Raw genomic sequence first — 54787 nt, 5'->3', positions numbered from 1 at the left:
CGTCCGTCGATACGCCTTTTTTCGCTCGGTCGCACTGTCAGGATATGAATGTCACTCGGTGGTCCGTCCCGGTCGCAACGCGCGCGCCGACCGGCGAGACCAACGCCTACCTGATCCGGGAGACGACGGAGTCGTCTCGGACCGACGAGCGGCGACATCGCGAGTCCGAAACCGAGCCGGCGATTCTCGTCGACCCGGCGGCGCGAACCGACGACCTCGATCGGCTGGTCCGCGAGCACAGCATCGAGCACGTCCTCGTTACCCACACCCATCCCGATCACGTCGGTGCGGTCGACGCCTACGCGACTGAGACCGGGGCAACCGTCTGGGCGCGCTACGGCCGCGCCGGCCGGTTTCGCGACGCGACGGGGCGCGAGCCGGATCGGACGTTCGCGCCGGGAACCGCGATTCCGCTCGGCGACGAGCGCGCACGCGTTCTCGACGCGCCGGGCCATGCGCCGGATCACGTGGCACTCGAGGCCGGCCGCGACGGACCGATCCTGTGTGGCGACTGTGCCGTCCGCGAGGGCAGCGTCGTCGTCGGCGCGCCCGAGGGCGACATGCGCGCGTACGTGACGACGCTGCGTCGCCTCTGGGCGATGGATCCGCCCGCACTGCATCCGGGCCACGGCCCCGCGATCGATGCGCCCCGCGAAACCCTCGAGCGACTGCTCTCCCACCGAGCCGAGCGCGAGCGGCGAGTGCTCGAGGCCGTCACCGGCGGTGCCGAAACGCTCGACGAGATCCTCGAATCGGCCTACAAGAAGGACCTTACGGGCGTGCGCGATCTCGCGCGGGCGACGGTCCGTGCCCACCTCCAGAAACTCGCCGTCGAGGGGCGGGCGGCGTGGGACGGCGAGCGCGCGACGCCGGCCGAGGGCGACTGACTTTTCCGCATCGACCCCCTCCCCTCGAGCGTGCAATCGCTCGAAGCCGAACTCGAGGAGGCCCGACAACTCGCGATCGACGACCTCGCGGACGCGATCGAGTCGATCGGCTTCGAGTGTACCCGCTGTGGCGCCTGTTGCAAGGGCGAGGCCGAGGACGACCACACGGCGACCGTCTTTCCCGACGAGGTGCGCGATCTCGAGGAGAGCGAGAGTCACGACGGCGACTACGACTGGCGCGACGTTGCCCGACCCATGCCCTACGGGCTCTCGGAGACGGAGGAGGGTGGCCTCGAGGGCGAGACCTTCGAGTGGGCGCTCCAGACCGACGATTGTGGCGACTGTACCTTCTACGAGGAAGACGAGTCGGGTACGGGAGCCTGTAGCGCTCACGACGACCGCCCGCTGATCTGTCGGACCTACCCGTTCAGCGTCGCCCTCGCGGGGACCAGCCAGCCGATGGGCGAGGCCGTCGACGAGGCGGGCGTGGTCCGCGCCCACGAGTGCGAGGGACTCGGCCGGGACATCTCGCGCGACGACGCCGAGGAGTTGGCTCGAGCGCTGAAGGAACGAGCGGTGCGAGAACTCGAGGAGGCCATCGCGGTCCGGGACGAGTACGCACCCGCCGATCCCGGCCCCGGCGAGGTCGTCGTCCACGACTCCGAAGGCGCAAAGCGGATCGACGGGACGCCGCTCGAGGAGTAAGACAGGGGTAAATCGCCGCGGCTCGAGTAGCGAATCGGATCAAAACGGGCAGTAACAGCCACTGTACGGCGCGCAGAGCGCACCGTTTCACCGAGCGCGAGCAGCGCTCGCGCTCGGCCATTTCGCTCGGAATTTTGCGCGAGATCGGCTTCGCCGACCCGAACGCAAAAACGGTCTCCTCAGAACGTGTCTTCGATGATCTCGCCGACGGCGAAGTTCGACTTGACCTCGGTGACCTCGATCTTGACGCGTTCGCCGACGTCGGCTCCGGGCACGATGATGACGTAGCCGCGTTCGACGCGGGCGATGCCGTCGCCCTGTTTGCCGATGTCTTCGATCTCGACGTAGCGGGTTTCCCCGACGTCGACCGGCGGCTGCGGTTCGGACGGCGCGCTCTGGGGTTGGGTAGTCGCCGAGACGTCCTCGCCGTCCCCCTCGTCCTCCCGCGAAATGAGCGCGACGCGATAGACCTCGCCGGGGTCGATGTCGCCGGTCTCGACCTCCTGACGGGGTACCTCGATAACGTATCGATCCTCCTCTTCCGAAACGTCCGTACTGAACAGACACAGCAGTTTGTCAGATATTTCCACAGGCAGACCCTCAGTTTCACCTCAGATTCGCCTCCATAATAGAACTACCGACACCGAGCCGTCAAGTAACGGGGAAATCGTCTCGAATGGATTCTCGACGGACTCAGTCCGCGGGCTCGAGCGGCCGCGTCGTCATGAACTGCGTCAGGTCGAACTCCGTCCCGAGGTCGGCGTCGGCGATCGACCCGTAGGGGCGGTTGACGACGATGTCGCCGGCGGTGCTGTCGCCGATACCGGGGATGGCAGTGAGTTCGTTCATCGAGGCCGCGTTGAGATCGAGCGGGTAGGGGACGCCGGTCACCGAGCGGTAGCCGTGATCGACGACCGCGATATCGATCGTCTGACCGAGTTCGCGCTCGCCCGGAATCCCGACGAGCAGGGGGTAGGTACCCAGTTGTCGGCCGAAGGTCTTGCCGTCCTGGTGGTACTCGAGGTGGACGTCCGGGAGGACGGTTCCCGGCGGCGCGACTCGCTCGAGCATCGGGTTGTCGATCTCCTCGCGGACCTGCTTCTTGTACCGTTTGAACAGCTGTTTGTGTTCGTTCGCGATCTCGGCCCCGGTATCGCTCATGTCGGTGCCGTCGAAGGCCATCACCTGCCGGATGTTGATCCGGCGGAGCATGTAGCCCTCGTCGTAGACCCGCTGGAGGAACTCGCGGTTGCGCTCGTAGGTCTCCTCGCGCTCGCCCTTGAGCCCGTGCAGGAGATTGATCCCGGGGAGGAGCTTGGGGAGCCGTCGCGGCGCGTCGTCGCCGAAGGTGGGCGCATCCGCGGGGTCTTCGCCGGGCCGCCAGCCGGCCTCCTCGTTGACGATCCGAACCGCTTCGAAACACTCCTCGGCGGTGACGTTCAGGTTGTTCTCCTCCTGGACGACGGGGTCCGCCGACTCGAGGCCGAACGCGGCGGTGTCGCCGGGCGTGTTGTGTTCGGCGATGATCCGGATCCCTTCGCGGCTCTTTTCGGGCCACTCCACGATCGTGATGGGGTTCATGTTGTCGAGGTGGAGTGTTTCGAGGTCGGGCGCGACCTCGCGAATCCCGCTGTAGAGCTGGCGCAGGGCGGCCGGGTTCGGCGCTTCGCCGTCGCCGCCGTAGGCGAGAATGTCGGCCTGCCGACCGATCCGGAAGTGTTTGACGCCGTAGTCCGAGAGGGCGTCGACCTCGCCGACGACCGTCGGCGGCGGCCGAAACTCGGGGTTGCCATAGAGCGGCTCCGTACAGAACGAACAGCGATACGCACAGCCCCGCGAGGTCTCGAGTTCGCAGATGAGATGCTTCGGATGGTTCGGGTGCTGCTCGACGATGAACGCGCCTTCTTGGGCCCACCGCGACACCTCGTCGATGTCACGCATTCGGTTGTTAAAGCCCTCGAGACCGCTCTTGACGAGGTCGTGGACGGCGGCCTCGACGTCGCCCTTGGCGACGAAATCGAAGTCTAAGTCCTGGCGTTCGGTCTCGGTCGCGCCGGCGTTCTCGTCGCCGACGCCGAACTTGACGGGGCCGCCCATCAGGCTCGTCCCGTTGGCGGTCCAGGCCAGTTTGCGGACCTCGTCGGGTTCGGCCGGCGTGCCGCCGACGTACTTCCCGGGAACGGTCATCCCGCCCAGATAGAGCAACAGGTCCGCCTCGTCGACGTCCCGCCAGTAATCGGGCTCGTCGCGAAGCCGATCGATCGTGTGATAGGTGATCTGCTCGCGCGGGACGCCCGCGTCGACGAGCGCGCCCGCCGCGTACCGGGGGTACGTCGAGATGTACGGCGGCACCCCGAAGTGTGCGGGCTCGTCGACGTAGCCGTCGACGATCGTCACCGACAGCGTCTCGGGGTCAGTCATGGCTCCCGATAGCGCCTCGAGCGATAAAACGGTGACTACACGCCGTCGACCGCGCCTCGAGCGTTCGGTCGGGAGCCGCGACGAGTCACCGCTCCCGCTCGCGGGTCAGCGTCACTCATCTTGCGACGCGGCCGGAGGACAGATCTCGCGTGCGATGACCGTCTCCTAACCGCATTCGTCCCGTTGCATTAATTTAATACGCCTTAGTCAAGTTGTATGATACAGTCACAACGGGCGAGAGAGCGGTCGCCAGAGAGGGGAGGGCTGCGTCCATCTGGGTCCGTTCGGGTCCACAGACCGAACGTCACGAGTCACGTCACTGAATCACCGGTTCGGGTCCCGCACTCATCGGGACCCCTTCCAGACGCCGGTCGTAACGGACCTGCGGTTCGTCGCGATGACGCCTCGAGTGTCATGAACGGGAGAACACCTATTCGATCGGTGCTGTGCGTCGGTCTCGTCGCGGTGCTCGTCGCGACTGTAATTACTACGGGAGCGACGGCGACCATCGGTTCCGGGACCGACAGTGCAACGGTAACTGGAGCGGACGACGTACGGCCGTCGCTCACGGTCCAAGACGACTCTGACGATCCGGACGATCCTGATGACCCAGATGATCCGGACGATCCCGATGATCCCGATGATCCTAACGACCCCGACGGTTCCAACAATACGACCAATACCAACGAGACATCCGATACCAACGAGACGTCCACTACCGACGACACGGCTGATTCTGATGACTCCGACGAATCTGGTGACTCCGACACGACCGCAGATACCAGTAACACCACTGATTCGGACGATACCGAAAACACCTCTGATACCAGCGATTCGAATGACCTAGACGATTCGGACGATCCAGACGACCCAGATGATCCGAATGACTCGGATGATCCGGACGACTCAGATGACCCGGATGACCCGAATGATCCTGACGGTCCAGACGATTCGGATGATCCTGACGATTCGGACGACCCTGACGACTCCGGCGACTCTACCGACACCGATTCTGACAACCTCGACGACACCACCGCCCCTGACGACCCCGATACCACCACCGGCCCCGACGACACGACCGGCTCGAGTAACGGAACCGAACCCGCGTCCGACGGCGATGAAAACGAATCCGCGTCCGACGACGATAGAAACGAATCCGCGTCCGACAGCAGTGGAGACAAACCCGCGTCTGACGGCGGTGAAACGGGGACGAGCGACGAGGCGAACGACGGCGGAGCGACGGTAACGGAAGCCGACGAGACGAGTAGTGATGGCGGTGACGAAGCGCCGCCGGAGACGCCGCCGAACGGTGGCGAAGCGGCCGGGATCGCGCTCGCGACGCTGCTCACGGCGGCCGCGGTCAACGCCTCGGCGGCCGGGGGCGCGTCGCTCGCCGTCGGACAGTCGTCGTCACTCGGGGGGACGGTTCGGCTGGCGACGATGACCCTCGAGCAGACCCGCGCGGGCGACTACTGGCGATATCTCGGGTCGCTGTTCCGGTACAGCCGGTTCGACGACTCCGATCCGCTCGCACACGAGTCCCGAGCGGCGATCTATCGAGAGGTCGGGGACGATCCGGGCGTCTCCCTCTCCGAACTCGCGGCGGCGACCGACGCGTCGCTGTCGACGGTCCGTCACCACTGCCGGATTCTCGAGGAGGAAAACCTGATTCGGTCCGAGAAGGTCCACGGAAAGCGCTGCTATTACCGGTCCGATGCGGCCGACGAGATCGATATCGCGCTCCGGACGGCGCTCGAGAAGCCGGCGACCCGTCGACTCCTCGAGACGCTTGCGGATCACGGGCCGGCACAGACGACGACGCTCGCGGACGAGCTCGACCGAGATCCGAGCACGATAACCCACCACCTCTCGACGCTGGAGGGGGAGGGGCTCGTCGTCAGGGATCGCGACGGACCGGCGGTGATCAACCGGCTCGCGTCGGACGTCGAACTGCCGGCCGAGCGAGGGCAGTCGGCGACGGAGTGAGTTCGGAGAGCGGTCAGCGAAGCGGTGAGACGGGTGCGATCGGGGCGATGCCTGCAGTCGCCGTGGGTGAAGCCAATGTTGATTAGTTCGGCCCTCCAAGGGCCGATATGCCTCCGACGGAAGAGATCCTCTGTACCGCCGAGGACTGTTTTCTCGACATCTTCGAGAACCACTACACCTACGACGTGCCCGACGATTTCGACGTCTCGGAACTGTCGTGTCCGGTCTGTGGCGGCACCGACTGCCTCGAGCGGGTGGAACTCTGAGCGGTGTCCGTCCGGCACCCCATCCCAGCGGGATCGGCCCGAGAACGGGCGACCCTGTCAGACCTTTCTTTTGAACCCGACGAAAGAGATATCAATGGGGCTGTCATAGTCCTCAGTACGGTCATGTCTGCCATGAACTCTCAGACCTTTCTCTCGGTCCCCGCGACCGCCGCCGGCGACGTCCGCACCGTCCGAGGTGACCCCCCGTGAGCCTCAAAGATCTCGGTAAATCGGTCGGACACGCGCTCTACCGACAGGTCGGTCGCGCGAACGGACGCGTCCAGAACCACCGATCGCTCCCCGTCGACATCCTCGAGAACGACGCCTCGTATCGCGTCGTCTTCGATGCACCCGGCGCCGAACCGGACGACGTTCAGGTCCGCTACCTCGACGGAAACGTCAAGATTCGGATCGACCGGTTCCGGCAGTTCCACGAGGGGTACGAGATGCGGTTCCCCGGCCGCGGAATGTCGCTGAACGGCGAAGCCGAGTTGCCGACCGACGCCGTCGTCGAGCCGGACGCCGGGACGGCGCGGCTCAGCGAAACGGGAACGCTGAGCGTCGAGATCCCGAAGGGGTCGTCGGTCGGAGACGCCGACGCGACCGACGACGCCGAAGCCGAGATCGAATCGGACCGCGAACGGGATTCGGATACCGGAACGGAACCGGTCGCGATCGACGACTGACTCAGGCCCCGTCGAGTGCCATTCCCTCGACGACGTCGAACGCCTCGTCCCCGTCGAACCGGGTCGGATCGAAGGCGTCGATCCCCGACCCGCCGAGTATTTCTTTCGCGATCCGCTCTCCGATCGCCGGCGCGCGCATGAAGCCGTGGCCCTGGAATCCGGTCGCGACGTAGAGTCCGTCCGCGACCGCGCCGACCAGCGGGTCTCGGTCCGGCGTCGCCGTACAGAGGCCGGCCCACGCCCGCTCGAGATCACCGTCTGCAACGCCGGGGACCCGGTGTGCGACCCGCTCTCTGAGGTCGGGAGCAAAGGTCGGATCGGCGTCGCGATCGTACGCGTCGGGATCGGCCTCGCGTTCTTCGGTTCCGTCGCCCGCGAGGAAGCCGTCGGCGTGGGGTCGCAGGTAGAAGTCACCGGTCGCGTCGTAACACATCGGTTCCGCGAGGTCACCGGTCGCGACGAGCGCCTGCACGCGATAGGGTTTCACGGCGAGGGAAACGCCCACGTCCGCGAGCAATCGCTTCGTTCGTGCGCCCGCGGCGACGAGCACCGCATCGACCTCGTGGACGTCGCCGTCCGGCCGAACGACTCGCGGCGGCTCGGCTCGCACGTCGACCGGCGTGTCGGTCTCGAGGGTCGCGCCGGCGCCGGTGGCCGCGGCCGCGAGACAGGCAGTGTACCGAGTCGGATCGGTGTACCCCGCCGCGCCAGCGATTCCCGCGACTGCGACGTCGTCCGTCCGCAAGGCCGGGAATCGGTCCGCGAGTTCGTCGCTGCCCATTTCGAAGGCGACGACGTCGTTTTCCTGCATGCGACGTACCTGCTCGCGGATCGCATCGGCACCGTCCGCGTCGCCCTCGCGGGCGAGCCAGACGTAGGGACACTCAACGAACGGGAAGGTGTCGTCTCCCGAGAAGGCGCGGAACCGTTCGATCGCGTCGGCCGCGATGTCGGCGTCGAGCCCGTCCGCGAAGGCGTCGTAGCAGATCCCCGCCGCTCGCCCGGTCGCGTCGCTCGCGACGGAGTCACGATCGTAGAGGGTCACGTCCGCGCCCTCGCTCGCGAGGTCGTAGGCCGCGGTCGCACCGACGGCACCCGCACCGACGACCGCCACCTCGAGACCCGCTCCCCGCTCGGTGAACGCGTCCGCACCGACGGCCAGGTCGGGCTCGTCCGCACCGCTCATGGCCACTCACTGGCCGGTATCGTTCGGTGGGGGCGACTCGAAACGCGACCGCTGGGCGTCCGCGCGTCGTCGGAATCGGCTTGCATAGCCCCTACTCGAGTCGGGACTCACTTACCTCTGGGTGGTTACGGGCGATTTCGCGATCGGGACGGCTCGCGTCGAGCGAGCCGGTTCATCGATCGAACCCCGTCTCGGTGTCGAGACGGGAGGAAAGGGGGTACGACGGCAGGTCGGGCCCATGGTTCAGTGCCGTCTCTCCTGCCGTATCCCACCGTATTCTACCGTCACACATACTATTGTTCCCAAACTAATTTGGTATCTCCAGTTTCCGAACCGGACGAGCCGGTGACAGCTCGAGGCGAAAGGGGGTCGAGACGATATCTGCGGGCCCGACCCGTTCGGAACCGAACGCGGCACGGTTCAGGTGACGTACAGGGAGTATGCGATGACGAGAAAGCCGGCGAGAACGAGGAGGCTCTCGAGCAGGATACCCGTCATCAGCGCCACATTGAGGAGTTCGTACAGCATCCCGGCGAGGACCAGACCGAGGGTGACGAGGCCGAATCCGAGCGAGAGGTAGCCGAGTGCCGGCTGGCGGGTCCGCCGGTAGGCCTTGTACGCGAAGAACGTGATCACGCCGCCGACGATGAGGACGAGCGTCTTGACGACCGCGAGCGCGATCGCAGTCGGCATTGCCGCGGCGGAAGACGACATACTGTTCTCGTTTCGATATCCAAGACCTGTACCAAGAACCTTGCCGTTCCCGTGAGATATGGGCCGTGGCAGCGATCCCCGTAACCAGTCGCCGCCGCGGACGGTCGAGCCGGACGACCGCCAGCGAGTTACAGAGATACCGGGAGAACACCGACGGCTTTCGCTGCGGGGAGAGTCCGCCACATCACAATTCCCTTCCCGACCGCTGACGAGCACTCACCCATGTCAGCAGACGAAACGCCGACCGACGCCGAGGCCGCCTGCTTCGAGGCCGGTATCAAGTTCGGCTCGCTCTACCACCAGTTCGCCGGAACGCCGCTCTCGCCCGCCAGCGCGCCCAGCCTCGAGACGGCGATGGCGGAAGCGATCGAGAACCAGCCCCACTGTCGCGAGGTGACCGTCGACGTCCGGATCGACGAACTCGAGGCCGCGCTCGCCGAGTCGACGGCCGACTACACCGAACTGACCGGCCACTTCCTCGAGGTCGAGATCGTCGTCGACTACGAGGGCTGCGAGGTCGTCACCCGCATGGAGATGGAAGAGGGCTATCCGCTGATGCGACTCGAGTCGGTTCGAGAATAGGCGAGGACGGCGTTCGGGTACGGTATTGTAGAAAACAGACGGGTCGGACCTTGTGAGTGCTCGCCATCGACTTTTGACGCGGACTCACATAGGTCGCTCGATGGGACCTGAACTCTCGATCGACACCGACTGGAACAGTCTGTACATCGACGGCGAGTGGACGGCCTCCGACGGCGACGAGGAGATCCCCGTCGAGGACCCCTCGACGCGCGAAGAGGTCGCACGCGTGCCGGCCGCCGTCGAGTCGGACGTCGACGCCGCCTACGAAGCCGCCGCTGACGCACAGAGTGAGTGGGAAAAAGCGCCGCCGGCCGAACGCGAGCGGATCGCACAGGGGTTCGCGCGGACGCTCCAGGAGTACGAAGACGAGATCGTCGAACTGCTCGCCCACGAGGCGGGCGGTTCGCGGATCATGGGCGAGACCTCGGTGAAGATCACGACCGATCAGGCCAACGAGGCCGCGACGCTCCCCCGTCGGATGAAAGGCGAGCAGGTCGACTCCAACGTCCCCGGCAAGGAGAACTTCGTCCGGCGAGAGCCCCAAGGCGTGGTCACCGTCATCTCCCCGTGGAACTTCCCGCTCAACCTCTCGGGACGGGCGATCGCGCCCGCTCTCGCGACCGGGAACGCGGTCGTCGTCAAGCCCGCCTCGAACACGCCGATCACGGGCGGCCTCCTGATGGCGAAACTGTACGAGGAGGCGGGGCTTCCCGAGGGCCTGCTCAACGTCGTCCCCGGTCACGGTTCTGATATCGGCGACCCGGTCGTCGAACACCCCGAGAGCGACGTCGTCGCCTTTACCGGCTCGACGCCTGTGGGACGGGGCGTCGCCGCGAAGGCCGGCGAGAACCTCTCCGTGGCGGCGATGGAACTCGGCGGCAACAACGCCCACATCGTCACCGCGGACGCGGACGTCGAGGCGGCGGTCGACTCCGCCGCGTTCGGCTCGTTCGTCCACCAGGGACAGGTCTGTATCTCCATCAACCGCCACCTCGTCCACGAGGACGTCTACGACGAGTACGTCGACTTACTCACGGATCGCGCGGCGTCGCTTCCGGCCGGGAGCGCCCACGATCCGGACACGGTCGTCGGTCCCATCATCGACGAGAGCCAGCGCGACGAGATGCTCGGCTACGTCGAGGAGACCGTCGACGCCGGCGCGACCCTCGAGACGGGCGGCGAAACGGCCGAGTTAGACGGCGTCGACGACTCGCTGGTCGTCAGACCGACGGTGCTCTCGGACGCGACCAACGATATGGCCGCCGCGTGTAACGAACACTTCGGCCCGATCGCACCGGTCGTTCCGTTCTCGGACGTCGAGGAAGCGATCGAACTCCACGACGATACCGAGTACGGCCTCTCCGGGTCAGTTCACGCGGGCGACGTCGGTACCGGGATGCAGATCGCGGAGCGACTAGACACCGGGATGGTCCACGTCAACGACCAACCGGTCAACGACGAGGCCCACGTCCCCTTCAGCGGCACGAAGGCCTCGGGCGTCGGCGGCTACAACAGCACGGACATCATGGACCAGGTCACCGAAAAGAAGTGGATCTCGGTCCAGCACGACCGGCGGGAGTACCCCTTCTGATCACCCGGCGGGCACGCAGCCGCCCGGTTGCGTCTCTTCGTCGCCCGGTCGCATATCCCAACGAGTGATCCGACCGGACGGCGGACGTCCGCCGATGACCTTCCTTTCGAAATCCCCCCGTCGTTCGACCGATATCGATCCGCTTCCGACCGATTTCACTTTCACTTTCGGGCTATCTTTTAACCCCGGTGCCCGCAAAGACGGTGACATGAGCCAAGCTACGCTCGGCGACGACGAGGAACTGTTCGGGGAAGCGGCCAACGAGATGCGCGAGGACGTCGAATCCTCGCTCGAAGACGCTTGGGCGGCGCTTCCGGACGCCGACGACATCTGGGAGACCGACGCCGACAACGTGCTGGGCGCGCTCAACGGACTCAACTCGGCGCTCGAGGCCGGCGACGCCGAGGAGGACCTCCGCGACGCGAAGAAGTGGTTCACGATGGGGCAGCGCGCCGATGCCTTCGACGACGCCGCCGACCTCGAGGAAGAGATCGAAGCCCTCGAGGAGGCAATTACGGACATTTCGGCGGCCGGCGAACAGGTCGGCGAACTCACTTCGACGATTCCGGCGCTTCGCGGAACGCTTCAGGACGCTGGTCCCGCGGATGACGCGGACGACGACGCCGAAGCCGATACCGACGCCGCGGACGAGGATGAGAACGAAGACGAAGCCGAGGAGTAGCCGATCTCGTTCCCGTCTCGCTCGACGAATCGATCGCCACCGAGCCACCGATCGAGCCGGTTCCGACCCTATCGGCGCTCGGGCCGCGAGACGTCTCGCTCGGCGACCGCCTCGAGCAACCGAGCCAGCGCGTCGGCGGCCAGCTCGCACAGTTCTTCGCCACGCTGAGCGTCGCCCTCGTCGGGATCGCCGACGACACCGTTTTCCGTGAATTCCGCCGCGTCGTAGGCTAAGTTGACGTAACTCGTCCAGTCGCCCCAGCCGTCGGCAGCGCCGGATCGAGCCTCGTCGATTCGGTCCTCGCGGATCAGTTCCGGCTCGAGGTGGCGCAGGAGCGCCGTCTCGAGGGGGCCGCCGTGACCCATATCGGCGGTGTGTTCGCCGACGCCCTCGAACCAGGTGAAGGGGACGGCGTAGGCGTCGCCGTCCCGCGTGAGGCGGCCGCCGACCTCGCGGAGGGCGTCGACGTTGCCGCCGTGGCCGTTGACGAGGACGACGCGATCGATCCCGTGGTGAGCGAGGCTCTCGACGGCCTCGCCGACGTAGTCGCGGAAGGTGTCCTCGGAGACCCACATCGTTCCGGGGAACTGGCGGTGCTCCTTGGCGATTCCGACCGGAATCGCCGGCGCGCGCACGACCTCGCGGTCGACCCGCTCGATCCCGGCGTCGGCGATCCCCTCGGCGGTCAGCACGTCCGTCCCGAGGGGCGCGTGGGGGCCGTGCTGTTCCGTGCTCCCGACGGGGACGACCGCGAGGTCCGTCTCGAGGTCCCGAACGTCCGTCCACGTCGCCGTTGTGAGGTCCATGGCGGAGTATGCCGCCCGTGTCGACATGAAACCCGCGGTGGCCGATACGACTCGGACTCGACCGTCGGGCGGACGGAGCCTGCATGTTCCCGCCCGAGCGTTATCCACGCCACCGTGGAAGGCAGGCCGTATGAACCGCGGCGCCGGCGTTCTCGAGGCCGTTCGCGAACTCGTCCCGGAGTGGGGTGCGGCCCTCGCCGCGGCCGTGACCCAGCTCGGCGACGGCTGGCTGCTGCTCGTACTCGGGATCGGCGCGTCGTGGGCGGTCGCGTGGCGACGGACGGTCCACCGCGGCCGGCAGTTCGGGACCGATCGTCCCGCTCGGCGGCCGGACGGGGCCTGGATCCTCGCCGTCATCGTCGGCGGGCTGGCGGTGATGACGGCGTTGAAACATCTCTTCGCGTTACCGCGCCCCGAGCTCGCGACGCTCGAGCCGGCCGTCCTCCCGTCGTCGGCTCGGCCGCAGTACCGCTCGATCGCGAGCGCTGGCGGCTACGGGTTTCCGAGCGGCCACGCGGTCGGTGCGACCGTCACTTACGGCCTGTTCGCGCTGGTGCTCGAGGCGGGAACGCGGCGGCTCCGCCTCGCGGTCGCCGCGGTGATCGTCGCCGCCGTCTGTCTCACCCGGCTCGTCCTCGGCGTACACTACCCGCTCGACGTCGTCGCGGGGGTCATCGTCGGCGGCTGGTACCTCGCCGTCGCGTGGCGGCTCCTCGAGCGGTCGCCGTTCGACCGGACGCTCACCGCGTTCGCGCTCGCACTGGGACTCGCCGGCGCGGCGATGGTCGCAAGCGGGCGCGCGGACAGCGCCGTGGCGTACGCGGCGCTCGCGGCCGGCGCGCTCGCGGGCTGGACGCTCGAGAACGCAACGTCGCCGTTCGAGCCGACGGCCGCCGAACGACGTCGAGTAGACCGGCCGGCGCTGCTGGCCGCGTTCGTCCCCCTCGCTATCGTCGGCGTCGGCGTCTCGAACGGGCCGCCGAAACTGGTCGCCTCGGCCGCCCTTCTCGGTCTCCTGTCGATACTGCCGGCGCTCGTATTGCCGCGCGTGACGACGGACGATCCGACGGCGCGCTGACCGCCAGCAGTGGCCACGGCGAACGCAGGCCCAACCCGTTTGCGTCGCCGAACGCTTCCCGTACGTATGCCCGAAGACAGCCGCGAACTCGGCGTCGAACTCGGCGACCTGCAGGAGACGCTCGAGAACGAGGAGTATCCGATCGGTCACGACGAGTTACTCGAGAAACACGGCGACGAAACGGTCGAGATGAGCGGCAACACGACGACGCTCGAGGACCTCATCGGGCCGCTGGGCGAGGACGAGTACCGGGATTACGGGGCGGTCGAGCAAGCGATCACGAACATGGTCAGCGACGAGGCCATCGGTCGGAAGAACTACAGCGATCGCACGCCGCCCGCGGCGGGCGAAGACCGGCAGGACGAGGGGGCCCCGGATCAGGACGACCAGGAAGGGCAGGAATCGTTCTAGGCCGACGGTCGGAAGTCGCGTCTCTCTGACTCGGACCGGTTCGTTCGTCAGTCGTCGTCGCCGACTTCGGTCCGCGCCTGTCTGCGCTGGGCGCGTTCGATGAACTCCTCGGGAAGCTCGTCGATTTCGCCAGCCTGGACGCCCCAGAGGTGGGAGTAGAGGCCGCCGTTCGCGAGCAACTCGTCGTGAGTGCCGCGTTCGACGATCTCGCCGCCCTCGAGGACGAGGACCTGATCGGCGTCCTTGATCGTCGAGAGTCGGTGGGCGATGGCGAACGTGGTTCGATCCTCGGCGAGTTCGTCGATCGAGCGCTGGATGAGCATCTCGGTCTCCGTGTCGACGTCGCTGGTCGCCTCGTCCAGGACGAGGATATCGGGATCCTTGAGGATCGCGCGGGCGATGGAGATCCGCTGGCGCTGACCGCCCGAGAGCTTGACGCCCCGTTCGCCGACCTCGGTATCGTAGCCCTCGGGGAGATTTCGGATGAACTCGTGGGCTTCGGCCATCTTCGCGGCCTCGATGACGTCCTCGCGGTCGGCGTCGAAGGTACCGTACGTGATGTTCTCCTCGACGCTGCCGTAGAAGAGGAAGGTGTCCTGACTGACGTAGCCCAGCGATTCGCGCAGGCTCCGGAGGGTCACGTCCCGGATCCGCTGGCCGTCGACGCGGATCTCGCCCTCGTCGACGTCGTACATCCGCAAGAGGAGCTTGAGGACCGTCGACTTGCCGGCCCCGGTGGGGCCGACCAGCGCGAGCGTCTCGCCGCCCTCGACGGTGAAGTCGATGTCCTCGAGGATCGTCTCCTCGTCGTAGCCGAACGTCACGTCGTCGTATTCGACGCGGCCCTCGGTCACCTCGAGGTCGGGAGCGTCGGGCTCCTCGCCGACCCGGTTAGGTTCGTCCATCAGCCCGAAGATGCGGGCGCTGGAGGCGCGAGCCCGCTGATACATATTGATGATCTGTCCGAACTGGGCCATGGGCCAGATGAATCGCTGCGTGTAGAGGATGAAGACGACGAACATCCCGGTGCTGAGTTGGCCCGAGAACGGGCCCGGCGGTCCCGCGATGACCCAGAGTCCGCCGACGAGGAAGGTGATAACGAAGCCGATCCCCGCGAGGACGCGCAGGCCGGGGAAGAACTTGATTCGCGTCCGAATCGCCCCCCAGTTCGCGTCGAAGTACTCTCGAGAGACGTCCTCGACGCGATCGGACTCGTAGGACTCGGTCGTACTGGACTTGATGACCTGAATGCCCCCGAGGTTGTTCTCGAGGCGGGAGTTGACCTTCCCGACCGTCGAGCGCACCTCGGCGTACTTGGGCTGGATGGTCCGGATGAACAGGTAGGTGAAGACCGCGATCAACGGCACCGGGAGCAGCGCGACCAACGCGAGCTGCCAGTTGATCGCGACCAGGAGGCCGCCGATGCCGAGCACCATCACGAGCAGCCGGAAGAGGGAGTTCATCCCGTCGTTCAAGAACTTCTCGAGGCGGTTGACGTCGTTCGAGAGGATCGACATCATCTCGCCGGTCTGCTTGTCGGCGAAAAAGCCCATGTCCAGGCGCTGCATCTCGTCGTAGGTGTCGGTCCGGATGTCGTGCTGGACGTTCTGGGCGAAGGTGTTGAACCCCCAGTTTCGGGTCCAGTGGAAGACCGCCGAGAGGAGAAACGCGCCGGCGATGATCCCGATCGTCAGCCAGAACTGCTCTATTCGACCGTCGGGGACGTACGGGGCGACGAGACCGCCGCCGACTGGGAACGCTTCGGCGTAGGGGATGTCCTGGCGGATCACGGCGTCGATCGCGACTCCCAGCATGAGCGCGGGGAGCAGGTCCAGGATTCGGGCGAAGAAGCTCGCGATGACGCCGATGACCGCGGCACCCGTGTAGTTCGAGCCGTACTCGAGGAACAGTCGCTTCATCGGATTCTCGACCTCTTCGCGCTGCTCCTCGAACGGATCGTCTTCGTCCGGCTCGGCGGTACTCATTGCCCGGTGCTCAGGGTCCGTCGGCAATAAGGATTATCGACGAACCGACGTACGTTCGGCGGCGACCGCTGCCGGGGCAATCGTCTCGCGCTCCGCGATCGCGGCGGCCCGCTCGAGCGTCACGGAGTCGCTCCGGGTGGCGATCATCCGGTTCGACTCGAGGTCGATCTCGACCTCGTCGCCGACCTCGATGCCGGTCTCGTTCGCGTAGCCGCGTGGCACCTCGAGGACCCACTTTCCGCGCCCGGAGTATCGGAGTTCCTCCCCGTCCTCGCCGGGTTCGGGCGCGCGGGCGTGATGGATCTGCGTGATCTCGCGATCCGCACCGATGAAGATGATGTCGATATCGAAGTCCATCTCGCGCATCACGTAGGTCAACTCCTGTTCCTCGCCGTGGACGAACAACATTCCGTCACCCGACTCGAGCGAGTCGTGGTCGCTCAGTCCGGTATAGCGTTCGGCGGGGTCGTCTGCAACTGCCACGTCGACGGCGGTCTTCGGGTCGCGGTCGCCGTCGGCTCCGTCATTGAAGACGCGGACCGCCCCCTCGTCGGGACCCCACGGAACCGAGACGAGACCCGCCTGAACGAGGACGACCCCGGCGACAGAGAGAACGGCGATCACGAGTAGCCCCTTCCAGACGTACTCGAGTGCCATGCAGGATCCCTGCAGCGCGAGAGAGTAAAGGTTATTCGGACGGACCCACTCGTCTCGGATGCGGGCTCGTGGTCTAGCTGGTTATGACGCGGCCTTTACAAGGCCGAGGTCGGTGGTTCGAACCCGCCCGAGCCCATTTCTCTGGCGAACAACAGTGAGCCAGAGACATGTATGCGAGGGCGGGTTCTAATCAGGGAGCAGCTTTGCTGCGACCGCGGTTCGAACCCGCCCGAGCCCATTTCTGGGGTGAACGACAGTGAGCCACAGAAATGTATACGAGGGCGGTTCGAACTACGGAACGAGCGAGCAAAGCGAGCGAAGTTCAGGTGGTTCGAACCCGCTCGAGCCCGTTTCCGTGGCGGACGACAGTGAGATAGAGACATGTGTGAAGGCGGATTCTAATCAGGGAGCAGCGAAGCTGTGCCCGTAGTTCGAACCCGCCCGAGCCCATTACTCCTGCTGCGAGCAAATCCGCGAGCAGCAGGTGTGTGACGAGAGGGCGGTTCGAACTAGACGAGACGCGAGCAACGAAGTGAGCACGTCTCGGCGTAGTTCGAACCCGCTCGAGCCCTCTCACGTTCGAACCTCCTGCAGCGCGTCTCTCGAGAATCGTTCGAGCGGGGCAGAATAGTCGTCGTCTCGTTCGACGACGAGCGAGCGCAGTCGCACCCTCGAGTCGAACTAATCAGTCACTACCGTCCGCGTACCGAGAGCGGTCACTGTTTGAGTCGCGCGACGTTCTCTCGGATCTGGCCGAGGAGTCCGTCTCCGGATTCCGTCTGGAGAGCGGCGTGCAGCGTCGAATTCTCCGGTTCGTCCTCGACGACGATCTGGAGGTACGGCTCGAGCTGCTCGAAGTTGTCCGCGAGGACGACGGTGTGGTTGTCCTCGTTGTGGTCGACGACGCCGGCGTCGTCCAGTTTCGGGACGTGGCACTGGACCGACGAGACGTAGACGCTCTTGTATTCGTTTTTCGCGACTTCGTCCGGCGGAACGTCGTGTTCCCAGCCCGCAACCGTCTCCGCCAGCGTCGAGAGTTCGATGGGGTCTTCCTGACCGCGCAACGCGTAGAGGAGGTACCGCCGGCGGCGGTTCGCCAGCAACTCGAGGATGGTGTCGGCGTCGAGTTCTCGCGCCTCCTGACTCGAGGTAAGGGCTGCCATAACAAGCTATTACCCCCCAGTGCGGAAAAGGGTGTCTTGAATATCCGAAATTCCAACAGACAGCGGGTAATCACGTATGGATGTCCCCGTATTGTCCGCGTTACTCGTTTTTCCAACACTTACTCGAGTCGGCGGACCATCGCGGAGTATCGTGTAAGCGGTATGGAAAACCGATATCGATTCGAAATCCTTTTTTATACCCTGGACGGAGGATGGAGTAGGCCGCCTTAGCTCAGACTGGGAGAGCACTCGACTGAAGATCGAGCTGTCCCCGGTTCAAATCCGGGAGGCGGCATCCCCTTCTCGGTTCGCATGCCGTACTCACGAACCTCGTACTGGGTAGTCGCTACGCTGGTATTCGCAAGGGGAGTGAGCGCGGATACAGCCGACCGAGACCGCGCCTCTCGAGTTCGCGGCGCAGTCCCCTTTGCCGAGCGCGGTCTCGACCCGTTCTTCGCGTGTGACCGCCGGATCGAGGACGAGGACGGGAGTCAGTACGCTGAGATGAAATTCGAGCGGTTAGTGAAGCGGCCGCTCAGGACGTCCGTGTGACGTCTGCGCGTCGACTCGCGCCCTGATTTGTTGGATCGCAGAACGAGTTCGAAATGGATCTGCACGGCACTCGAGCGCCTCGGCGAAATGTCGGTCGAATCTGTTACGTCTATGTAGATTTATTTATTCTGAGTACTTCGGTCGTGATCATGGGTGATGATCGATCAGCGGTGACGCGTCGCCGGCTCCTGACGACCGGGACCGTCGCCTCGCTGGGGGGAGTGGCGGGTTGTTCGGGGCTGCTCGACTCCGACGGGGAGTCAGAGACGCCCGGTGAGACCGAGACGGCCGCGGCGTCCGAATACAGCGGGCCGTTGCAGGTGAACGGGATCGAACGGATCGACGACGGCGGTGGACGGACAGTTAGAGTCGCCGTAACGATCGAAAACACCGACGAAGAGGCTCACCGGGCCGACCTCGTCGTCGCATTGTCTCACACGGAGGCCGAGGGGGCGATCGACCGCGATCGGCCCGTGTTGTTGGCGGCCGGACTCGAGCGGGAGGTCGTCCTCTCGTTCCGGCCGCAGTTCTTCGGGGAGAACGGTCTCGACCGCCCGGAGAGCGGCGAGTTTCGATTCGACGGGACCTTCGAGAACGACGAGGTCCTCGAGGCGTATCCGGGACTCGTGACGCCGTCGGAGCGGTCCGCTATCGATGGCGGGAACGCGTGGCCCAGTGTCGCGTACGATCCGGGCACGACGGCCCACAATCCGGGGACGGAGGGGCCTCGCTCCGAGCCGACGGCGGCCTGGACCGAGTCGGCGGTCGAGTACGCCTACGACGCCTCGGGGCCGGTCGTCGCGGACGGTACCGTCGTCGCCGGCCGGTCCGTTCGGGCGCTGTCCGTCGACGACGGCGGCGAGCAGTGGGTCCACGAGGGTCCTCCCCGAACCAGTCCCCTCGCGGTCGGCGACGGTGCCGTCGCGTTCGGGACGCCGGAGGACGTTCGCGCCCTCGAGGCGGGAAGCGGTGAGGTTCGGTGGACCGTCTCGTCCGACGGCGATATCTGGCACGGGGGGCCGACCGTCGCGGACGGTCAAGTGTACGCGACGAACGGGCAGCTACACGCGATCGACGCGGCCGCGGGCGAGGTTCGCTGGACGGCTGACGTCGGGGGACCGCTGGCGGGGCCGCCCCCAGTCTCCGACGGCGTCGTCGTGGCCGGCGGCGACCCGCTCCGCGCGATCGACGCCGAGACGGGGACCGTCCGGTGGAGCGTCTCCGGCGGCGAACCAGTCGCTGCCGCGGCGATCGCTCACGATACCGTCTTCGCACTCACCCCCTCTCAACTGGTCGCGCTCGACCTGGCCGAAGGACGCACGCGCTGGTTCGCGCCGGGCCCCTTCCACGGGGAGCGGATCGCCGTCGGGAACGGATCGGTGTACGCACAGCGCGCCAACGATTATCGAACGGTCTCTATCGACGCCGCGAACGGCAACGCCGAGTGGGTGTCCGGAGCGACCGACGGCGTACTCGGGCCACTGTCGGTCTCGGACGGAGTGTTGGTCGTCACCAGCGAACAGGGAACTCTCTACGGGTTCGACACGGAGACGGGCGAGACACTATGGGCGATGAGCGTTCCGTCGGGCGTTCCGGGATCGCTCTCGGTGGCGGACGGCGTCGCCTATTTCAATGAACCCAACGGACCGTTGCGCGCACTGAGCGGCGGAGACTGATCGCTGCGACGGTCTCTCGCCGAATCACCGGTCCGATATAATCGTCAGAGAGTTGCGATACGATAACTTATTATTACCGTAGAATAATCGACAGCCGTGAACGTGCTCGAGATAGTCACGGAGATGGTCGAGGGGTACATCTCCGGCGGAGCCGAGGAGGCGGTGGCAGAGGGCGTCGAAGAGACAGCGGAAGAAGCGACCGGTCGGGACCTCTGACAACGAGGGCCGCGCCGTCCGCGAGCCGCGGTTCCATCGTCGCGGGTTGTCAACAGTTTAGTGACGTCCCTGGGACGGGTACGAGAGATGCGTCTCTTACAGATCGCCGTCCCCATCGGCAAGCGAGACGCCGTCGAAACGATGCTCGAGACGGCGGACGTCGAGTATTTTCTCACCGAGGAGACGTCGCGTCGGGACTATAGCGCGCTCGTGTTCGTTCCGACGGGTCCCGAGGACGTCGAATCGATCGTCGACGAACTCCGGGAGCTCGGCGTCCAACGGGAGGGGTACGTGACGATCAGCAAGCTCGAGGCGGTTCTCTCCGACGAGTTCGAGCGACGGCAGAGCGAGCAATCGACACCGGCGGCGGACGACGACGAGACCGGCGGGCGGATCGCGCGGGAGGAACTCCGGGCTCGAGCCGCCGAAGTCGCGCCGGCGACTCCCAACTACGTCCTGTTCACGGTCGTGAGTACCGTCATCGCGACGGCGGGGCTGTTGATGAACAGCGCGGCGGTGGTCGTCGGGTCGATGGTGATCGCGCCCCTCATCGGGCCGGCCATCGCGGCCAGCGTCGGCAGCACTCTCGACGACGACGAGCTGTTCCGAACCAGCGTCAAATCACAGTTTCTCGGATTAGTCGTCGCAGTCGCGAGCGCCGCCATCTTCGCGGGGCTCGTCCGCGTGACGGTCTATCCGGAACTCCAGATCCAACTCATCGAACAGGTGGCCGAGCGAGTCAACCCCGGTGCGCTCGCGCTGGTCGTCGCGCTCGGGGCCGGTGTGGCCGGGGCGATCTCGTTGACGTCGACGACGAGCGTCGCACTCGTCGGCGTCGCGATCGCGGTCGCCCTCATTCCGCCGGCCGCGACGGTCGGACTCGGGATCGCCTACGGGGACGTCACCGCCGCGGTGAGCGCCGGGATTCTCGTCTGTATCAACGTCCTGTCGATCAACGTGGCGAGTCTCGGAACGCTCTGGGTGCAAGGCTACCGGCCGGAGCACTGGTTCGCCGAGCGGACCGCCCGGCGCGCCGTCATCCGCCGAGCGGCACTGCTCGTCGTCGCCGTGCTCGTGCTGTCCTCGACGCTCGCAGTGACGACGGTCAATCTCTCGAACAACGCCGAGTTCGAACGGACAGTCTCCGATATCGCGGCCGATACCGACGCCCGCGTCCTCTCGGTCGAAGTCGCCTATCGAACCGACCTCTTCCTCCGTCAGCCGACGACGGTGACGGTCCGTACCGTCGGTGGAGCAGGGGGAACGGCAGTGGACCTTCGAGACCGCATTCGCGCCGAAACGCGGCGCGACGTCGACGTGGTCGTAATTCGCGAAGACGGCGATATCTCGACGGCACGGCAGCGTCAGTCGGCGGTTCCCGTCCAATTACCGTCGGATAATCTCGACCCGCGAGGATCCGTTTTCCACTGATCGAGGCGTGAGAGCGCTGCCGCTCGAGCCGAAACGACCGTTCCAGAACAGGAAAGGAATTAATACAGTCTGGTCGGGATATATATCCATATGTCCAACGTATCAGAATCAGCGGGGACGGAGACGGCGACGGTGGAGTCGAGCAGAGTGGCGCGAGTGCTGAACCTGTCGATCCTCTTCGTCGGTATCGGCCTGTACGCGGGGATCGGTTTCGCGATGTACTACCTCCAAGTGTTCTCGGAACACCAAATGACGTACTTCGTCGTCGGTGCCGCTATCGGGTTCATCGGACTCCTCCTCTGGCTCGTCACTCGATAACCGCGCCTCGAGACGCGAGGTGACCGGCTCCGCTCGATAACCGGCATTCCGTTCGGGGAAGCCCACTTCTCAAGAGGCGCGAGACTGTCAGTACGCCCGTGAGCAGCAACTCGATCACAAACGAGAGCGACACGTTCGAGATCGGCGATTCGACCGTCCACCGGCTGGGTTTCGGTGCGATGCGGATCACCGGTGAGGACATCATCGGCGAGCCCGAGGACGAAGAGACCGCACGCGAGGTCGTCCAGCACGCGGTCGACTGCGGCATCGACCTCATCGACACGGCCGACTCCTACGGCCCCGCAGTGAGCGAGCGACTCATCGGCGAGGCGATCGGCGATCCCGACGACGTACTCGTCGCGACCAAGGCCGGCCTGCTGCGCAATCGCGACGGCGACTGGATCCCCCACGGCGATCCGGACTACATTCGCAATCAGGTCCTGACCTCGCTCGACCGGCTCCAGACGGACACCATCGACCTCTACCAGTTCCACCGACCCGACGACGAGGATACCCCCTTCGAGGATTCCATCGCGGCCTTCGCGGAACTCCAGGACGAGGGCGTCGTCGACGAGGTCGGCGTCAGTAATGTCTCCCCCGAACTCCTCGACCAGGCCCGCGAACAGGTCGAGATCGCGACCGTTCAGAACCGGTACAACCTGAACGACCGCGGGAGCAGAGAGGTACTCGAGATTTGTACGGAGAACGATATCGGCTTCATCCCGTGGGCCCCGATCGACGGCGATGATCTGGCCGAACACGGCGACCTCCTCGACGAGATCGGCGAGAATCACGATGCGACGCGACGACAGGTCGGACTGGCCTGGCTCCTCGAGCGGTCCGACGTCATGCTTCCCATCCCCGGCACGTCCGACCCCGACCACCTCGAGTCGAACGTCGCGGCCTCGCAGCTCTCGCTGTCCGACGACGAGGTCCAGCGACTGACCGAGGCCGCCGACTAGGCCCGCGCTTTCGCTGCTTTTCCGCTCGAGCACCCCGTCATCCCTCGATTCGGCCGGCGATGCGCCGGGAGAGATCGGTGAGATAGAACGAGCCCCAGATCGCGGCGACGACGGCCCCGACGACGTCGTAGACGAGGTCGACGATCGTATCGTTCAGGCCGTGCTGGGCGAGGACCGCGTCGAGTCCGAGCCGTTGGGCGCTCCAGTCGATCGCGAACTCCATGAGTTCCCAGACGACGCCGAAGGCCAGCACGAACACGAGGATGAACGCGAACAGCATCGCGGGCGGGACGTAGATCTCGTCGGTGTGGAGATCGATCGCCCGGACGACCGCGTAGCCCGCCGCGGCGACGATCGACGCCGAGACCGTGTGCGTCAGGCTGTCCCACGGCCCGATCAGTGCGTAGAGGCCCGCCGAGCCGAGGACGTGGAGGAACACGGCCGCCGTGAGCCAGAACACGAGTCCCGGCTCGAGCGGCAGTTTGGCGTCTCGCTCGAGGAGAGCGGGGAGGAAGGTGATCGCGAGCGCGATCGCGGCGTTCGAAACTGTCGTCAGGTCTCGGGTAACGATTCCGTACAGCAGGAGGACGGCGAGGGCCGCCTGCATGAGGCGGGAGAGTCGCCTGACGATCTCGTCGGGGGCGTCGAGCCGGTCGCGGAGCAGGGACGGGACGGGATCCGGTTCCTCGTCGGGCGAGGTCTCCCGCGGCGTCGGCATGCGTCGCGTCTCGACATCGTCCGCGCCGTACGACCGGAAGTAGCGGCCGAAGACGACGCCCGCGAGCAGGCCGGCGACCGCCGCGTACCCGAAGTCGATCATCAGCGCACGGTTGGCCGCGTCCTGTGAACGACCGTCCAGAATGTAGTCGGTTCCAAAGGCCACATCGGCAAGCCACTGGGCGACGTTCCACGTCCCGGCGACGGCGAGGGTCGTGAGCACGACGAGCGTGACCGCGAACGCGTGGTTCATTCGGACGGCCGTGAACCGGTCGATCTCGACGCACGCGACGAGCGCGACGGCGGCGACGGCGACGTAGACAGTGATCGACGTCAGGAACGACTCACCGAGCACCGTCGCATCGACGACGGGGAGCAAGACCAGGACCAGCAGCTCCCAGGGCGGCATCACGAGAGGATCGCGAAACGCGGCGGCCGGCAGCAGGACGATCGCGACCGCGAACCCGGTGAACGCGAACCAGCGGTACGAGTCCTCGAGTCCGTACTTGATCGCGAGGGCGACGAGCGCGATCGTGATCACCCAGGCGAGCGCCGCGTTTCGCTGCGTCTCGTCGAACAGCTCACCGAGTCGAGCGTCCGCCATACGTCCCCTACGGGACGACGCCCCTAAACGCGAGAGCATGAGAGAGCCATCGAGCGGTCGGCTGCGCGCTCGAGCGGACTCCTCACCGCCCGTGCCGTCACTCGCCGACGAAGACCGTCTTCAGTCGCGATCCGCAGGACGGACAGCAGAGCGTCTGCCACTTCGTCGGGTCCAATCCGCCCACCGTCTTCGTCCGGCGGGCCTCGTCGAACGGGACGGTCTCTCCGCAGGAATCACAGTCGAAGCTGTCGTCCGTCTCGGTCATCGATCGATGGGACGGTCTGCACGCGCTTTGATCTGTGGACGGCGTCGACCGCCGCGGGTCGTCCGTTCCGTACCGACCGAAGACTGATATTTCAGTCTCGTAACGTTGTCCTATGGTCTCATGTGACGACCTCGAGCACGGACGGGCCCGCGTCAACGGAACGAAACTCCACTACGTGACCGCCGGCGACGGACCGCCGCTGGTGTTGCTCCACGGCTGGCCACAGACGTGGTACGAGTGGCGGGACGTCATTCCGGCGTTGGCCGACGAATACACCGTCATCGCACCCGATCTCCGCGGACTGGGCGATTCCGAAACGCCCGTTTCGGGGTACGACAAGGACACCGTCGCGACCGACGTCCGGGAACTCCTCACCCACCTCGGCCACGGCGACGACCCGATCGCGCTCGTCGGCCACGACTGGGGGATGCCGACGGCCTACGCCTACGCCGCCCAGTACCGCGACGACGTGCGCGCGCTCTGCGTGCTCGAGGCCGGGCTACCGGGGATCAACGAGGACGAGAAACGCAAGCTCTGGCACACGCGCTTTCACAGCGTTCGCGACCTCCCGGAGCGGCTGGTCGCCGGCCGAGAGCGGCTCTATCTCGACTGGTTCTACGGCGAGGGCGCGTACGATCCCTCGGCGATCGACGACGACGCCCGCGAGGAGTACGTCCGCTGTTACTCGCAGGCCGGCGGACTGCGGGGCGGCTTCGAGTACTACCGCGCCTACGAGACCGACGCCGAGCACAACCGGGACCACGCCGAGGATCCGCTCGAGGTACCCGTCCTCGCCCTCGGCGGCGCGGCGTCCTTCCGGGACCTCCCGATCAGGGACATGGAAGCGGTCGCGACCGACGTCGAGGGCGAGGTCGTCGACCGCGCCGGCCACTGGATCCCTGAGGAACGGCCGGCATACTTCGTCGAGCGACTGACGGAGTTCCTCGAGGACACGACGTGAATCGACGGGGACGCAAAATAGCGGCGACTCTCGCGGTCAGTACTGCTCTTTGACTCTGTCTATCTGGCAGTCTATGCAGAGATCGTCGGCGAAACAGGCGATATTGTCGTACGGACACTCGTATTCCTCGACATCGACGGACTGGCGGCGCTTCGCGCGCTCCCACTCCGTCTCCCAGTCGTCGATGTCCATCTCGGCGGAGGTGAACACGACGTCGCCGTCTCGATCCACGATCTTCGCGACCGTGACAGAGTTGTGGTTCGCTTTGACGACGCTGATCGCGTCCTCGTACGATGCACAGCGGACTTTCTCTCTCCCCGTCTCGTCGTCCAGGAGACGGACGACGATGGAGCCGTCAGTCTCCTCCGTCGGCTCCAGTCCATCGGTCATGCCAGCTACTGTTGGACCGGCGCGACAAAAAGTTGCGTTTCGAGAGTCAGTAGTTTCCCCTCGAGTACGTCTCGGTACGTGACCGGCCGAAATCCACTCGAGACGGACCGTTCGGGTGCGAGAATCGAACCGCGATCGTTCCGCTCACTGCGTTCGCCCCACTCCCGGTTCGATCTCGATCGAACGTTTGACGCAACCTGACGTCGTCGAGTTCATACCAAGTGTCCCTCAGCCAACTCACCGTAAATCACAACCCGACGCTCGCTCAAGGAGACGTCGTATGTCAACGAGCCCCGATAGCAGCATATCTCTCGTCCGCAACGCCACGCTCCTCGTGACCATCGGAGAGACGTCGTTTCTCGTCGATCCGATGTTTGCGTCTCCCGGAGAGAACCCGTCGATACAGAACACGCCGAACGATCGCCGGAATCCGCTCGTACCGATGCCCGACGTCGAACTGTCGTACGATGCCGTGATCGTTACCCACCGACATACTGACCACTTCGACGACACGGCGAAAGCGGAACTCGACGCGGACGTCCCATTGTTCTGTCAGCCCGCCGAGGCGGATGCGTTCGCGGACGAGGGCTTCACCGACGTGCGGCCCGTCGACGATTCGGTATCGTTCGGCGGCGTCACGATCTCCCGGACCCCCGGTCGTCACGGGCACGGCGAGTTAGCCGAGAAGATGGGACCCGTCTCGGGGTTCGTTCTCGAGGCCGACGAGACGCTGTACATCGCCGGCGACACGGTCTGGTACGATCAGGTCGAACAGACGCTCGAGCGGTTCGAACCCGATACGGTCGTCCTCAACGGCGGTGAAGCACAGTTCAATCACGGCGAGCCGATCACGATGGGCGTCGCGGACGTCTCCACCGTCCGCGAGGCCACTGATGCAACGGTCGTCGTCGTTCACATGGAAGCGATCAATCACTGCCTGCTCACACGCGACGAACTGCGCTCGGAGACGGAGAACGTCCTCGTCCCCGACGATGGGGAAGCGATCACGCTGTAACGCGAGAGCCGCAACTCACTCTATTCGCGATACTGCGACAGGGAGTCCGAGTGCGAGAATCGAACCACGTCGAGTCGTGCTCGCTTCGCTGTGCGCGACTCGTCTACTTCGATTCTCTGAGGAGTGGTGTGGCTCACGGATTTGTTCGCCATAGAGAGTCCGGGCGCGAGAATCGAACCACAGTCGTCCCGCTCACTTCGGTCGCTCCACTCCCTGATTCGATTCTCGCCTTCCGGCTTTTCTACTCCTCACTTCGTTCGTCGTGAAAAAGTCCGGGTGCGAGAATCGAACCCGCGTCTCAGCCTCCACAAGGCTGAAGGATAACCACTACCCCAACCCGGACGCGCTTACACGTTATCCTACAGCCGGTTGGACTAAAATACGTTACGACTCTGCGACGCGGTGTGGGACTCCGTACCGTTCGATTTCGGTCGTCGTGAGTGCACTACGGTAGCTCGAGGCACGCGAGTCCGCTCGCGACCGAGACGTTTTTCGGCGTACGGCGGGTAGAGCCCACAAGCGTGGCCATCACCGACAAGATCTATATCAAGAACCACCGGCAGCTCAGCTCCCAGCTCGAGACGAATATCCCCAAGGGAGCGTTCAAGGGTGCGACGCTCGACATGCTCTTCCAGGGCGACGGCCTCGAGAAGTTAGACGACGCGACTCGCGACCGGGTACTCGATTTCACGCAGGACTTCCTCGACTGCGGCTGCGACAACAACCCCTACTGTGGCTGCCCGGAGCGGAAGTTCATCCAGTACCTGCTCGAGTTGCGCGCGCAGGGGCTGGGCCCGGACGCGATCGTCGACGTGATGACCGACGACTACATGGTCTACGCCTACCCCGGCGACGTGCTCTCCTTCCTCGACAACGGCGTCCGCACGCTCGAGGCCGCAGAGGGACTCGCTCGCGTCGAAGGTGCGGACGAGAAGTACGACCAGATCCGGCAGGCAAAACGGGAACTCGAGCGATAGACTCGGGCCGTCGAACTCCGGTATCGATTCCGTTCCCGGCCGAGTCGATACCCGGCGGATAAACTGGTATCGACGCTCCCTGACGAACGTCGACTCTCCTCGAAGCGGTCACCCGAATTTCGCCGCTACCGGTTAGCAGGCGCACATCGGTGCCACGGATCGACTAATAACAGAAATATTATTCCTGATAGTTCGGAGTCGTCACTGGGTATATGAACGAACGCAGACTACGCGAAATCGATGTCTCAGACGCCTGTGGAGGCGGTCGATACGATGTTAGCGAGCGTTCAAGAGGAAGTCGCTGACTCGGACATTCGTTTCAAACTACGAACAGCACGGCAGCTGTTACGAGTGATACAAGAACAGCAGGAAGCCGGACGCGACGCGTTGGCGCTCGACGAACTCGACGAATCGACCCGCGAAAACCTCGAACGGTTGGGGTATCTCGAATAGGTGAGGAGGGTCGGCCGTCGGATGGGACGGACTGGCGGAAGGCTCGCCTCTCACGTGCGTCCACCGACTGTCGGTGGGCTACAGCGTGCTCTGCAAGCGCGGCGACGGACGGTTCGACCGCCGCCGTTCGCTATCGTAGTTGGTACGATTCGTCCTCGTCTTCGACGCCGTCCAACTCGTCGAGCAGCAGCACCTCGTCTTCCTCGTCCTCGAGCCGGTCCTGTAGATCGTTGACGTACCCCTTGTACTCGTCGAGTTGTTCCCGGAGGTGTTCGGCCTCGAGTTCGAGGCGTTCGTGTTCGCGGATGAAGCGTTTCGGCACTTCGACGGTCGGCGGGAACGAGATGTCCTCGCCGTCCCCCTCTCCGCCGGTGCGGGCCTCGAGATCGTCCTCGGGGACGACCTCGACCCGGCCGTCGTGGTCGACGAGCTGGTCGACGTAATCCCGGAAGACGGCGGACAGCGAGATGTCGCGCTCCTCGGCGATCGCCTGGAGCGCCTCGAACGCGTCCTCGTTGACCCGAAACGAGATGGTCTTGTTCTTGTTCCCCATCGATACCCCTAGTCGTCGTTCACGACACTTAACCATTTGTCAGACGGGGTGTACGATCGGCGCGATACCCGGTCGCTCGAGCGCTCGACGGGACGACCGAACCGGGAGACCGACGGCGACCCGGCAGGCTATTCGTCTCGAGGCCCAATTTCGCCCCATGCTATCCGATACGCCGGGACTCCACCACGTGACGGGGATCGTCGGGGACGCCCAGGACGCGGTCGACTTCTACGTCGGCGTGCTCGGCGTTCGACTCGTCACGCAGACGGTCAACTTCGAGGACATCCTCCAACACCACCTCTACTTCGGCGACGCGACGGGGACGCCGGGAACGGTCCTGACTCACTTTCCGGACCCGCACGGCGATTCCGGGCGGCCCGGAAAACCCCAGATCGAGTCGGTCTCGTTCCTGATTCCGGCCGACTCCCTCGAGTACTGGGAGACCCGACTCGCGAAGCACGAAATCGCGGTCGAGGGGCCGCTCGAGCGGTTCGACGACCGAGTGCTGCGGTTCGAGGACCCCGCGGGCACGCGGGTCGAACTCGTCGCGGGTCCGTCGCTCCCGACCGATATCGAGCCCTGGACCGCGGGCCCGATTCCGTCCCCGCACGCGATCCGCGGACTCCACGGCGTCGCGACGCTGTCGGTCAACCCCTACGCGACCGCGGGCACGCTCGAAACGCTGGGCTTCGAACACGACGCCGAAGACGGCGACCGGATCCGGTATCGCGCGTCCGGATCGCGAGCGACCGTCGTGGACGTGCTCGATCGCGACGCGCCCTTCGGCCGCGAAGGACGGGGGACGCTCCACCACGTCGCTGTCCGCGTAGAGGACGAAGACGACCTCCACGAGTGGCGGGAACTCTTCGACGACCGCGGCTACGACGTCTCGCGCGTCAAGGATCGCCACGTCTTCCACTCGCTGTACGTCCGTGAGCCGGGCGGCATCCTCTTCGAACTGGCGACAGAGACCGACGGCGTCGCGGCGAGCGAGGACGGAACGGAGCCCGGCGAGTCGCTGTACCTGCCCGACTGGTTCGAGGACGACCGCGACCTGATCGAGAGCCAACTGCCGGCGCTGACGGTGCCGACGGCGGGATCGGACGGCGAAGGCCGCACGGAGACCGCAGACCGATGACGGACTCGAGCCGCTCGATGGATGCCGTTTCCGGCCCCCACGCCGGCCAGCCGCTGCTCACCGCCGGTGCGCCGGCGCTGGCCGCGGACGCGGCCCTCGTACTCTGTCACGGCCGCGGCGCGACGGCTCAGGGCGTCATCAATCTCATGGAGCCGGCCGCCCGCCACGGCGTCGCCGTTCTCGCGCCCCAGGCAGAGCGGAGCCGCTGGTACCCGACGCCGTCGACCGCACCGCGAGCCGACAACGAACCGTGGCTCACCTCGAGCGTCGACTGCGTCGCAGCTGCGCTCGCGGAAGCACGATCGATCGACGTCCCGCCCGAGCGGACCGTCGTCGCCGGCTTCTCGCAGGGCGCCTGCGTCGCCGCGGAGTTCGTCCGCCGCAACCCGACCCGCTACGGCGGCCTCGCCGTCCTCTCGGGGCTGCTCCCCGGTTCGGCCGGCGAACTCAGTTCGACCGCGATAGCGGGCTCGCTCGAGGGAACGCCGGTGCTCGTCGGCTACGGCGAGGATGACACGTCCGTCGATCCCGAGCGCGTCGCGGAGACGCTCAGGGCGTTCGAGCGAGCAGATGCCGAGGTCGACGAACGACGCTATCCGGAGACGGGCCACGAGGTCACCGACGACGAGTTCGACGCGATCGGCGCGATGCTCGAGGCGATACTGAACTCCTGAGCGCAGTCGATCGTTTGGTTGAGATGGCGGTCGCTCTCTTGCCGACGAAGAAAGAAAGAACGAGACCCGCTCGTGTCGCGCGGTCAGGCCGTCGCTTCCGCGTCGTCCGCGTCGTCGACGTTCTCGAGGCTCTCGAGCGCCTGGATCACGTCGTTGCGGTAGTTGACGACCGGCGAGTCGTAGCGCTCGCGGGCCATCTCGGCGTACTCGTTGGTCGGTGCCGTCGAGCCGCTTTCGGGCGCTTCCTGTTCGGCTTCCCACTCCTCGAACGCCTCGATGCGGTCGAGGGTGAGGTCGGCGGTTTCGACGACCCAGCGGTCGCGGGTGTCGTCGTCGACGACCGCGATGGACTCCGGTCGCAGGGAGACGTTGACGGTCCCGTCGTCGGTCTCGTAGGTGCGCGGTTTGCCGACGATGGAGACGTATTCCGGCGGCTCCGTGTCTCGGAGCACCGATGCGGCCTCGGGCTGGTACTGGCCGGCGTAGACGAAGAACGTCCCCGTCGGGTCGACGACGCGGCCGCGCCAGTACTCGCTGTCGTCGCCGACGTCCTCGGTTTCGGTGAGGGTGCCGACGACGAACACGCGGTTGGCGCGGTCGCCCGTCGGGAGCAGCGCGTAGTTGGGCGCGCGCTCGTCGTCGCTCTCTTTGAAGGTGTACGTCGAATCGTTGAATTCGGATGCGAAGACGCGGCGGGCGACTTCGCGAGTGAGTTCGGACTGGCTCATGTTACATCGACCTCGCTTTGATCAGCAGTTCCTCTGCATCCACCGGCCCGTCGAGTTCCTCGACGTCGTCGGCCAGGACGTAGCGGCCGAAGGTGGGCCCCTCGATGCGGTAGTAGGTGCCGACGATGTCGTCCCTGATCTCGTCGGCGACGACGGTCGTGTCGAGCGCGTCCATCGCCATGTCCTTCGCCTCTTCTAAGCTCAGACCCGTCAGGTCCTCGGTCGCGTCCTTGTCGAAGATGACCTCGTGGGCGTCGATGCCGTCGTCGACGACGGCCTTGATGCGGAGGTCGAACTCGCCTTCGCCCTCGCCGTGTTCGTTACAGCGGCCGTTCTGGAGGACGCGGGTACAGCCCTCCTCCGGGCAGCGCTTGATCAGCCCGCTGCCGCTCTGCATGTCGACCAGTGCGCCCTCGACCTCGCTGGTGTCGTTGCCGACTTCGAGCTCCTCGTCGAGTTCCTCGATCACCGTCGTCGAGTTGAGTTTGACCGAGTACCGGCCCTGGTACTCGTCGGTGACGACGTTACGTAGCTCGTAGACGCCCCCTTCCTCGAGCGCGGGCAGATCGGATTTGGCCCACTTGGTGAACTTGATCGTCCCCGTCGGATCGCCCAGCAGGCCGACCTGTGCGACCGAGTCGCTGCGGGGATCCCAGAGTTCGATGACCTTCGCGGTGAGATCGATCCACTCCTCGGGTTCGTCGACGTCCTCGACGTTGGCCTTCTCGCTGTCGCCGCTCGAGATGTCCTCGCGGTCTAAGCCGGCCTCCTCGAGGTAGTGGTTGGTGACGCTTCGCCGCGCCTCGTCCATCGGAACTTTGTACTCGTCGACGAGCGTGATCAGGCGCTCTTCGACGTCCTCGACGCTCACGTCGTCGAGGTGGTCCGAAAACTGCTCGTGTATATCGTCCGCGTGTTGTCGTACGTCGCTCATTGTGTCTCGCCTCCTCTTTGGTTTCACTGGGAGGCATACGTCCGTTCGCGCCCGATAGTATTTAAAGTACCGCCACCGGAGCGGAAGTGAACGTCGGCGAAAGAAACTGCCAGAGGGCGTCGATGGGTTACCTTCGGTCTGGTGATCAGGTGTGAATCCCTCTCTTCGAATCGACGAGTCGCTCAGTACAGGCCAAGTAGCTATCGGCGTGGCCATCGGTCTGTCAGATACTGATCAAAAACGTCGTGTTGAATACAGAGAAAGGATGCAACAAATCGATATCGTTTGTTTCGACCAACTCGTGCTGAATCAGTCAATCAGTAGATGTTCAGATGGCCCACCTTCGCGTCAGGGTTCCTGACGAAGTAATATCAAACGCCAGACTACCACTTTCATCCTCGTCACCCGGATAGTAGTGGAAGTGGTCTTGTTCTGTTAGAAAGGAATTGTCCTCAAAGAGGCTGTACTCTATGAGATACTGCTGTTGTTCAGCAACGTCTTTACGGATAGTTTGCTCGTCTGGCTCAACATCGATCCGTCCTGAGAACGCCCGGGATTCGCTTCTGGAGATGTCCTCATCTGTTCGTGAAAGAGCCATTTCGATCGTGTAGGGTCTCTCGGAATGGTTAAAGACGGTCACGGAGATCATCCGAGAATCAGAGAACTGCCCCGTACATCCAGCAAACCCCGAGCAGAGAGGAATTGTTCCCAAAACAAAGGTGCGCCGTTTCATACAAGGGATGTGTCTTCAATCAATAAGTGTTTTTGGAGTAATGCAGTTGTGCACCCTCCTGTATTGAGTGATCAGTGTTGTTGATCGAGTTCTGATTCGTGCTGCATTCGCGCTCTGTATTCAGCACGACTCTTCGATTATCATCCGTATCTGATCGAATTGGTGGCGCTCAGTTCGCACACCTATTTATATTTTAATCTGCCGTAGTGATTCTGTAATAAATACTGTGAAAAGACTTCTATGACACCTTCACTATTGCTACTGCTCGCTGACTACGAGCGCGTCCTCGAGCGCGTCACCGATCGCTTTCGTTCCCGCGTCGTCGACGGCGACCAGCGGCGGGCGGACCTCGTCGGACGGGATGACGTCGCGGGCGGTGAGCCCGGTCTTCGCCGCCGGAGCGAAGTCGTGGGTCGTACACGCCTCGAACAGCGGCGAGATCGCGTCGCGCTGGAGTTCTCGTCCGCGGTCGTCCTCGGCTCGTTCGAACGCCTCTCGCAGGACCTCGGGGACGACGTTCGACAGCGCGTTGATCCCGCCGTCGGCACCCATCCGCAGGGCGGGGACTAACAGCGCGTCGTACCCCTGCAGACACAGGAACTCCTCGGGCGTCTCCCGGAGCACGGAGAGGAAGTACTCGAGGTCGCCGCTCGAGTCCTTGATCCCGATCGCGTCCTCGCGTTCGGCGACGGCGGCGACGGTCTCGGGCTCGATGCGTTGGCCCGTACACTGCGGGATGTTGTACAGGATGACCGGAATCGAGGCCCCGTCGAGGATGGCCTCGAAGAACCGCCGGTTGCCGTCGGGCGCGTTCGCGGTGGTGAAGTAGGGCGCGACGATCGCGGCGGCGTCGGCACCGGCCGCGGCGGCGCGGTCGATCGCCGCGATCGTGTCGTCGACGCTCGTTTCCGCGGCCCCGGCGACGACGGGGACGTCGGCGCAGTCGACGGTCGCCTCGACGACGCGCCGCTGCTCGTCCGCCGTCAGCGCCGGAAATTCGCCGGTCGTTCCGCAGGGGAAGACCGCGTCGACCCCGCCCTCGTGGAGGTGCTCGAGCAGGTCGTCGAGCGCCGCCTCGTCGATCGATCCGTCGTCGAACGGCGTCACCATCGGACAGGTAATTCCCTGAAGCGCATCGCGAAGAGCCATGGTCGTGGGTTCGTCGGCTCCGTGAAAGTCGTTCCCATCGTCGCTCGTCGAACGCCGTCTCGCCGTCCCCACCGGGCGCTACGGGCGACGAGCCTATGTGCCCCGCCGCCGAACGATGGGCCAATGCCGGATCGGCGTCAACTCGAGCGGTTCCTCCGCTCGACGCTGCAGGAGGCGGGCGAGCAGTTCGAGGAACTCCGGAAATCGACCGACGAGCAACTCGAGGAGGCCCGCGACTCCTACGAGGTCGCGAAGAACGCCCGCGGGCTGCCGTCCGACGACGCGGGCCGGGCGAAGATCGTCTGTCGGCGCTACGCCGAGCAGCGGGCGGCGAAGCTCGACGAGGAGTACCGACCCGCCTGCTACGAGGCGGGCCACCCCGACTGCGAGGGATGTGCCGAGGACGTCCGCGCCGGACGGATCGAGACCTGGTAAGATGGATCGGCCCGTCATCGCCTGCGTCCTCGCCGGTGGGACCGGGAGCCGACTCTATCCCGCGAGCCGGAGCGATCGCCCGAAACAGTTCCTCCCGCTCGGCGGCGAGCGCTCGCTGCTCTCGCGGACGATGGACCGGACGGCGTTCGCCGACGAGCGCTACGTGCTGACTCGTGACTCCTTCGCCGATGAGATCCACGAGCACGCGCCCGAGGCGGGCGTCCTGATCGAACCCGACGGCAAGGACACCGGCCCGGCGCTGGTCTACGCCGCCTGGCGGCTCCGCGAGCGCTTCGATCGGGAGCCGGTGTTGCTCTGTTTGCCGAGCGACCACTACGTCGCCGACGACGCGGCGTTTTCCGAACGGCTCGAGCGCGCCGCCGAACTCGCGGTCGAAACGGACGGACTCGTCACGCTGGGCGTCGAGCCGACGCGGCCGGCGACGGGCTACGGCTATATCGTCCCCGAGCGGAGCGAGACGGGACTCGAGACGACGGACTACGCGGCCGTCGAGCGCTTCACCGAGAAACCGGACCGCGAGACCGCGACGGAACTCTGCGAGGCCGGCGCGTACTGGAACGCCGGGATCTTCGCCTGGACGCCCGGCGCGCTGTTGCGGGAAGCGCGCGACTCGCCGCTCACACCGCTGGTCGACGCGCTCGAGGACGGTGCTCCGGGTCGGGGCTTCGACGCGATCGACGCCGTCAGCGTGGATTACGCGATCATGGAGCGCGCGACCGACGTCTTCGTAACGCCGCTCTCGACCGAGTGGGACGACCTCGGGACGTGGGACGCCGTCGGACGGGTGCTCGAGGCCGGCGATGCCGACGCGGAAAACGAACTCGTCGCGGGAGACGTGCTCTCGATCGACGCCGCGAACAACGTCGTCGCCGCGCCCGACTCGCACGTCTCCCTGCTCGACGTCGACGACCTGATCGTCGCCGCGTTCGACGACCGGATTCTGGTCGCCCCGCGGGACGCCTCACAGCGGGTCCGCGACGTGGTCGCGCGGCTCCGCGAGCGCGACGCCTTCTGAGACGTGAGAACTCGACCGCCGGGGGGTTATCTCGAGCCCGACGGTTCAGTCTCGGCGTTTTCGTCCTCGGGCCACAGCGCCCAGATCACGAGCCCGAGGACGAGGGCCCCGGCGAGCGCGACCGATTCGAGGACGGAGAGCTCGATCCCGAGCCACGTGAGCGCCGTCCGGAACTCGACCACGAACGGCACGAGGACGGCCACGACGACCAGCAGCGCGCCCTTCGAGATGCGCATCTACGGGACCACCTCCCGGAGCGACTCGAGGACGAGCGCGGGATCGGTCTCGATGGCGAGCTGGAAGCCGTCGATGCCGGGACCGAACAGTCCGCCGGCGTCGATAATGCTCGCGAGCGGGAGCGTGTACGCGAAGACCACGAGGACGGTCGCGATGGCGGTCCAGAGCTTGAGGTTGTCGAGGACGACCGGCGCGTCCTCGGGACCCGACAGCGTTCCGGCGTAGGTGTTGTCCGGAATCGCGTCGCTCGAGCCGTTGACCGACGTCATGACCATGTTCAGGAGGAACAGGGCCAGCGCGACCGTCAGCAGCACCGCGCCGAGGGCGACCTGTGCGTTGATCTCGCCGACGGTCCCGGCGGCGGGCTCGAAGTCGAAGCCCTGATACTGTGGCTCGGCGGTCCGGCGCGGCATGCCGAACAGCCCAGAGCGGTGCATCGCGTTCGACATGAACGTCATGCCGACGAACCAGACCAGGACCTGAACCAGCGCGAGCGAGCGGTTCCAGAGCGCCTTCCCGGTGACCTGTGGGACGAACCAGTAGGCCGCGGCCATAAACGTCAGCGCGACGGCGGTGCCGACGGTCAGGTGGAAGTGGCCGACGATCCACCACGTGTTGTGGACGAGGTAGTTGATGTTCATCCCGGCGTTGATCATGCCGGAGAAGCCGGCCGCGGCGAACATCAGGCCGGCGAGCGCCATGCCCGTGAAGACGGGGTTACGCCACGGCAGCGCCTTGAGCCAGCCCAGATACCCGGTTCCGCCGCGCTGGCGCGCGCCGTGTTCCATGCTCGCGACGACGGTGAACGCGGTCAGCAGGCTGGGCAGGAGGAGGAACATCGTGTTCGTCATCGCGATGAACTTGTACCCCTCCGCGATACCGGGATCTAAGTACTGGTGGTGGATCCCGGTCGGCGTCGACAGCAGGAGGAAGAGCACGAAGACGACCCGTGCGAGCGGATCGCTGAACAGCTTCCCGCCGGAGAGCTTCGGCAGCATGATGTACCACAACATGTACGCGGGCATCAGCCAGAAGTAGACGACGGCGTGTCCGAAGTACCAGAACAGCGTCCGGTTGAGCAGCGGGTTGACGGAGTCGACGATCCCCAGCGACCACGGCAACAGGAGCACGAGGATCGACAGCGCGACGCCGATCGTACAGAGGTACCAGAACAGCGTCGTCGTCAGGGTCATGAACGTCGGCAGCGGAATCCGTTCGTCGGGGTTCTCGGCCCGCCACGCCCACCACGCCCGGAACCAGTCGGCCCCGGCCAGCCAGGTGCCGACGACGAACAACACCAACCCGATATAAAAGGCCGGATGGGCCTGTAGCGGGGAGTAGAACGTAAAGAGCACGTCCGCCTGCATGTCGATGGACTCGACGACGCCGCCGAGGATCGAGACGCCGACCAGCACCGTTCCGACGACCATCATCGCGTACCAGGACCAGGTAAATCGGAGGTCCTCGAGCCCCCGATCGAGGCTGGTCGTCACCGCCCAAGTGAAGATCCCCACGAGGAAGAAGATCGTGAAGGTGATCGCCAGTAACACGCCGTGGGCAGTCAGGACGGTGTAGTAGTCCGCCGAGTCGATAAACCGGAGGACGTCCGTTCGGTGGAGCGCCTGGACGAGCCCGAGCAGACCGCCGATCGCCAGCGCGATGAAGGAACTCCAAAAGGCCGCCTTGATCAGCCGCGCTTCGGCCGGGAACTGGTCGACGTACGCGTTACGCATCGCCGTCACCTCCGTCTCCGGCCCCGTTCTCATCGCCGTCGGTCGCGCTGACGACCGAGAGCGTCCCGCTCTCCTCGTAGCCGTCGGCGGTCACCGTCCAGTCGTGTTCGCCCTCGCCGAGCGCGGCGGTGTCGACGGCGAACGCGACTTCTTCGCTGCCGTCGCCGGGAACCGTGATCTCCTCCTCGCGGGTCTCTCCGTCGATCTCGAGGGTCACGGTCGTCTCGAGGTCGTCCTGCATGCCGTTGCTCACGTTCGCGGTGATCGTCGTCTCGTTGCCCGCCTCGACCTCGCGCGGTGCGTCGACCGACAGCTCGGTCAGATCGAACTCGTCTTCGGGGACGACGGTGAGGAGGCCTTCCATCGTGTGGTGGCCTTCCCCGCAGTACTCGTTACAGAGGACGCCGTATTCGCCCGGTTCGTCGAACTGGACGGTCATCTCGGAGACCTGGCCGGGGATGACCATCGTGTTGACGTTCGTCCCGACCACGGAGAAGCTGTGTGTCACGTCCCGGCTCGTGACGTAGAACGTCACTTCGCTACCGGCCGGCACTTCGATCTCCTCGGGCGTGTAGAGCCACGCCTGTGCGATGACGGTGACCTCGTACTCGTTGCCGCCGACGTGGTCGACGCCGGGGTCACTGAACCGTTCGTGGTCGTTGATCTCGTCGGGGTCGACCGTCCCGCCGTCGTCGTCGATCATTGCGATGCCGGGACCGACCGCGCCGTACGTGATCGTCGCGATGAAGCCAACGATCAATACCATGGCCGCGACCAGCCAGGCCTTCTCGTAGGTGTGGATGTTCATGCCAGTCCCACCACCGTCAGAAGCGCGCCGACGACGGTCGGCCCGTTGCCGAGGAACTCGACGAAGTACATGAACAGCCACAGCAGTACCAGTATCAGGAAGTAGATCCCGATCAGGATCGCCGTCCCGATCGGGTCGTACTCCTCGTGACCGATCTCGCGGGTCTGATCGGTCTCGCTCGTTTCCATTGCCGAAGCCATACGGGCTGGTAGGGCGAGGGGAGGACTTACTACCGGCCGAACTTCCCGGACGTTGGGAACATCTCAACCACTTAAGCCGTCTCCGAAACCACTGGCGGGTATGTCCCTCGAGAGCGTCACGCCTCGCCATGCAGCGGCCGTCGGGCTGCTCGCGTTCGGTCCGGTGATCGTCTACGGGATCACGCATTCGGCGCTGGCAAGCATCGTCACCGCGATCAACCTCGTCGTCATCTTCGGTTCGCTGTACGTCGCGATGTCTCCGGTCGAAGGCGGGCACGGCCACGGCCACTCCGGAGACGGCAACGGGACCGCGAGCTGAACACCGGTCTCTGCCAGATGACTCCCGTATCGACCCCTGCGGATTCGATCTCGATAGTGGGGCTCGAGGTCCCAACCCTGCTCAGCGCCGGCCTCGAGCACGCCGACCTCCTCGTCCTCGTCGTCGTCGGCCTGCTCGCCGGGGCACACTGTCTCGGGATGTGCGGTCCGCTGGTGACGACCTACGCCGACCGGATCGGGGCCGCGAGCGAGAAGCGCCGCGACGATTCGCTCACCGGCTTCGAAGTCCGCCAGCACGCGCTGTTCAACCTCGGTCGGACGGCCAGCTACGCGGCCATCGGCGGCCTGTTCGGCCTGCTGGGTGCGATCACGATCGCCTCGAGCGAGGCCGTCGCCGCGGTCGGCGATTCCGTCAGGGGGGCGACCGGGGTTCTCGTCGGGATCGCGATCGTCGCGAGCGGGCTGTACTATCTCCGAGGCGAAACCGCAGTCCCCGGTCACGGCCTCCCCGTCGTCGGCTCGCTGTTCGGCCGGCTCTCGGGACTGCTCTCGAGCCGGATCGATCGCCTCGCGACCTCGCCCGGGATCGTCGCGCTCGGCGCGGTCCACGGCTTCATGCCGTGTCCGATCATCTATCCGGCCTACCTCTACGCGTTCGCGGTCGGCTCGCCGGCGCGCGGCGCGCTCTCGCTGGCCGTCCTCGGTCTGGGAACGATCCCGACGCTGTTCGCATACGGAACCGTCCTGACCGCGATCGAGGCCGATACGCGCGTGCGCCTCCATCGCGGGCTGGGCGCGGCGTTCGTCGTCCTCGGTTATCTCCCCCTCCAGCACGGACTGATGCTGTACGGCGTCCACCTGCCACACCCGCCGATTCCCTTCGCGCAACCCTTCTAACATGAGTCAGGACTCGCAACCGATCACGGACTCGTCCGCGCCGGTCTCGGAATCCGACACCGCGAGCGCGAGGACGACCCCGAACGCGACCGCCGACGTCGGTACCTGCGACCTGTGTGATCTCCCGACGCCCGCGGAGCCGATCACCGACCCCGACGTCGACGGCTCGTTCTGCTGTCGGGGCTGTCTCGAGGTCTCCCGAACGCTCGAGCGCGCCGACGACGCGCCGGACGAATCGACGATCCGGTCGCGAGCGGACGACCGAAGCGGCGAGAACGAGCGCGATCTCGACGCGCTCGACGGCGACGACGCCTTCCTCGCGGTCGAGGGAATGCACTGTGCGACCTGTGAGGCCTTCCTCGAGGCGACCGCCGAGGGCGAAGACGGCGTCCTCGGCGCGACGGCCAGTTACGCGACGGACACGATCCGGATCGTCTACGACCCCGACCGGCTCGCGGCCGACGACCTTCCGGACCTCGTCTCCGGCTACGGCTACACTGCAGCCGATCGGGCCGCCGAAGACGAGGTGGACGCGGACGACGGACTCGTCTCGCTCCTGCTGGGCGGGTTCTTCGGCATGATGGTCATGGTGTGGTACGTCCTCTTTCTGTATCCGACCTACTTCGGCTTCGAGCCGGTGGCTGACTTCGGCGGCTACGACGGCTTCTTCCTCGCCGCGAACATCTGGTTGCTGGCCTCGTTTATCCTGTTTTACACCGGCTATCCGATCCTCCGCGGTGCATACGTCAGTCTCAGAGCAGGCCGGCCGAACATGGACTTGCTCGTCGCGACGGCAGCGCTGGGGTCGTACACCTACAGCGTGGTCGCGACGCTGCTCGGCCACCTCCACCTCTACTTCGACGTCACCGTCGCGATCGTTCTCGTGGTGACCGTCGGCACCCACTACGAGCAGGCGGTCAAACGTCGCGCGACCGGACTGCTCTCGGAACTGACCGAACGACAGGTCGACGAGGCCCGCCTCGAAAGCGGCGAGAGGGTCCCGCTCGAGGCCGTCGACCCCGGCGACCGACTACTCGTCCGCCCCGGTGAACGGGTGCCCCTCGACGGCGAGATCGTCGAGGGGACCGCCGCCGTTGACGAGTCGCTGGTCACCGGCGAGTCCTTGCCGGTCGGGAAGGAGCCCGGCGATTTCGTCCGCGGCGGGACCGTGGTCACGGACGCCCCAATCGTCATCGCGGTCGGCGACGAGGCCGAGAGCACGCTCGATCGCCTCGTCTCGCTGCTCTGGTCGATCCAGAGCGCCCGGCCCGGCGTCCAGCGCCTCGCGGACAAGCTCGCGACCGTCTTCGTCCCGCTGGTCGTCGTCCTCGCCGTCGGCGCGGCGGCCGTCGCGCTCGCGACCGGCTCGAGTCCGTCGACCGCTCTCCTGCTCGGGCTGACGGTCGTCATCGTCTCCTGTCCCTGCGCGCTCGGGCTAGCGACGCCGCTGGCGATCGCCGCGGGCGTTCAGGCCGCCGCGAAGCGGGGGGTCGTCGTCGCCGCGGAGACGATCTTCGAGGACGCCCCGGACGTCGACGTCGTCGTCCTCGACAAGACCGGGACGCTGACGACCGGACGGATGGCCGTCGGGGCCGTCCACGCCGCCGACGGCACCGATCCGGACGCGGTACTTCGACGGGTCGGTGCGGTCGAGTTGCTGTCGGAGCACCCGATCGCCGCAGCCATCGTCAAGGCGGCGCCCGATTCCGCGACCCGAGACGCGGTCGACGACGGTGATACCGAGGCCGGCGATGACGGTGCCGCCGTCGAATCGTTCGAGCGGGCCGCTCGCGGCGTCAGCGGCGTCGTCGACGGCGACCACATCGTCGCCGGCCACCCCGACTTCCTTCGCGAGCGCGGCCACGCCGTTCCCGACGCCCTCGAGCCACGCATCGACGACGTCCGCGACGCCGGTCGCGTCCCCGTCGCCGTCGGCTGGGACGGTCGGGTCCGCGGCGCGATCGCCGTCGGCGACTCGCCGCGCGCGGAACTGGACGACGCGCTCGAGGCGCTCGCCGCGGGCCGCGAGGTCGTCGTCCTCACCGGCGACGAGGGGGCCGCGGTCGAGGGGATCCGCGAACTGGACGGGGTCGACGAGGTCTTCGCCGGCGTCCCGCCGGAAGCGAAGGCCGAGACCGTCGACCGGCTCCGGGCGCGCGGGACGGTCGCGATGGTCGGCGACGGGAGCAACGACGCGCCCGCGCTGGCCGCCGCCGACGTGGGAATCGCGATGGGCGGCGGCACGAAACTCGCGACCGACGCGGCCGACGCGGTGATCGTCGACGACGACCTCGCGGCCGTCGCCGAGACGTTCACCGTCGCGACCCGAACGCATCGGCGAATCCGACAGAACCTCGGCTGGGCGTTCGCCTACAACGCGGTCGCGATCCCGCTCGCGGTCACCGGGCTACTGAACCCGCTGTTCGCCGCCGTCGCGATGGCCGCGAGCAGCGCGCTCGTCGTCTGTAACTCGGTGCGCTCGATTTAGGGCGTCTGTGACCGCCGACCGACGGGCCGCTTACGCGTCCTCGCCGTCGTCGGCCGTCACGACCCGCTCGACTTCCCGGCGCTCACCGTCCTCGTAGACGTAGGTCGTCCCGTCGTCCTCGTCTCGCGTCCGTCGGTGGCTCCCGTCGCAGAACGGAAACGACTCAGAGAGCCCGCACTGACAGACCGCGATATCTCCCTTTTCGTCGTCGGTGTCCGACGGCTCGAGCTTTCGCGGTCCCCTCTCCTCGAGTTCGACGAGTCGTGTCATCGAACGAGTCTCGGACTGCCGACGCCAAAACCCTTCTCGTGATCCCCGTCTCGCCGCTCTCCGTCGGCTCGGCGTACACTGCGTCTCGTGTCTCGAGCGATCGAATCCGGTCGTGTGAGACGGGAAGAACGGGGGAGAGACGATGACGTCTCACTGGGACCGAGAGTCGCGTGGCACCACCGACCGCACTCCCGGCGAACCGCATGGTACTTATCGACGCTGTCCCTCACACCGAACGAATGGCACAGTCAGTCCTGCTCACGGGGGCTGCGGGGCGGGTCGGAGAGGCCATCCTCGGCGGCCTCGCGGACGACCACGAGTGGCGATTACTTGATCGAGATCCGCCGACCGAGGACCAGCCGGGCGAGTTCGTCGTCGCGGACATCACCGACGGCGACGCCGTCCGTGAGGCGATGAAGGGAATCGACGTCGTGATCCACCTCGCCGGCGACCCGCGCCCCGAAGCGCCGTGGGATAGCGTACTGACGAACAACATCGACGGCACGCAGACGGTCTTCGAGGCCGCCGTCGACGCGGGCGTCGAGAAGGTCGTCTTCGCCTCCTCGAACCACGCCGTCGGGAACTACGAGACCGACGCGCGCACACCCGAGATGTACCGCGAGCACGACGAGTACCTGCTCGACGGCACCGAACTCCCGCGGCCGAGCAACCTCTACGGCGTCTCGAAGGCCGCCGGCGAAACCCTCGGCCGGTACTACCGCGACGAATACGACCTCTCGGTCGCCTGCGTCCGCATCGGGAACCTCACCGAGGGCCACCCGCCGATCGACTACGAGCGCGGGCAGGCGATGTGGCTCTCCTACCGGGACTGTGCACACCTGTTCGATCGCTGTATCCGCGCCGACTACGACTACGAGATCGTCTACGGCATCTCAGACAACGACCGGAAATACTACTCGCTCGAGCGCGCCCGCGAGGCGCTCGGCTACGAGCCGCAGGACAACTCCGCGTACTACGACGGTGAAGAGCGGGTCATTCCGGACAACTAAGATTGCAGGACTTCTACGCGACGGTCCTCTCACCCTCGATCGATGTCAATACGCTGTATCGCGCGTTGAGGCACCCGTTGTGGTCGATCCGTATGTGGTTCTCCGCCGAGTGTACTATGGATCCCTAGGTTTTTCGCTCGTTCACCGGTCGTCGGAAGTCGCGCTCGGCTTCACCGGAAAGTCGTTCAGCACCTCGCTTGTATTCGGCTAGCCTCTCGTCCGCCCACGTCAGTACTTCTCTGCGATCGGTTTCGACCATCGCGCGTGGTTCTCTATACTCGCCGACGCCGATCTGGACGACATTATCGTCGAATACACCGATGAAGTAAGGAACTGATCCGTCGTAAACGGATATTTCCAATCGTCCGGTTTCGAGCATCTCTTCGGTCAATTCTGCGAAGGGTGCCGTCGATGTCACTACCTCTGCGACATCCGTTTCGATGGTCAGTTCAGCTTCGGCTTCGTTCTCTACGATGTTTTCGTGAGCGGCCTCATAGGCGTGCAATCCGACGACCGGAAGCAATCCTCGCATGTGGTCCGTTTCCCGCAGTAGTTGCACGTGTCGATTGATTATCGCATACGGATCGGCGTCGGTCGGGACGAACAATTCCGCCTCGTCTAACCACTGGATATCGAAGTCAGACTCATCGGGCGGCAGCCACTGGAGAAATGGCTCTAACTCGAGTGTCAGTTCCGCTCGTTCTATGAATCGAAAAAAGTCGCGGACTAGTCGTTTCCCGGAAGCAGTGACAGCGTATTCACCGTCGATATACGCGACCATTCCGATCGATTCGAGTTCCCTGATAGCTCTGTCTAACGTCGAGCGCGGAATTTCTAGCTCGTTGCAGAGAGTCGCTTTGTCTCGAGGTTCTTCCAAGAGGCACGCCAGTATCCCCTTTCGTTTCCGGAGAACGTCGACGATCTCCAGTACTAGTTCTGTTGAAGCCATTTTCACCAACCGGACATGACCCTTCCAGAGAACACATCTTATATCTAATATCATAGATCTGCTTCAATCATTGTGAATAGAATAGAATTTTTGTCTTCGGAGAACGTACGTTAAATTGATACATGTCGATCGACAGATCAGAAGGTAGTTTAAAGATGAACAGGGCACTACGAGAACTCGTATAGACGGGTTGAACGGAAAGAGAGTAATTCAGTATAATGGCCACGTGCCCCTCCTGTAACGAGCAAATCCAGCCGGTACCCGACCCTGCTGCCACTCCGCAGGGCGCAGGACGAGGAATAGCAGCGGTAACGTGGGTCTGTCCGGAGTGCGATGTGATCCTCGGCATCAGCGAGGTGGACCTGCTCTCCTCAAGTAGTCGACGGGAGGACGACAGGGGCGATCCTCCGTAAAGAGGTAATGCAGTCCACCGATCCGTTCATCACCAAAATATTTCGGCTCTTTTTCAGAAAACGTTTTCTGATTTCGCCAGTACGCGGGCGAATTACCGATGAATAGCGCAAATAGGGATTTAGTCGAATCGAGTTGTGTGGCGCTGTGCCACAGTGGTGTCGACTATGTCAAAGTGGACGATAGATCCGAAGGGAGTGGATAGGCGTACCGTATTAAAAGGAGCGGGGATCAGTGCGATTAGTATCGGCGGGTTCTCCGGTATTTCCAGCGCTCACCACGTCCAAGACCTGGCTATGGAGCCAGAGTCAGTGACTGCAGAGATCGGTGAGTCAGTGACGTTCGAAGTCCACTGGCAGTCCGGACACGCCGCTGAGGCCTGTTTCGTTTTCGCTATCCAGGACGGTAGTGGCGGCTGGATTGACCTAGGACAACACAGTGAACGGGCCAGTGAACTCGGTGAGCACAAACACTTCGATCAAACGGTGACGATTCCGGAACTGGATCCGGGGACGTACACACTCAGAGTGAGCGCATCGGAGGCCTACCACCGCTGTCCGCATCCGGGCGAACAGACGTGGCCCATATTGGCAGCGGACGTGACGGTCGAAGCCGTCTGCGTCGAAAACAGCAGGGGCGCAGAGAACGCGGATCCCCCGGGACACGACAAGGACCGAGGCGATCCCGGTGGGCAGGCCCACGACAGTGACGAGGGCGGTGAGATGCCCGGTGAGCGAAAAGGCCACTGTAAGTTCGACTGATAGAGATCTATCTACCGATTTTTTCGAAACAGGGGACGGCGTCTCCGATAACGACCGTGGATGCGACTCGGTCGGGCATTGCTCATCTCTGAGCGGACCGGTCGCCGGCCACGGACAATTACGACTCTCGTAACTCTCGTTGCTTGATCGCAGACGGAAAACCGGCAACCAGCGATGACGGGCCACGAGGTTTTGTCGCTGGGCGTGGCTAGTGGTCCAGCATGGAGTACACGACGCTCGGATCGACGGGAATGAAAGTCAGTCGAATCTGTCTGGGCTGTATGAGCTTCGGCACGGGCCGGGAGTGGATGCTCGAGCCCGAGGAAAGCGAGGAACTCATCGAGCGCGCGATCGACCTCGGGATCAACTTCTTCGACACCGCGAACGTCTACTCCACGGGCGAGTCCGAGGAGATCCTGGGCGACGCCCTCGCGGGCTACGACCGCGATTCGCAGGTCGTCGCGACGAAGGTCTTCGGCGAGATGGATCCCGACAACCCGAACGCGAGCGGGCTCTCCCGCAAGGCGATCGAACAGGAACTCGAGGCGAGTCTCGATCGACTCGGCATGGACACGATCGACCTCTACCAGACCCACCGATGGGACTACGACACGCCGATCGGCGAGACCCTGCGCGCCCTCGACGACGCGGTCCGGCGCGGACAGGTGCGGTACGTCGGGACGTCGTCGATGTGGGCCCACCAGTTCGCCGAGGCACTCCAGGCCAGCGATGCGCTGGGTCTCGAGCGGTTCGCGACGATGCAGAACCACTACAACGTCCTCTATCGCGAGGAGGAGCGCGAGATGTTGCCTCTGTGTGAGAAAGAAGACGTCGGCGTCATTCCGTGGTCGCCGCTGGCCCGCGGCGTCGCGACCCGCCCCCACGAGGAAATCGAGTCGACGACGCGAGGCCAGACCGACCAATATCTCGAGCAGATGTCGTACCTCCAGGGTGGGGGCGAGGAGATCAACGAACGCGTACAGGAACTCGCCGACGACGAGGGTGTCTCGATGGGGCAGATCTCTCTCGCCTGGCTGCTCCACAAGGACTGGGTCGACGCCCCCATCGTCGGGACGACCAGCGTCGAACACTTAGAGGACGCCGTCGAAGCCCTCGAGATCGACCTCTCGGACTCCGATATGGAGTATCTCGAGGAACCCTACGAGCCGCTGCCGGTCGCGGGCCACGAGTGAGGAAGGTCCCGGCCGTCCGCTCGCTACAGCAGATCGGCGTCCTCCAGTACCGCCGCGACTCGCTCGAGGTGAGCCGTGTGTTCCTCGCCCTCGAGCCCCTGGTACATCGTCGTGATCGAGAGGTAGTCAGCACCGAGGTCCCGCCAGGCCTGGGCGCGTTCGATCCACTCGTCTTCCTCGTCGGGAACGGCGTACATCCGGCCGCCGAGGCCGATGTCGTCGGGGTCTCGGCCCGCATCTTCGGCGTACTCGTAGAGGTCCGCGAGGTGCTCCTCGGCCTCGTCTCCCGGCTGGAACTGGGGTAACCAGCCATCTGCGAGTCGAGCGACGCGGCGCTTGACCGGCTCGGCCATGCCGCCCATCCAGAGCGGAATCGGCCGCTGAACCGGCAGCGGTCGGATGCCGGCGTCCGGAATCTCGTGGAACTCTCCCTCGAAGTCGACGAGTTCGTCGGTCCAGAGCCGGCGGAGCACCTCGACCTGTTCCTCGATGCGTTTCCCTCGCCGCGAGAAGTCCTCGCCGAGCGCGACGTACTCGGGCTCGTTCCAGCCGACGCCGACCCCCATGCGGAACCGGCCGTCGGTAAACAGATCCAGCTGTGCGGCCTGCTTCGCCACGAGCGCGGTCTGGCGCTGCGGCAGGACGAGAATCCCCGTCATGAACGCCAACTCCTCGGTCTGGCCCGCCAGATAGGAGCACGTGGTCAGCGGCTCGTGGAACGTGCTCTCGTAGTCGTAGGGGCCGTCCCAGTCCTTCCGGTCCGGATTCACGCCGAGGACGTGATCGTACGCCAGCACGTGTTCGTACCCCGACGCCTCGACCCGCCGCGCGTAGTCGGCTATCGTCGCTGGATCGCGCCCGATCTCGAGTTGCGGGAGCACGGTACCGATTTCCATACCTGGTCTTCGACTGGATCGAACTTGAACGTGTAGCTGCCGCTGCAGCGACGGCGCACCGCCGACCGTGCGATCGTGTCGGGCTCGAGTCAGGAAACCCGCTTGCGGTGAGTCGCCGTCTCGCTCGAGCGCTACCGGGAATTCGACCGCTCAGAACAGCCCTTTCACGTCCTCTTCGCGCGCCCGCCGCCTGCCGACGTGATCGGTCAGTCGCTGGTAGATGATCCCGCGATTCTCGTCCTCGCGGACGAAATCGAACAGCAGCGTGATGAACTTGCTGCCGTCCTCGCCGGCCTCGAGATCCTGCTGTGCGTACCCACGAGTCCGGTCGATTGGGTCCTCGTCGTAGCCGAACTCCTCGGCGAGCACGACCGCCGCGATCGCCGTGGGCTCGAAACCGAGATCGGTCAGGCCCGGGACAGTGTCCTCGTGCTCGAGACGGACCGGCGACCGCCGCTCGACGATCTCGGGATCGGCCGCGAGCCGAGACAGAAACGACCGGACCGGCTCGAGTCGGAGATCCCGGTAGTCGGCCGGCAGGTCCGCGAGGTACTCGCCACCGCTCTCTGCGAGGCCGACGGCACCCTCCCAGTTGCGCTCGCGGGCGTGGTAGACCGCACCGCTGTACTGGATCAAGCCGTGGAGCAGTCGCTCGTCGTCGCTCCCCGACTCGAGCTCGAGCCAGCGGTCCTCCCAGGCGTCGTGGGCGGCGTGGTAGTGACCATCGTTGAAGACGGCGACGCCGGCCCGGATCCGATCGCGCATAGCCGTGGTTAGGGCTCGAGACTCGAGAACGTGACGAAAACGGTGACCGCCGGATATCCCGTCGGCCGCAGCGACCGGGGTCACACCGGGAGTGAGTGACTCCGATCGGCGGCGGCCGACGGTTCGCGTTCCGCCTCCGGCAGGGCGGGCAGACGACTGTGGACGGGTCAACTGAGGGGAGCGCTCCCCAACCGGTTACTAGCCGCCACCGGTCTGGCGGTACTCGACATGAGTCGGTGCGTATATATTAGTATTCGACTATTTCCGTCGTTCCGGATCGCTTTCGACGGGCCGTAAGCAGTGATTACCAACGCTCGAGTAGCGGCCGTCCGCAACAGGACTCTCATCGCTCCGGTAGTCGCTCGTCGCTACGCGTCGAACCCGTCTTCGAATCGGAAGACGCCGTTCCGCTGGATTACCTCCCCGTCGACCTCGAGGCGGGAGTCCTCGCTGACATCGGTAATCAGATCGACGTGGACGGCAGACTCGTTGCCTGACTCGCCGTCGGGGAGACAGGCGTCGTAGGCCCGGCCGAGCGCCAGGTGGACGGTATCGCCCATCTTCTCGTCGAAGAGAATGTTGTCCGTGTAGCGGTCGATCCCGCGATTCATCCCGATACCGAGTTCGCCCAGCCGGCGCGCGCCCGCGTCCGTCTCGAGGATCTCACCGACGACGTCCCCGCCCTGATCGGCGTCGTAGTCGACGACCTCGCCGTCCGCGAACTCGAGGCGGACGTTCCGGACTGACTCGCCCCGCAGCGTCATCGGCACGTCGAAGGTCACCTCGCCCTCGGTCGCAGAGGGTGCGGTGAAGACCTCCCCGCTGGGGAGGTTATGCGAGTCGTACGCCACCGAGGCGGCGCTGTTGACTGCCGTCCGCCCGTCGATCTCCATCGTGAGATCGGTGTCCCTCGAGACCAGCCGAACCTCGGAGCCGGCGTCGAGGATGTCCTTCAACTGGGCCATCTCGTCGGCCAGCGCCTCCCAGTCCCGCAGGATCGCCTCGTAGGCGAACTCCTGGTACTCCTCGTAGGCCATGTTCGCCTGCTGGGCGAGCGACCGCGTCGGATGGACCGTCGAGACCCAGCGGGTGCCCAGTCGGGTCTCTCGAATCTCGCGTCGAGCGTCGTTGTAGGCTCGTCGCTGCTCGCCGGGGACGTCGGCCGTCGCGCTCGTGTTCCGACCGCCGCCGAGCGAGAGGTAAACGTCGGCGTTCTCGACGACGGCGAGTTCGTGGGCCGGGCTCTCGTCGAAGTCGCCGTCGTGCGCCCGGAGATAAGCCCGCGTAACCTCGCCCGAGCTATAGGTCGCGAGGAGGTTCGCCCCTCGGTCGCCCAACTCCGCGGCGACCGCGACCGCCAGCTCGTGGGCGTCGGGCCCCACGGAGAGGACGACGTCGTCACCCGACTCGACGCGAGCGCTCCAGTCGACCAGTACCTCGGCGTGTTCGCGTACGCGTTCGTCCATATCTCACCCTCTCGAGCGGGCTACTAAACGCTCCCCGTTCTGACGCAGAGACGTGAACGCGAAACACCGTCGCGACGGTCGCCCCGTCGAGACGCGAGGAATCAGACAGTGTGAGCGTCTTCGGCGACGAGTTCCTCGCGTGAGCGCACGACGGAGACGATCGCGTAGACGATCGGCGTGTCGAGGAGCGCGATCGCGAATTTCAGCAGGTACTGACCGACCATCAACGAGAGGATGACCTTCGTCGGCAGAACGGCGCCGACGCCGAGGACGGCGGGTGCGATAGCGAACGCGACCGAGACGAAAATGACGGTGTCGATCGCCTGACTGCTCGCCGTCGACGCGATGTTGCGAAGCCAGAGTTTCTCGGCGCCAGTGGACTCCCGAATCCGGTGGAAGACGATCACGTCCCAGTTCTGACTGACGAGGTACGCGAGCAGGCTCCCGAGGACGACGTTGGTGGACGCGCCGAGCGCCGTCTCGAACGCATCGGGATCGACGCTGTTCGGTGCGGCCGGCGCGGCGATCGTCGACCAGACGAGCGCGAGGACCACGGCGTTCAGGACGAATCCTACGTTGACGACGATCTGCCCTGCCCGACGACCGTACAGTTCGGTATAACAGTCGCTCGCGAGAAACGTCAGCGCGTACGCGAGCGCCGCACCGGGTAACACGAGTTGCGCGCCCGTAATCGGAAGTGCGAACGGCAGTTCGAACGCGAGTACCTTCGACGCGGTCAGCTGTGCGGTCACGAGCGCCGTCACGAAGAGGCCGATCAGCGCGACCTGCGCGATCGTCGCCCCGTCGCGGCTCCGTGTCTGGTTCATGGGGTCGCGTACCCATCGGTCCCACCTAAACGGTACTATTCACGGATTACTCGAGTATGGACGACGACGGACTCGAGTCCGCTCGAGCGATGTCCCCGATCGACTACGCGAACCCTGCTAAACGGTCACAGTGGCCCTGACAACCGGTCACGGTAGTCCCGAGACGGACTCTGGACAAACAGTCGGTTCGTGTCGCAACGAACTGAACGAGACTCAGTGCGATTCGTCGGTATCGGTCCTCCGCAGGGAGTCCACCAACTGGACTCACACGACCGCTCCTACGTAGAGACTGCCTCTCGATCGGTCCGCTCGAGACGAAGTATTAGCTCTCGATGAGGATTAACACCCTGGTTTCTGCAACGTGCGTCGGTCGATCGTCGGATTCCGGGCTGAATTATTTTCGTTTCGATATATGATCTGTAACACAACTGTTATACGTATCCCCGGCCTCGATTGAATTGCAATGGCGAAAGGAAACGTTGATTTCTTCAACGACACAGGCGGCTACGGTTTCATTGAGACGGACGACGCAGACGATGACGTTTTCTTCCACATGGAAGACGTTGGCGGTCCGGACCTCGAAGAAGGCACAGACATCGAATTCGATATCGAACAGGCCCCCAAGGGCCCCCGCGCCACCAACGTCACCCGCCTGTAATACGGCTTTTTACGTTCGGTAACGGGTTTCACACTTCGAATATCATTCTTCAGCACACTACTCGACACTAGCGGACGCCATCGTGGTTCGACTACCCGAGCCGAACCCTCGTCTCGCTATAGTACCAACCGAAACGATTCACACACCGATCGCACAGCTATCGTGCGATCGAGTGCATTGACTTTCAGTGGCTCCTGTCGTCCCGACGCTCGACCGTCGCTCATCATCACCCGAGTACACCGGTGTGCTCACTGTAAACATAGTCCCGCACGTGCCGCCTGTTGCTGTTTTCTCTCGAAAATCTAAGACGGGTGGAACGAGGGCGAGCGGTCGAATGTAGGCCGCGATTACCAGACGAAACGACAGACAGTACCACGAATGACTCAGTTAGCTCCACTGAACGTACTGGAAACGGTTGATACGAAATCGATAACAAATAGTCGGGTTCCCGTCCGTCCACCTGAGTACAAAATGGACGATCTGACAGGGTTTCAACGCGACCTGCTGTACGTGATCGCAGGGGCCGATCAACCGTCGGGCCAAGACGTGAAAGACGAAGTCGAGACGTATTACAACAGTGAAATCAATCACGGACGCTTGTATCCCAATCTCGATACGCTCGTCAACAAAGATCTCGTTGAAAAAGGACAACTCGATCGACGGACGAACTATTACGAGATTAGTGATCGCGGCCAACAGGCCATCGAAGAGCGCCGAGAGTGGGAACAACAGTATATCAACCAGTAACCGACCCCACCTCTCCTGCGATGCCCGACCGATAGCAGCGTCACACACCCCTACGAGACCACGGACTAACCGCGACAAGAGTGCCTACAGCGCCTGGCCCAGTATAATCGAACTCCCGAGAGAGTACCCCTGGGACGAGCGCCACAACGAAATCGTTTGGCGAGCTGGCCTCCCGATCACCGCTCAAGTGGTCGAATATCCGCGCCCTGACGATCACCGATCACCGATGTCGACTCCAGACCGGACGACCGTCTACCCCGTTTCTCTGCTCGAGTTCTCAGTAGCTCTGCATACCCGCCGTCACCCGATCTCGTAGAATCCCCGCACGTCACCGTTCGTGCCGCCGATTTCGGGTTACCTCACAAGCCAGTTCTGGAGAGTGCAGAACTGAACCCGGATTCTCGGATCAATCGTTATATCACTCACGACCGAGACCGGATTCCACTCAAGACAGTTAATCGAATTCACCCAGTTTCTCAGTGTCCGCCCTGAAACCCAGAACTACTTACGTCGGGGGAGTCGTTGATTCACTAACCGAAACAGGCGCTGTCCCTGGCACAGTTGGGACTGAGCCTTCGATTCGAACCACAGCGAACGTGATCGAATCCATGCTCCGTTGCAGGACATCTCACCCAGCAGCCATTCTGGCTGTACGACTGTCCACAGGACTGCTCTGATCGGCCCCACCAATGGAAATTGAAATCGCAACAATCGGCGGCTACGAGGAAGTCGGGCGACAGATGACGGCTGTCCGCGCCGGTGACGACATCGTGATCTTCGACATGGGACTGAACCTGTCGAAGGTCCTGATTCACGACAACATCCGCACCGAAGGGATGCACAGTCTCGATCTGATCGACATGGGCGCTATCCCCGACGATCGAGTCATGAGCGACCTCGAGGGCGACGTCAAAGCGATCGTCCCCACCCACGGCCACCTAGACCACATCGGTGCCATCTCCAAACTGGCCCACCGATACGATGCGCCCATCGTCGCGACGCCGTTCACGCTCGAGCTGGTCAAAGGCGAACTCGAAGAGGAAGGGAAGTTCAACACCGACAACGACCTCGTCGAAATGGAGGCCGGCGAAACGATGTCGATCGGCGACTCCGGTGCCGTCGACCTCGAATTCGTCAACGTCACGCACTCGATCGTCCAAGCGATCAACCCCGTCCTCCACACGCCGGAGGGGGCGGTCGTCTACGGATTGGACAAACGGATGGACCACACGCCCGTCATCGGCGACCCGATCGACATGGAGCGGTTCCGCGAGATCGGCCGCGAAGGCGAGGGCGTCCTCTGTTACATCGAGGACTGTACCAACGCGAACAAGAAGGGACGGACCCCCTCCGAGAACGTCGCCCGCGAACACCTCCGCGACGTCCTCTACAGCATGGAGGACTACGACGGCGGTATCGTCGCCACCACGTTCTCGAGTCACATCGCCCGCGTGAAATCCCTCATCGAATTCGCTCGAGATATCGATCGCACGCCGATCCTCCTCGGGCGCTCGATGGAGACCTACTCCGGGACCGCAAAACAGATCGGTATCGACTTCCCCTCTGACGTCGAGATGGTCGGCTACCGCCAGTCCATCGAGCAGACGTTCGAGCGCATCATGAACGAAGGCAAGGAGAACTTCCTGCCCGTCGTCACCGGTCATCAAGGCGAGCCTCGAGCAACACTGACGCGAATGGGTCGCGGCGAAACGCCGTACGAACTGGAGGACGGCGACAAAGTCATCTTTTCCGCTCGCGTTATTCCCGAACCGACGAACGAAGGCCAGCGTTACCAGGCCGAAAAGCTGCTCCGCATGCAGGGCGCACGCATCTATGACGACATCCACGTCTCTGGCCACCTCTGTCAGGAAGGTCACTACGAGATGCTCGATGCGCTGCAACCCGAGCACATTATCCCAGCTCACCAAGACATGAGCGGGTTCTCGGGGTACGTCGAACTGGCGTCCAACCGTGGATACAAGCTCGGACGCGACCTCCACGTCACCTCGAACGGGAACGTCATCGAACTCGTCTAAGCTGTATCGACTGCCGTTTTTGTCGTTGTCTCGAGTAGTGAACAGTGCTATCACTGTTTTATGGAATAAATAGGAAAACCCCACACAGCGGTTGCTGTGTGGGGTTATATGAATGGGAGCGGCGAATCGGATTTCCCAGAGGGTCGCCCACTCCAGTACTGACCGAAACGTAGGCGAGCTTATCTTCCGTGTTCGGGATGGGTACGGGAGGAACCTCGCCACTGTGGCCGCTTGAATGCCGATCGGCGGAATCGAACCGCCGTCAGACCACGATCGGTCACTCTCGACTGTATGAGTCGATATGAATGGTGGCGGCGAAACGAATTTCCCAGAGGGTCGCCCACTCCAGTACTGATCGTAACGCAGGCGAGCTTATCTTCCGTGTTCGGGATGGGTACGGGAGGACCCTCGCCGCTGTGGCCGCCGTAACGCC

General features: G+C 64.7%; 56 protein-coding genes, 3 tRNA genes and 2 rRNA genes. 32 read left to right on the top strand and 29 right to left on the bottom strand.

The annotated features are described in order from the left end of the window. Window positions 1-44: 44 nt before the first annotated feature. Window positions 45-887, top strand: coding sequence for an MBL fold metallo-hydrolase (locus tag LDH66_RS10435; RefSeq protein ID WP_226481020.1), 843 nt, complete (start codon window positions 45-47; stop codon window positions 885-887). Window positions 888-917: 30 nt separating this feature from the next. Further along, window positions 918-1592: a YkgJ family cysteine cluster protein gene (locus LDH66_RS10430; RefSeq protein ID WP_226481019.1), complete on the top strand. Its 675-nt coding sequence runs from the start codon at window positions 918-920 to the stop codon at window positions 1590-1592. Window positions 1593-1771: 179 nt separating this feature from the next. On the opposite strand, the gene LDH66_RS10425 is transcribed toward LDH66_RS10430, so the two are convergent. Both LDH66_RS10425 and LDH66_RS10420 read right to left on the bottom strand, forming a co-directional pair. Continuing rightward, window positions 1772-2182, bottom strand: a complete 411-nt coding sequence (locus LDH66_RS10425) for a TRAM domain-containing protein (protein ID WP_226481018.1) — start codon at window positions 2180-2182, stop codon at window positions 1772-1774. A 103-nt stretch (window positions 2183-2285) separates the two neighbouring features. After that, the gene (locus tag LDH66_RS10420) at window positions 2286-4013 is read right to left on the bottom strand and encodes a radical SAM protein (RefSeq protein WP_226481017.1); all 1728 of its coding nucleotides are present in this window, start codon (window positions 4011-4013) and stop codon (window positions 2286-2288) included. A gap of 414 nt (window positions 4014-4427) precedes the next feature. Between LDH66_RS10420 and LDH66_RS10415 the strand changes: the two genes are divergently transcribed. The 3 genes from LDH66_RS10415 (at window position 4428) to LDH66_RS10405 (ending at window position 6951) form a co-directional block, all read left to right on the top strand. Continuing rightward, a complete protein-coding gene (locus LDH66_RS10415; RefSeq protein WP_226481016.1) occupies window positions 4428-5999 on the top strand; it encodes a winged helix-turn-helix transcriptional regulator in 1572 nt (523 codons plus the stop codon). Between the two features lie 107 nt (window positions 6000-6106). Further along, complete coding sequence (locus tag LDH66_RS10410; protein WP_226481015.1) at window positions 6107-6265, top strand: DUF7559 family protein; 159 nt, start codon at window positions 6107-6109, stop codon at window positions 6263-6265. A gap of 206 nt (window positions 6266-6471) precedes the next feature. Next, window positions 6472-6951: an Hsp20/alpha crystallin family protein gene (locus tag LDH66_RS10405; protein ID WP_226481014.1), complete on the top strand. Its 480-nt coding sequence runs from the start codon at window positions 6472-6474 to the stop codon at window positions 6949-6951. Window position 6952: 1 nt separating this feature from the next. Here LDH66_RS10405 and LDH66_RS10400 read toward each other — a convergent pair whose 3' ends face one another. Both LDH66_RS10400 and LDH66_RS10395 read right to left on the bottom strand, forming a co-directional pair. After that, window positions 6953-8137 (bottom strand): NAD(P)/FAD-dependent oxidoreductase, encoded by a 1185-nt coding sequence (locus tag LDH66_RS10400; RefSeq protein WP_226481013.1) that lies wholly within the window; start codon window positions 8135-8137, stop codon window positions 6953-6955. 420 nt (window positions 8138-8557) lie between these two features. Then, a complete protein-coding gene (locus tag LDH66_RS10395; protein WP_226481012.1) occupies window positions 8558-8851 on the bottom strand; it encodes a DUF7521 family protein in 294 nt (97 codons plus the stop codon). A gap of 222 nt (window positions 8852-9073) precedes the next feature. Here LDH66_RS10395 and LDH66_RS10390 point away from each other — a divergent pair, with 222 nt between their 5' ends. The 3 genes from LDH66_RS10390 (at window position 9074) to LDH66_RS10380 (ending at window position 11706) form a co-directional block, all read left to right on the top strand. Then, entirely contained in the window at window positions 9074-9433 is a 360-nt protein-coding gene (locus LDH66_RS10390) for a dihydroneopterin aldolase family protein (RefSeq protein ID WP_226481011.1), read from the top strand. Window positions 9434-9533: 100 nt separating this feature from the next. Next, on the top strand, window positions 9534-11024 hold the full coding sequence (locus LDH66_RS10385; protein WP_226481010.1) for an aldehyde dehydrogenase family protein: 1491 nt from the start codon (window positions 9534-9536) through the stop codon (window positions 11022-11024). Between the two features lie 208 nt (window positions 11025-11232). Beyond that, window positions 11233-11706 carry a DUF5790 family protein gene (locus LDH66_RS10380; protein ID WP_226481009.1) on the top strand — a complete coding sequence of 158 codons (474 nt, stop codon included), beginning with the start codon at window positions 11233-11235 and terminating at the stop codon, window positions 11704-11706. A gap of 68 nt (window positions 11707-11774) precedes the next feature. Here the strand turns inward: LDH66_RS10380 and LDH66_RS10375 are convergent, their stop codons facing one another. Beyond that, entirely contained in the window at window positions 11775-12512 is a 738-nt protein-coding gene (locus LDH66_RS10375; RefSeq protein ID WP_226481008.1) for a creatininase family protein, read from the bottom strand. Window positions 12513-12642: 130 nt separating this feature from the next. Here LDH66_RS10375 and LDH66_RS10370 point away from each other — a divergent pair, with 130 nt between their 5' ends. Then, on the top strand, window positions 12643-13590 hold the full coding sequence (locus LDH66_RS10370) for a phosphatase PAP2 family protein (protein WP_226481007.1): 948 nt from the start codon (window positions 12643-12645) through the stop codon (window positions 13588-13590). 66 nt (window positions 13591-13656) lie between these two features. After that, window positions 13657-14001, top strand: coding sequence for a DUF5789 family protein (locus tag LDH66_RS10365; protein ID WP_226481006.1), 345 nt, complete (start codon window positions 13657-13659; stop codon window positions 13999-14001). Between the two features lie 47 nt (window positions 14002-14048). Here the strand turns inward: LDH66_RS10365 and LDH66_RS10360 are convergent, their stop codons facing one another. Beyond that, on the bottom strand, window positions 14049-15986 hold the full coding sequence (locus LDH66_RS10360; RefSeq protein ID WP_226481005.1) for an ABC transporter ATP-binding protein: 1938 nt from the start codon (window positions 15984-15986) through the stop codon (window positions 14049-14051). A 33-nt stretch (window positions 15987-16019) separates the two neighbouring features. Continuing rightward, window positions 16020-16643 (bottom strand): DUF192 domain-containing protein, encoded by a 624-nt coding sequence (locus tag LDH66_RS10355; RefSeq protein WP_226481004.1) that lies wholly within the window; start codon window positions 16641-16643, stop codon window positions 16020-16022. Between the two features lie 62 nt (window positions 16644-16705). Here LDH66_RS10355 and LDH66_RS10350 point away from each other — a divergent pair. Continuing rightward, window positions 16706-16779, top strand: a tRNA-Val gene (locus LDH66_RS10350). 580 nt (window positions 16780-17359) lie between these two features. Here LDH66_RS10350 and LDH66_RS10345 read toward each other — a convergent pair. Beyond that, window positions 17360-17806: a DUF7344 domain-containing protein gene (locus LDH66_RS10345; protein WP_226481003.1), complete on the bottom strand. Its 447-nt coding sequence runs from the start codon at window positions 17804-17806 to the stop codon at window positions 17360-17362. A 221-nt stretch (window positions 17807-18027) separates the two neighbouring features. Between LDH66_RS10345 and LDH66_RS10340 the strand changes: the two genes are divergently transcribed. The 5 genes from LDH66_RS10340 (at window position 18028) to LDH66_RS10320 (ending at window position 22961) form a co-directional block, all read left to right on the top strand. Then, window positions 18028-18101, top strand: a tRNA-Phe gene (locus LDH66_RS10340). A gap of 406 nt (window positions 18102-18507) precedes the next feature. Further along, window positions 18508-20034 (top strand): PQQ-binding-like beta-propeller repeat protein, encoded by a 1527-nt coding sequence (locus tag LDH66_RS10335; protein ID WP_226481002.1) that lies wholly within the window; start codon window positions 18508-18510, stop codon window positions 20032-20034. 303 nt (window positions 20035-20337) lie between these two features. Then, window positions 20338-21681, top strand: coding sequence for a TIGR00341 family protein (locus LDH66_RS10330; protein ID WP_226481001.1), 1344 nt, complete (start codon window positions 20338-20340; stop codon window positions 21679-21681). 90 nt (window positions 21682-21771) lie between these two features. Beyond that, window positions 21772-21999 carry a hypothetical protein gene (locus tag LDH66_RS10325; protein ID WP_226481000.1) on the top strand — a complete coding sequence of 76 codons (228 nt, stop codon included), beginning with the start codon at window positions 21772-21774 and terminating at the stop codon, window positions 21997-21999. 98 nt (window positions 22000-22097) lie between these two features. Further along, window positions 22098-22961 carry an aldo/keto reductase gene (locus tag LDH66_RS10320; protein ID WP_226480999.1) on the top strand — a complete coding sequence of 288 codons (864 nt, stop codon included), beginning with the start codon at window positions 22098-22100 and terminating at the stop codon, window positions 22959-22961. A 37-nt stretch (window positions 22962-22998) separates the two neighbouring features. Here the strand turns inward: LDH66_RS10320 and LDH66_RS10315 are convergent, their stop codons facing one another. Further along, on the bottom strand, window positions 22999-24282 hold the full coding sequence (locus LDH66_RS10315) for a DUF2238 domain-containing protein (protein WP_226480998.1): 1284 nt from the start codon (window positions 24280-24282) through the stop codon (window positions 22999-23001). 97 nt (window positions 24283-24379) lie between these two features. After that, window positions 24380-24547 (bottom strand): hypothetical protein, encoded by a 168-nt coding sequence (locus LDH66_RS10310; protein ID WP_226480997.1) that lies wholly within the window; start codon window positions 24545-24547, stop codon window positions 24380-24382. Window positions 24548-24659: 112 nt separating this feature from the next. On the opposite strand from LDH66_RS10310, the gene LDH66_RS10305 reads away from it, so the two are divergent. Next, the gene (locus tag LDH66_RS10305) at window positions 24660-25508 is read left to right on the top strand and encodes an alpha/beta fold hydrolase (protein WP_226480996.1); all 849 of its coding nucleotides are present in this window, start codon (window positions 24660-24662) and stop codon (window positions 25506-25508) included. A 36-nt stretch (window positions 25509-25544) separates the two neighbouring features. Here LDH66_RS10305 and LDH66_RS10300 read toward each other — a convergent pair whose 3' ends face one another. Then, window positions 25545-25898, bottom strand: coding sequence for a hypothetical protein (locus tag LDH66_RS10300; RefSeq protein ID WP_226480995.1), 354 nt, complete (start codon window positions 25896-25898; stop codon window positions 25545-25547). A 280-nt stretch (window positions 25899-26178) separates the two neighbouring features. Here LDH66_RS10300 and LDH66_RS10295 point away from each other — a divergent pair, with 280 nt between their 5' ends. Then, window positions 26179-26913, top strand: coding sequence for an MBL fold metallo-hydrolase (locus LDH66_RS10295; protein WP_226480994.1), 735 nt, complete (start codon window positions 26179-26181; stop codon window positions 26911-26913). A gap of 270 nt (window positions 26914-27183) precedes the next feature. On the opposite strand, the gene LDH66_RS10290 is transcribed toward LDH66_RS10295, so the two are convergent. Further along, window positions 27184-27255 (bottom strand) — tRNA-His (locus LDH66_RS10290). A 179-nt stretch (window positions 27256-27434) separates the two neighbouring features. Here LDH66_RS10290 and LDH66_RS10285 point away from each other — a divergent pair. Next, window positions 27435-27890, top strand: coding sequence for a DUF5814 domain-containing protein (locus LDH66_RS10285; protein ID WP_226480993.1), 456 nt, complete (start codon window positions 27435-27437; stop codon window positions 27888-27890). Between the two features lie 583 nt (window positions 27891-28473). On the opposite strand, the gene LDH66_RS10280 is transcribed toward LDH66_RS10285, so the two are convergent. Continuing rightward, on the bottom strand, window positions 28474-28896 hold the full coding sequence (locus tag LDH66_RS10280) for a DUF8146 domain-containing protein (protein WP_226480992.1): 423 nt from the start codon (window positions 28894-28896) through the stop codon (window positions 28474-28476). 157 nt (window positions 28897-29053) lie between these two features. On the opposite strand from LDH66_RS10280, the gene LDH66_RS10275 reads away from it, so the two are divergent. Both LDH66_RS10275 and LDH66_RS10270 read left to right on the top strand, forming a co-directional pair. Next, window positions 29054-30034: a VOC family protein gene (locus tag LDH66_RS10275; RefSeq protein ID WP_226480991.1), complete on the top strand. Its 981-nt coding sequence runs from the start codon at window positions 29054-29056 to the stop codon at window positions 30032-30034. Continuing rightward, window positions 30031-30708: an alpha/beta hydrolase gene (locus tag LDH66_RS10270; protein ID WP_226480990.1), complete on the top strand. Its 678-nt coding sequence runs from the start codon at window positions 30031-30033 to the stop codon at window positions 30706-30708. Before LDH66_RS10275 ends, LDH66_RS10270 begins: the two co-directional genes overlap by 4 nt. Window positions 30709-30791: 83 nt before the next feature. On the opposite strand, the gene LDH66_RS10265 is transcribed toward LDH66_RS10270, so the two are convergent. The 4 genes from LDH66_RS10265 to LDH66_RS10250 all read right to left on the bottom strand — a co-directional run bounded on the left by LDH66_RS10265 (window position 30792) and on the right by LDH66_RS10250 (window position 34252). Beyond that, on the bottom strand, window positions 30792-31436 hold the full coding sequence (locus tag LDH66_RS10265; RefSeq protein ID WP_226480989.1) for an RPA family protein: 645 nt from the start codon (window positions 31434-31436) through the stop codon (window positions 30792-30794). A gap of 1 nt (window position 31437) precedes the next feature. Then, complete coding sequence (locus LDH66_RS10260; protein ID WP_226480988.1) at window positions 31438-32370, bottom strand: replication factor A; 933 nt, start codon at window positions 32368-32370, stop codon at window positions 31438-31440. A 328-nt stretch (window positions 32371-32698) separates the two neighbouring features. After that, window positions 32699-33103, bottom strand: coding sequence for a hypothetical protein (locus LDH66_RS10255; protein ID WP_226480987.1), 405 nt, complete (start codon window positions 33101-33103; stop codon window positions 32699-32701). 258 nt (window positions 33104-33361) lie between these two features. Then, window positions 33362-34252 carry a dihydrodipicolinate synthase family protein gene (locus tag LDH66_RS10250; protein ID WP_226480986.1) on the bottom strand — a complete coding sequence of 297 codons (891 nt, stop codon included), beginning with the start codon at window positions 34250-34252 and terminating at the stop codon, window positions 33362-33364. 123 nt (window positions 34253-34375) lie between these two features. On the opposite strand from LDH66_RS10250, the gene LDH66_RS10245 reads away from it, so the two are divergent. Then, window positions 34376-34687 (top strand): DUF7091 family protein, encoded by a 312-nt coding sequence (locus LDH66_RS10245; protein ID WP_226480985.1) that lies wholly within the window; start codon window positions 34376-34378, stop codon window positions 34685-34687. A 1-nt stretch (window position 34688) separates the two neighbouring features. After that, on the top strand, window positions 34689-35723 hold the full coding sequence (locus tag LDH66_RS10240) for a mannose-1-phosphate guanylyltransferase (RefSeq protein WP_226480984.1): 1035 nt from the start codon (window positions 34689-34691) through the stop codon (window positions 35721-35723). 26 nt (window positions 35724-35749) lie between these two features. Here the strand turns inward: LDH66_RS10240 and LDH66_RS10235 are convergent, their stop codons facing one another. The 4 genes from LDH66_RS10235 to LDH66_RS10220 are packed head-to-tail and all read right to left on the bottom strand — an operon-like array spanning window position 35750 to window position 38701. Next, window positions 35750-35959, bottom strand: coding sequence for a CbaC protein (locus LDH66_RS10235; protein ID WP_226480983.1), 210 nt, complete (start codon window positions 35957-35959; stop codon window positions 35750-35752). Beyond that, the gene (locus tag LDH66_RS10230; RefSeq protein WP_226480982.1) at window positions 35960-37726 is read right to left on the bottom strand and encodes a b(o/a)3-type cytochrome-c oxidase subunit 1; all 1767 of its coding nucleotides are present in this window, start codon (window positions 37724-37726) and stop codon (window positions 35960-35962) included. Next, the gene (locus tag LDH66_RS10225; protein ID WP_226480981.1) at window positions 37686-38501 is read right to left on the bottom strand and encodes a cupredoxin domain-containing protein; all 816 of its coding nucleotides are present in this window, start codon (window positions 38499-38501) and stop codon (window positions 37686-37688) included. The genes LDH66_RS10230 and LDH66_RS10225 overlap by 41 nt, the downstream gene beginning before the upstream one ends. Next, window positions 38498-38701 carry a signal peptidase complex subunit 2 gene (locus LDH66_RS10220; RefSeq protein WP_226480980.1) on the bottom strand — a complete coding sequence of 68 codons (204 nt, stop codon included), beginning with the start codon at window positions 38699-38701 and terminating at the stop codon, window positions 38498-38500. The genes LDH66_RS10225 and LDH66_RS10220 overlap by 4 nt, the downstream gene beginning before the upstream one ends. Window positions 38702-38801: 100 nt before the next feature. Between LDH66_RS10220 and LDH66_RS10215 the strand changes: the two genes are divergently transcribed. The 3 genes from LDH66_RS10215 to LDH66_RS10205 are packed head-to-tail and all read left to right on the top strand — an operon-like array spanning window position 38802 to window position 42365. Continuing rightward, window positions 38802-39020 (top strand): DUF8131 family protein, encoded by a 219-nt coding sequence (locus LDH66_RS10215; RefSeq protein ID WP_226480979.1) that lies wholly within the window; start codon window positions 38802-38804, stop codon window positions 39018-39020. Beyond that, complete coding sequence (locus LDH66_RS10210; protein WP_425492947.1) at window positions 39017-39877, top strand: sulfite exporter TauE/SafE family protein; 861 nt, start codon at window positions 39017-39019, stop codon at window positions 39875-39877. Before LDH66_RS10215 ends, LDH66_RS10210 begins: the two co-directional genes overlap by 4 nt. 1 nt (window position 39878) lies before the next feature. Then, complete coding sequence (locus LDH66_RS10205; RefSeq protein ID WP_226480977.1) at window positions 39879-42365, top strand: heavy metal translocating P-type ATPase; 2487 nt, start codon at window positions 39879-39881, stop codon at window positions 42363-42365. Window positions 42366-42395: 30 nt separating this feature from the next. Here the strand turns inward: LDH66_RS10205 and LDH66_RS10200 are convergent, their stop codons facing one another. Further along, on the bottom strand, window positions 42396-42635 hold the full coding sequence (locus LDH66_RS10200; protein WP_226480976.1) for a CDGSH iron-sulfur domain-containing protein: 240 nt from the start codon (window positions 42633-42635) through the stop codon (window positions 42396-42398). Window positions 42636-42874: 239 nt separating this feature from the next. Here LDH66_RS10200 and azf point away from each other — a divergent pair, with 239 nt between their 5' ends. After that, the gene (azf, locus tag LDH66_RS10195) at window positions 42875-43645 is read left to right on the top strand and encodes an NAD-dependent glucose-6-phosphate dehydrogenase Azf (RefSeq protein WP_226480975.1); all 771 of its coding nucleotides are present in this window, start codon (window positions 42875-42877) and stop codon (window positions 43643-43645) included. A gap of 124 nt (window positions 43646-43769) precedes the next feature. Here the strand turns inward: azf and LDH66_RS10190 are convergent, their stop codons facing one another. After that, the gene (locus tag LDH66_RS10190) at window positions 43770-44594 is read right to left on the bottom strand and encodes a helix-turn-helix transcriptional regulator (protein ID WP_226480974.1); all 825 of its coding nucleotides are present in this window, start codon (window positions 44592-44594) and stop codon (window positions 43770-43772) included. A 707-nt stretch (window positions 44595-45301) separates the two neighbouring features. Between LDH66_RS10190 and LDH66_RS10185 the strand changes: the two genes are divergently transcribed. Both LDH66_RS10185 and LDH66_RS10180 read left to right on the top strand, forming a co-directional pair. Then, a complete protein-coding gene (locus LDH66_RS10185; protein ID WP_226480973.1) occupies window positions 45302-45766 on the top strand; it encodes a cupredoxin domain-containing protein in 465 nt (154 codons plus the stop codon). Between the two features lie 221 nt (window positions 45767-45987). Further along, window positions 45988-46959 (top strand): aldo/keto reductase, encoded by a 972-nt coding sequence (locus LDH66_RS10180; RefSeq protein WP_226480972.1) that lies wholly within the window; start codon window positions 45988-45990, stop codon window positions 46957-46959. A 23-nt stretch (window positions 46960-46982) separates the two neighbouring features. Here LDH66_RS10180 and LDH66_RS10175 read toward each other — a convergent pair whose 3' ends face one another. From LDH66_RS10175 to LDH66_RS10160, 4 genes are all read right to left on the bottom strand, one after another. Continuing rightward, window positions 46983-47855, bottom strand: coding sequence for an LLM class F420-dependent oxidoreductase (locus LDH66_RS10175; protein WP_226480971.1), 873 nt, complete (start codon window positions 47853-47855; stop codon window positions 46983-46985). Between the two features lie 150 nt (window positions 47856-48005). Further along, the gene (locus tag LDH66_RS10170; protein ID WP_226480970.1) at window positions 48006-48620 is read right to left on the bottom strand and encodes a DUF309 domain-containing protein; all 615 of its coding nucleotides are present in this window, start codon (window positions 48618-48620) and stop codon (window positions 48006-48008) included. 368 nt (window positions 48621-48988) lie between these two features. Then, on the bottom strand, window positions 48989-50086 hold the full coding sequence (locus LDH66_RS10165; protein ID WP_226480969.1) for an aminopeptidase: 1098 nt from the start codon (window positions 50084-50086) through the stop codon (window positions 48989-48991). Between the two features lie 101 nt (window positions 50087-50187). After that, window positions 50188-50913 carry a queuosine precursor transporter gene (locus tag LDH66_RS10160; protein ID WP_226480968.1) on the bottom strand — a complete coding sequence of 242 codons (726 nt, stop codon included), beginning with the start codon at window positions 50911-50913 and terminating at the stop codon, window positions 50188-50190. A 463-nt stretch (window positions 50914-51376) separates the two neighbouring features. Between LDH66_RS10160 and LDH66_RS10155 the strand changes: the two genes are divergently transcribed. From LDH66_RS10155 to LDH66_RS10145, 3 genes are all read left to right on the top strand, one after another. Beyond that, window positions 51377-51571: a cold-shock protein gene (locus LDH66_RS10155; protein ID WP_006187181.1), complete on the top strand. Its 195-nt coding sequence runs from the start codon at window positions 51377-51379 to the stop codon at window positions 51569-51571. Between the two features lie 471 nt (window positions 51572-52042). Beyond that, window positions 52043-52318: a helix-turn-helix transcriptional regulator gene (locus LDH66_RS10150; RefSeq protein ID WP_226482001.1), complete on the top strand. Its 276-nt coding sequence runs from the start codon at window positions 52043-52045 to the stop codon at window positions 52316-52318. Window positions 52319-53007: 689 nt separating this feature from the next. Continuing rightward, window positions 53008-54354 (top strand): RNase J family beta-CASP ribonuclease, encoded by a 1347-nt coding sequence (locus LDH66_RS10145; RefSeq protein ID WP_226480967.1) that lies wholly within the window; start codon window positions 53008-53010, stop codon window positions 54352-54354. A 113-nt stretch (window positions 54355-54467) separates the two neighbouring features. On the opposite strand, the gene rrf (LDH66_RS10140) is transcribed toward LDH66_RS10145, so the two are convergent. Both rrf (LDH66_RS10140) and rrf (LDH66_RS10135) read right to left on the bottom strand, forming a co-directional pair. Then, window positions 54468-54589 (bottom strand): 5S ribosomal RNA (gene rrf, locus LDH66_RS10140). 71 nt (window positions 54590-54660) lie between these two features. Beyond that, window positions 54661-54782 (bottom strand): 5S ribosomal RNA (gene rrf / locus LDH66_RS10135). Between the last annotated feature and the right edge of the window lie 5 nt (window positions 54783-54787).

The sequence above is a fragment of the Natrinema amylolyticum genome (assembly GCF_020515625.1).
Classification (GTDB): Archaea; Halobacteriota; Halobacteria; order Halobacteriales; family Natrialbaceae; genus Natrinema; species Natrinema amylolyticum.
This window is presented reverse-complemented; position numbering and strand designations above follow the sequence as displayed.

Bases quoted from the DNA above. Each gene is read 5' to 3' on its own strand.
- LDH66_RS10435 (WP_226481020.1), top strand. From the start codon at position 45: ATGAATGTCACTCGGTGGTCCGTCCCGGTCGCAACGCGCGCGCCGACC.
- LDH66_RS10420 (WP_226481017.1), bottom strand. From the start codon at position 4,013: ATGACTGACCCCGAGACGCTGTCGGTGACGATCGTCGACGGCTACGTC.
- LDH66_RS10415 (WP_226481016.1), top strand. From the start codon at position 4,428: ATGAACGGGAGAACACCTATTCGATCGGTGCTGTGCGTCGGTCTCGTC.
- LDH66_RS10410 (WP_226481015.1), top strand. From the start codon at position 6,107: ATGCCTCCGACGGAAGAGATCCTCTGTACCGCCGAGGACTGTTTTCTC.
- LDH66_RS10400 (WP_226481013.1), bottom strand. From the start codon at position 8,137: ATGAGCGGTGCGGACGAGCCCGACCTGGCCGTCGGTGCGGACGCGTTC.
- LDH66_RS10395 (WP_226481012.1), bottom strand. From the start codon at position 8,851: ATGTCGTCTTCCGCCGCGGCAATGCCGACTGCGATCGCGCTCGCGGTC.
- LDH66_RS10390 (WP_226481011.1), top strand. From the start codon at position 9,074: ATGTCAGCAGACGAAACGCCGACCGACGCCGAGGCCGCCTGCTTCGAG.
- LDH66_RS10385 (WP_226481010.1), top strand. From the start codon at position 9,534: ATGGGACCTGAACTCTCGATCGACACCGACTGGAACAGTCTGTACATC.
- LDH66_RS10380 (WP_226481009.1), top strand. From the start codon at position 11,233: ATGAGCCAAGCTACGCTCGGCGACGACGAGGAACTGTTCGGGGAAGCG.
- LDH66_RS10375 (WP_226481008.1), bottom strand. From the start codon at position 12,512: ATGGACCTCACAACGGCGACGTGGACGGACGTTCGGGACCTCGAGACG.
- LDH66_RS10370 (WP_226481007.1), top strand. From the start codon at position 12,643: ATGAACCGCGGCGCCGGCGTTCTCGAGGCCGTTCGCGAACTCGTCCCG.
- LDH66_RS10365 (WP_226481006.1), top strand. From the start codon at position 13,657: ATGCCCGAAGACAGCCGCGAACTCGGCGTCGAACTCGGCGACCTGCAG.
- LDH66_RS10360 (WP_226481005.1), bottom strand. From the start codon at position 15,986: ATGAGTACCGCCGAGCCGGACGAAGACGATCCGTTCGAGGAGCAGCGC.
- LDH66_RS10355 (WP_226481004.1), bottom strand. From the start codon at position 16,643: ATGGCACTCGAGTACGTCTGGAAGGGGCTACTCGTGATCGCCGTTCTC.
- LDH66_RS10345 (WP_226481003.1), bottom strand. From the start codon at position 17,806: ATGGCAGCCCTTACCTCGAGTCAGGAGGCGCGAGAACTCGACGCCGAC.
- LDH66_RS10335 (WP_226481002.1), top strand. From the start codon at position 18,508: ATGGGTGATGATCGATCAGCGGTGACGCGTCGCCGGCTCCTGACGACC.
- LDH66_RS10330 (WP_226481001.1), top strand. From the start codon at position 20,338: ATGCGTCTCTTACAGATCGCCGTCCCCATCGGCAAGCGAGACGCCGTC.
- LDH66_RS10325 (WP_226481000.1), top strand. From the start codon at position 21,772: ATGTCCAACGTATCAGAATCAGCGGGGACGGAGACGGCGACGGTGGAG.
- LDH66_RS10315 (WP_226480998.1), bottom strand. From the start codon at position 24,282: ATGGCGGACGCTCGACTCGGTGAGCTGTTCGACGAGACGCAGCGAAAC.
- LDH66_RS10310 (WP_226480997.1), bottom strand. From the start codon at position 24,547: ATGACCGAGACGGACGACAGCTTCGACTGTGATTCCTGCGGAGAGACC.
- LDH66_RS10305 (WP_226480996.1), top strand. From the start codon at position 24,660: ATGGTCTCATGTGACGACCTCGAGCACGGACGGGCCCGCGTCAACGGA.
- LDH66_RS10300 (WP_226480995.1), bottom strand. From the start codon at position 25,898: ATGACCGATGGACTGGAGCCGACGGAGGAGACTGACGGCTCCATCGTC.
- LDH66_RS10295 (WP_226480994.1), top strand. From the start codon at position 26,179: ATGTCAACGAGCCCCGATAGCAGCATATCTCTCGTCCGCAACGCCACG.
- LDH66_RS10280 (WP_226480992.1), bottom strand. From the start codon at position 28,896: ATGGGGAACAAGAACAAGACCATCTCGTTTCGGGTCAACGAGGACGCG.
- LDH66_RS10275 (WP_226480991.1), top strand. From the start codon at position 29,054: ATGCTATCCGATACGCCGGGACTCCACCACGTGACGGGGATCGTCGGG.
- LDH66_RS10270 (WP_226480990.1), top strand. From the start codon at position 30,031: ATGACGGACTCGAGCCGCTCGATGGATGCCGTTTCCGGCCCCCACGCC.
- LDH66_RS10265 (WP_226480989.1), bottom strand. From the start codon at position 31,436: ATGAGCCAGTCCGAACTCACTCGCGAAGTCGCCCGCCGCGTCTTCGCA.
- LDH66_RS10260 (WP_226480988.1), bottom strand. From the start codon at position 32,370: ATGAGCGACGTACGACAACACGCGGACGATATACACGAGCAGTTTTCG.
- LDH66_RS10255 (WP_226480987.1), bottom strand. From the start codon at position 33,103: ATGAAACGGCGCACCTTTGTTTTGGGAACAATTCCTCTCTGCTCGGGG.
- LDH66_RS10250 (WP_226480986.1), bottom strand. From the start codon at position 34,252: ATGGCTCTTCGCGATGCGCTTCAGGGAATTACCTGTCCGATGGTGACG.
- LDH66_RS10245 (WP_226480985.1), top strand. From the start codon at position 34,376: ATGCCGGATCGGCGTCAACTCGAGCGGTTCCTCCGCTCGACGCTGCAG.
- LDH66_RS10240 (WP_226480984.1), top strand. From the start codon at position 34,689: ATGGATCGGCCCGTCATCGCCTGCGTCCTCGCCGGTGGGACCGGGAGC.
- LDH66_RS10235 (WP_226480983.1), bottom strand. From the start codon at position 35,959: ATGCGCATCTCGAAGGGCGCGCTGCTGGTCGTCGTGGCCGTCCTCGTG.
- LDH66_RS10230 (WP_226480982.1), bottom strand. From the start codon at position 37,726: ATGAGAACGGGGCCGGAGACGGAGGTGACGGCGATGCGTAACGCGTAC.
- LDH66_RS10225 (WP_226480981.1), bottom strand. From the start codon at position 38,501: ATGAACATCCACACCTACGAGAAGGCCTGGCTGGTCGCGGCCATGGTA.
- LDH66_RS10220 (WP_226480980.1), bottom strand. From the start codon at position 38,701: ATGGCTTCGGCAATGGAAACGAGCGAGACCGATCAGACCCGCGAGATC.
- LDH66_RS10215 (WP_226480979.1), top strand. From the start codon at position 38,802: ATGTCCCTCGAGAGCGTCACGCCTCGCCATGCAGCGGCCGTCGGGCTG.
- LDH66_RS10205 (WP_226480977.1), top strand. From the start codon at position 39,879: ATGAGTCAGGACTCGCAACCGATCACGGACTCGTCCGCGCCGGTCTCG.
- LDH66_RS10200 (WP_226480976.1), bottom strand. From the start codon at position 42,635: ATGACACGACTCGTCGAACTCGAGGAGAGGGGACCGCGAAAGCTCGAG.
- azf (WP_226480975.1), top strand. From the start codon at position 42,875: ATGGCACAGTCAGTCCTGCTCACGGGGGCTGCGGGGCGGGTCGGAGAG.
- LDH66_RS10190 (WP_226480974.1), bottom strand. From the start codon at position 44,594: ATGGCTTCAACAGAACTAGTACTGGAGATCGTCGACGTTCTCCGGAAA.
- LDH66_RS10185 (WP_226480973.1), top strand. From the start codon at position 45,302: ATGGAGCCAGAGTCAGTGACTGCAGAGATCGGTGAGTCAGTGACGTTC.
- LDH66_RS10180 (WP_226480972.1), top strand. From the start codon at position 45,988: ATGGAGTACACGACGCTCGGATCGACGGGAATGAAAGTCAGTCGAATC.
- LDH66_RS10175 (WP_226480971.1), bottom strand. From the start codon at position 47,855: ATGGAAATCGGTACCGTGCTCCCGCAACTCGAGATCGGGCGCGATCCA.
- LDH66_RS10170 (WP_226480970.1), bottom strand. From the start codon at position 48,620: ATGCGCGATCGGATCCGGGCCGGCGTCGCCGTCTTCAACGATGGTCAC.
- LDH66_RS10165 (WP_226480969.1), bottom strand. From the start codon at position 50,086: ATGGACGAACGCGTACGCGAACACGCCGAGGTACTGGTCGACTGGAGC.
- LDH66_RS10160 (WP_226480968.1), bottom strand. From the start codon at position 50,913: ATGAACCAGACACGGAGCCGCGACGGGGCGACGATCGCGCAGGTCGCG.
- LDH66_RS10155 (WP_006187181.1), top strand. From the start codon at position 51,377: ATGGCGAAAGGAAACGTTGATTTCTTCAACGACACAGGCGGCTACGGT.
- LDH66_RS10150 (WP_226482001.1), top strand. From the start codon at position 52,043: ATGGACGATCTGACAGGGTTTCAACGCGACCTGCTGTACGTGATCGCA.
- LDH66_RS10145 (WP_226480967.1), top strand. From the start codon at position 53,008: ATGGAAATTGAAATCGCAACAATCGGCGGCTACGAGGAAGTCGGGCGA.